General features: G+C 51.9%; 58 protein-coding genes and 1 other RNA gene (2 of these 59 cut by a window edge). 40 read left to right on the top strand and 19 right to left on the bottom strand.

Annotation, left to right across the window (positions count from 1 at the left end; translation table 11 throughout):
- The 14 genes from ACTHR2_RS08445 to murU form a co-directional block, all read left to right on the top strand.
- Nucleotides 1-667, top strand: partial view of a polysaccharide biosynthesis protein gene (locus ACTHR2_RS08445; protein WP_263338395.1) — the end only. The gene continues 1,235 nt to the left of window position 1, outside the view; the window shows 667 of its 1,902 coding nt (coding positions 1,236-1,902); the start codon falls outside the window, past its left edge; its stop codon occupies nt 665-667.
- Nucleotides 668-710: 43 nt separating this feature from the next.
- Nucleotides 711-1,838: a polysaccharide export protein gene (locus ACTHR2_RS08440; protein WP_440375609.1), complete on the top strand. Its 1,128-nt coding sequence runs from the start codon at nt 711-713 to the stop codon at nt 1,836-1,838.
- Between the two features lie 170 nt (nt 1,839-2,008).
- Nucleotides 2,009-2,458: a low molecular weight protein-tyrosine-phosphatase gene (locus ACTHR2_RS08435; protein ID WP_440375608.1), complete on the top strand. Its 450-nt coding sequence runs from the start codon at nt 2,009-2,011 to the stop codon at nt 2,456-2,458.
- 26 nt (nt 2,459-2,484) lie between these two features.
- On the top strand, nt 2,485-4,644 hold the full coding sequence (locus ACTHR2_RS08430) for a polysaccharide biosynthesis tyrosine autokinase (protein ID WP_440375607.1): 2,160 nt from the start codon (nt 2,485-2,487) through the stop codon (nt 4,642-4,644).
- Between the two features lie 135 nt (nt 4,645-4,779).
- On the top strand, nt 4,780-5,769 hold the full coding sequence (locus ACTHR2_RS08425) for an NAD(P)H-dependent glycerol-3-phosphate dehydrogenase (protein WP_114926378.1): 990 nt from the start codon (nt 4,780-4,782) through the stop codon (nt 5,767-5,769).
- Between the two features lie 74 nt (nt 5,770-5,843).
- Nucleotides 5,844-6,167, top strand: a complete 324-nt coding sequence (locus tag ACTHR2_RS08420) for a hypothetical protein (protein WP_263338408.1) — start codon at nt 5,844-5,846, stop codon at nt 6,165-6,167.
- 11 nt (nt 6,168-6,178) lie between these two features.
- Complete coding sequence (locus ACTHR2_RS08415) at nt 6,179-6,481, top strand: cell division protein ZapA (protein WP_003681511.1); 303 nt, start codon at nt 6,179-6,181, stop codon at nt 6,479-6,481.
- 7 nt (nt 6,482-6,488) lie between these two features.
- A non-coding RNA gene (gene ssrS, locus ACTHR2_RS08410) (6S RNA) lies at nt 6,489-6,669 on the top strand.
- A gap of 178 nt (nt 6,670-6,847) precedes the next feature.
- Nucleotides 6,848-7,279 (top strand): 50S ribosomal protein L13, encoded by a 432-nt coding sequence (gene rplM, locus ACTHR2_RS08405; RefSeq protein ID WP_003684605.1) that lies wholly within the window; start codon nt 6,848-6,850, stop codon nt 7,277-7,279.
- 12 nt (nt 7,280-7,291) lie between these two features.
- Nucleotides 7,292-7,684, top strand: a complete 393-nt coding sequence (rpsI, locus tag ACTHR2_RS08400) for a 30S ribosomal protein S9 (protein WP_003681515.1) — start codon at nt 7,292-7,294, stop codon at nt 7,682-7,684.
- An 88-nt stretch (nt 7,685-7,772) separates the two neighbouring features.
- Nucleotides 7,773-8,279, top strand: coding sequence for a protein disulfide oxidoreductase (locus ACTHR2_RS08395; RefSeq protein WP_263338421.1), 507 nt, complete (start codon nt 7,773-7,775; stop codon nt 8,277-8,279).
- 339 nt (nt 8,280-8,618) lie between these two features.
- Complete coding sequence (gene hpaR, locus ACTHR2_RS08390; RefSeq protein WP_004520883.1) at nt 8,619-9,056, top strand: homoprotocatechuate degradation operon regulator HpaR; 438 nt, start codon at nt 8,619-8,621, stop codon at nt 9,054-9,056.
- 10 nt (nt 9,057-9,066) lie between these two features.
- On the top strand, nt 9,067-9,567 hold the full coding sequence (hpaC, locus tag ACTHR2_RS08385) for a 4-hydroxyphenylacetate 3-monooxygenase, reductase component (RefSeq protein WP_263338426.1): 501 nt from the start codon (nt 9,067-9,069) through the stop codon (nt 9,565-9,567).
- A gap of 86 nt (nt 9,568-9,653) precedes the next feature.
- Nucleotides 9,654-10,349, top strand: coding sequence for an N-acetylmuramate alpha-1-phosphate uridylyltransferase MurU (murU, locus tag ACTHR2_RS08380; protein ID WP_263338428.1), 696 nt, complete (start codon nt 9,654-9,656; stop codon nt 10,347-10,349).
- Nucleotides 10,350-10,441: 92 nt separating this feature from the next.
- Here murU and rarD read toward each other — a convergent pair whose 3' ends face one another.
- From rarD to ACTHR2_RS08355, 5 genes are all read right to left on the bottom strand, one after another.
- The gene (gene rarD, locus ACTHR2_RS08375) at nt 10,442-11,344 is read right to left on the bottom strand and encodes an EamA family transporter RarD (protein ID WP_440375606.1); all 903 of its coding nucleotides are present in this window, start codon (nt 11,342-11,344) and stop codon (nt 10,442-10,444) included.
- Nucleotides 11,345-11,520: 176 nt separating this feature from the next.
- Entirely contained in the window at nt 11,521-12,591 is a 1,071-nt protein-coding gene (gene tsaD, locus ACTHR2_RS08370) for a tRNA (adenosine(37)-N6)-threonylcarbamoyltransferase complex transferase subunit TsaD (RefSeq protein ID WP_440375605.1), read from the bottom strand.
- A 99-nt stretch (nt 12,592-12,690) separates the two neighbouring features.
- The gene (gene ccsB / locus ACTHR2_RS08365) at nt 12,691-13,878 is read right to left on the bottom strand and encodes a c-type cytochrome biogenesis protein CcsB (RefSeq protein ID WP_440375604.1); all 1,188 of its coding nucleotides are present in this window, start codon (nt 13,876-13,878) and stop codon (nt 12,691-12,693) included.
- Nucleotides 13,871-15,823: a cytochrome c biogenesis protein ResB gene (locus tag ACTHR2_RS08360; protein WP_371459876.1), complete on the bottom strand. Its 1,953-nt coding sequence runs from the start codon at nt 15,821-15,823 to the stop codon at nt 13,871-13,873. The genes ccsB and ACTHR2_RS08360 overlap by 8 nt, the downstream gene beginning before the upstream one ends.
- 268 nt (nt 15,824-16,091) lie before the next feature.
- The gene (locus ACTHR2_RS08355; protein ID WP_003684518.1) at nt 16,092-16,715 is read right to left on the bottom strand and encodes a c-type cytochrome; all 624 of its coding nucleotides are present in this window, start codon (nt 16,713-16,715) and stop codon (nt 16,092-16,094) included.
- A 214-nt stretch (nt 16,716-16,929) separates the two neighbouring features.
- Between ACTHR2_RS08355 and yihA the strand changes: the two genes are divergently transcribed.
- Nucleotides 16,930-17,571, top strand: a complete 642-nt coding sequence (yihA, locus tag ACTHR2_RS08350; protein ID WP_003749033.1) for a ribosome biogenesis GTP-binding protein YihA/YsxC — start codon at nt 16,930-16,932, stop codon at nt 17,569-17,571.
- Between the two features lie 344 nt (nt 17,572-17,915).
- A complete protein-coding gene (locus ACTHR2_RS08345; protein WP_440375603.1) occupies nt 17,916-18,377 on the top strand; it encodes a PepSY domain-containing protein in 462 nt (153 codons plus the stop codon).
- Between the two features lie 100 nt (nt 18,378-18,477).
- Here ACTHR2_RS08345 and ACTHR2_RS08340 read toward each other — a convergent pair whose 3' ends face one another.
- Both ACTHR2_RS08340 and ACTHR2_RS08335 read right to left on the bottom strand, forming a co-directional pair.
- Nucleotides 18,478-18,696: a hypothetical protein gene (locus ACTHR2_RS08340; protein ID WP_070503978.1), complete on the bottom strand. Its 219-nt coding sequence runs from the start codon at nt 18,694-18,696 to the stop codon at nt 18,478-18,480.
- Nucleotides 18,674-18,907 carry an RNA-binding S4 domain-containing protein gene (locus tag ACTHR2_RS08335; protein ID WP_002221492.1) on the bottom strand — a complete coding sequence of 78 codons (234 nt, stop codon included), beginning with the start codon at nt 18,905-18,907 and terminating at the stop codon, nt 18,674-18,676. Before ACTHR2_RS08335 ends, ACTHR2_RS08340 begins: the two co-directional genes overlap by 23 nt.
- Before the next feature lie 165 nt (nt 18,908-19,072).
- Between ACTHR2_RS08335 and dnaE the strand changes: the two genes are divergently transcribed.
- A complete protein-coding gene (gene dnaE, locus ACTHR2_RS08330) occupies nt 19,073-22,507 on the top strand; it encodes a DNA polymerase III subunit alpha (protein WP_440375602.1) in 3,435 nt (1,144 codons plus the stop codon).
- Nucleotides 22,508-22,634: 127 nt separating this feature from the next.
- On the opposite strand, the gene ACTHR2_RS08325 is transcribed toward dnaE, so the two are convergent.
- Nucleotides 22,635-22,991 carry a hypothetical protein gene (locus ACTHR2_RS08325; RefSeq protein WP_263338464.1) on the bottom strand — a complete coding sequence of 119 codons (357 nt, stop codon included), beginning with the start codon at nt 22,989-22,991 and terminating at the stop codon, nt 22,635-22,637.
- A gap of 109 nt (nt 22,992-23,100) precedes the next feature.
- Nucleotides 23,101-23,436, bottom strand: coding sequence for a hypothetical protein (locus tag ACTHR2_RS08320; protein ID WP_263338478.1), 336 nt, complete (start codon nt 23,434-23,436; stop codon nt 23,101-23,103).
- A 288-nt stretch (nt 23,437-23,724) separates the two neighbouring features.
- Here ACTHR2_RS08320 and ACTHR2_RS08315 point away from each other — a divergent pair, with 288 nt between their 5' ends.
- From ACTHR2_RS08315 to ACTHR2_RS08300, 4 genes are all read left to right on the top strand, one after another.
- Nucleotides 23,725-24,219: a restriction endonuclease gene (locus tag ACTHR2_RS08315; RefSeq protein WP_263338481.1), complete on the top strand. Its 495-nt coding sequence runs from the start codon at nt 23,725-23,727 to the stop codon at nt 24,217-24,219.
- 21 nt (nt 24,220-24,240) lie between these two features.
- Nucleotides 24,241-25,104, top strand: coding sequence for a mechanosensitive ion channel family protein (locus tag ACTHR2_RS08310; protein WP_263338484.1), 864 nt, complete (start codon nt 24,241-24,243; stop codon nt 25,102-25,104).
- Between the two features lie 67 nt (nt 25,105-25,171).
- Nucleotides 25,172-26,038 carry a hypothetical protein gene (locus ACTHR2_RS08305; protein ID WP_263338488.1) on the top strand — a complete coding sequence of 289 codons (867 nt, stop codon included), beginning with the start codon at nt 25,172-25,174 and terminating at the stop codon, nt 26,036-26,038.
- A gap of 121 nt (nt 26,039-26,159) precedes the next feature.
- Nucleotides 26,160-28,196 carry a M3 family metallopeptidase gene (locus ACTHR2_RS08300; RefSeq protein WP_263338491.1) on the top strand — a complete coding sequence of 679 codons (2,037 nt, stop codon included), beginning with the start codon at nt 26,160-26,162 and terminating at the stop codon, nt 28,194-28,196.
- A 190-nt stretch (nt 28,197-28,386) separates the two neighbouring features.
- Here the strand turns inward: ACTHR2_RS08300 and ACTHR2_RS08295 are convergent, their stop codons facing one another.
- A complete protein-coding gene (locus tag ACTHR2_RS08295; protein ID WP_036492715.1) occupies nt 28,387-28,650 on the bottom strand; it encodes a hypothetical protein in 264 nt (87 codons plus the stop codon).
- Nucleotides 28,651-28,884: 234 nt separating this feature from the next.
- Here ACTHR2_RS08295 and ACTHR2_RS08290 point away from each other — a divergent pair, with 234 nt between their 5' ends.
- A complete protein-coding gene (locus ACTHR2_RS08290; protein WP_263338496.1) occupies nt 28,885-29,304 on the top strand; it encodes a CopD family protein in 420 nt (139 codons plus the stop codon).
- A 38-nt stretch (nt 29,305-29,342) separates the two neighbouring features.
- Entirely contained in the window at nt 29,343-29,813 is a 471-nt protein-coding gene (locus tag ACTHR2_RS08285; RefSeq protein ID WP_049344300.1) for a CYTH domain-containing protein, read from the top strand.
- A gap of 157 nt (nt 29,814-29,970) precedes the next feature.
- Here the strand turns inward: ACTHR2_RS08285 and ubiG are convergent, their stop codons facing one another.
- From ubiG to ACTHR2_RS08265, 4 genes are all read right to left on the bottom strand, one after another.
- Entirely contained in the window at nt 29,971-30,684 is a 714-nt protein-coding gene (gene ubiG, locus ACTHR2_RS08280; RefSeq protein WP_070584652.1) for a bifunctional 2-polyprenyl-6-hydroxyphenol methylase/3-demethylubiquinol 3-O-methyltransferase UbiG, read from the bottom strand.
- A 162-nt stretch (nt 30,685-30,846) separates the two neighbouring features.
- Entirely contained in the window at nt 30,847-31,380 is a 534-nt protein-coding gene (locus tag ACTHR2_RS08275) for a c-type cytochrome (protein WP_263338500.1), read from the bottom strand.
- A 468-nt stretch (nt 31,381-31,848) separates the two neighbouring features.
- Nucleotides 31,849-32,121, bottom strand: coding sequence for a GIY-YIG nuclease family protein (locus ACTHR2_RS08270; RefSeq protein WP_107724004.1), 273 nt, complete (start codon nt 32,119-32,121; stop codon nt 31,849-31,851).
- Nucleotides 32,118-33,008, bottom strand: a complete 891-nt coding sequence (locus tag ACTHR2_RS08265; RefSeq protein WP_263338506.1) for a LysR family transcriptional regulator — start codon at nt 33,006-33,008, stop codon at nt 32,118-32,120. Before ACTHR2_RS08265 ends, ACTHR2_RS08270 begins: the two co-directional genes overlap by 4 nt.
- Before the next feature lie 119 nt (nt 33,009-33,127).
- On the opposite strand from ACTHR2_RS08265, the gene ACTHR2_RS08260 reads away from it, so the two are divergent.
- From ACTHR2_RS08260 to ACTHR2_RS08240, 5 genes are all read left to right on the top strand, one after another.
- The gene (locus tag ACTHR2_RS08260; RefSeq protein WP_263338509.1) at nt 33,128-33,784 is read left to right on the top strand and encodes an NAD(P)-dependent oxidoreductase; all 657 of its coding nucleotides are present in this window, start codon (nt 33,128-33,130) and stop codon (nt 33,782-33,784) included.
- A gap of 432 nt (nt 33,785-34,216) precedes the next feature.
- Nucleotides 34,217-34,756 (top strand): DUF924 family protein, encoded by a 540-nt coding sequence (locus ACTHR2_RS08255; RefSeq protein ID WP_004520918.1) that lies wholly within the window; start codon nt 34,217-34,219, stop codon nt 34,754-34,756.
- Between the two features lie 112 nt (nt 34,757-34,868).
- Complete coding sequence (gene mnmE / locus ACTHR2_RS08250) at nt 34,869-36,233, top strand: tRNA uridine-5-carboxymethylaminomethyl(34) synthesis GTPase MnmE (RefSeq protein WP_263338512.1); 1,365 nt, start codon at nt 34,869-34,871, stop codon at nt 36,231-36,233.
- A 1,027-nt stretch (nt 36,234-37,260) separates the two neighbouring features.
- Nucleotides 37,261-39,063, top strand: coding sequence for a DNA recombination protein RmuC (gene rmuC / locus ACTHR2_RS08245; RefSeq protein WP_440375601.1), 1,803 nt, complete (start codon nt 37,261-37,263; stop codon nt 39,061-39,063).
- Nucleotides 39,064-39,101: 38 nt separating this feature from the next.
- Entirely contained in the window at nt 39,102-39,896 is a 795-nt protein-coding gene (locus tag ACTHR2_RS08240) for a glycosyltransferase family 8 protein (RefSeq protein WP_440367074.1), read from the top strand.
- Between the two features lie 200 nt (nt 39,897-40,096).
- Here ACTHR2_RS08240 and dapD read toward each other — a convergent pair whose 3' ends face one another.
- From dapD to fur, 3 genes are all read right to left on the bottom strand, one after another.
- Nucleotides 40,097-40,918: a 2,3,4,5-tetrahydropyridine-2,6-dicarboxylate N-succinyltransferase gene (gene dapD, locus ACTHR2_RS08235; RefSeq protein ID WP_004520923.1), complete on the bottom strand. Its 822-nt coding sequence runs from the start codon at nt 40,916-40,918 to the stop codon at nt 40,097-40,099.
- A gap of 283 nt (nt 40,919-41,201) precedes the next feature.
- Entirely contained in the window at nt 41,202-41,927 is a 726-nt protein-coding gene (gene aat, locus ACTHR2_RS08230; RefSeq protein WP_263338520.1) for a leucyl/phenylalanyl-tRNA--protein transferase, read from the bottom strand.
- Nucleotides 41,928-42,004: 77 nt separating this feature from the next.
- Nucleotides 42,005-42,502 (bottom strand): ferric iron uptake transcriptional regulator, encoded by a 498-nt coding sequence (gene fur / locus ACTHR2_RS08225; RefSeq protein WP_094192831.1) that lies wholly within the window; start codon nt 42,500-42,502, stop codon nt 42,005-42,007.
- A gap of 151 nt (nt 42,503-42,653) precedes the next feature.
- On the opposite strand from fur, the gene ACTHR2_RS08220 reads away from it, so the two are divergent.
- The 4 genes from ACTHR2_RS08220 (at nt 42,654) to gyrB (ending at nt 47,431) form a co-directional block, all read left to right on the top strand.
- Nucleotides 42,654-43,049, top strand: a complete 396-nt coding sequence (locus tag ACTHR2_RS08220; protein WP_003682810.1) for an outer membrane protein assembly factor BamE — start codon at nt 42,654-42,656, stop codon at nt 43,047-43,049.
- A 9-nt stretch (nt 43,050-43,058) separates the two neighbouring features.
- Nucleotides 43,059-43,868: a 4-hydroxy-tetrahydrodipicolinate reductase gene (dapB, locus tag ACTHR2_RS08215; protein WP_440375600.1), complete on the top strand. Its 810-nt coding sequence runs from the start codon at nt 43,059-43,061 to the stop codon at nt 43,866-43,868.
- A 90-nt stretch (nt 43,869-43,958) separates the two neighbouring features.
- Nucleotides 43,959-44,846: a 50S ribosomal protein L11 methyltransferase gene (gene prmA / locus ACTHR2_RS08210; RefSeq protein ID WP_003682761.1), complete on the top strand. Its 888-nt coding sequence runs from the start codon at nt 43,959-43,961 to the stop codon at nt 44,844-44,846.
- A gap of 194 nt (nt 44,847-45,040) precedes the next feature.
- Nucleotides 45,041-47,431: a DNA topoisomerase (ATP-hydrolyzing) subunit B gene (gyrB, locus tag ACTHR2_RS08205; RefSeq protein ID WP_049336914.1), complete on the top strand. Its 2,391-nt coding sequence runs from the start codon at nt 45,041-45,043 to the stop codon at nt 47,429-47,431.
- Nucleotides 47,432-47,636: 205 nt separating this feature from the next.
- Here gyrB and queA read toward each other — a convergent pair whose 3' ends face one another.
- On the bottom strand, nt 47,637-48,665 hold the full coding sequence (gene queA, locus ACTHR2_RS08200) for a tRNA preQ1(34) S-adenosylmethionine ribosyltransferase-isomerase QueA (RefSeq protein WP_049344317.1): 1,029 nt from the start codon (nt 48,663-48,665) through the stop codon (nt 47,637-47,639).
- 355 nt (nt 48,666-49,020) lie between these two features.
- On the opposite strand from queA, the gene accB reads away from it, so the two are divergent.
- The 5 genes from accB to ACTHR2_RS08175 all read left to right on the top strand — a co-directional run bounded on the left by accB (nt 49,021) and on the right by ACTHR2_RS08175 (nt 53,783).
- Nucleotides 49,021-49,479: an acetyl-CoA carboxylase biotin carboxyl carrier protein gene (gene accB, locus ACTHR2_RS08195; RefSeq protein WP_049344319.1), complete on the top strand. Its 459-nt coding sequence runs from the start codon at nt 49,021-49,023 to the stop codon at nt 49,477-49,479.
- A gap of 71 nt (nt 49,480-49,550) precedes the next feature.
- On the top strand, nt 49,551-49,742 hold the full coding sequence (locus ACTHR2_RS08190) for a YqaE/Pmp3 family membrane protein (RefSeq protein ID WP_003684175.1): 192 nt from the start codon (nt 49,551-49,553) through the stop codon (nt 49,740-49,742).
- 29 nt (nt 49,743-49,771) lie between these two features.
- On the top strand, nt 49,772-51,133 hold the full coding sequence (accC, locus tag ACTHR2_RS08185; RefSeq protein WP_440375599.1) for an acetyl-CoA carboxylase biotin carboxylase subunit: 1,362 nt from the start codon (nt 49,772-49,774) through the stop codon (nt 51,131-51,133).
- Nucleotides 51,134-51,286: 153 nt separating this feature from the next.
- Nucleotides 51,287-51,415 (top strand): hypothetical protein, encoded by a 129-nt coding sequence (locus ACTHR2_RS08180; RefSeq protein WP_263338547.1) that lies wholly within the window; start codon nt 51,287-51,289, stop codon nt 51,413-51,415.
- 145 nt (nt 51,416-51,560) lie between these two features.
- On the top strand, nt 51,561-53,783 hold the full coding sequence (locus tag ACTHR2_RS08175; protein ID WP_263338550.1) for a TonB-dependent receptor: 2,223 nt from the start codon (nt 51,561-51,563) through the stop codon (nt 53,781-53,783).
- 165 nt (nt 53,784-53,948) lie between these two features.
- On the opposite strand, the gene ACTHR2_RS08170 is transcribed toward ACTHR2_RS08175, so the two are convergent.
- A complete protein-coding gene (locus tag ACTHR2_RS08170) occupies nt 53,949-54,644 on the bottom strand; it encodes a siderophore ferric iron reductase (RefSeq protein WP_440375598.1) in 696 nt (231 codons plus the stop codon).
- Between the two features lie 267 nt (nt 54,645-54,911).
- On the opposite strand from ACTHR2_RS08170, the gene ACTHR2_RS08165 reads away from it, so the two are divergent.
- From ACTHR2_RS08165 to fhuB, 3 genes are all read left to right on the top strand, one after another.
- Nucleotides 54,912-55,676, top strand: coding sequence for an ABC transporter ATP-binding protein (locus ACTHR2_RS08165; RefSeq protein ID WP_070815053.1), 765 nt, complete (start codon nt 54,912-54,914; stop codon nt 55,674-55,676).
- Between the two features lie 188 nt (nt 55,677-55,864).
- Nucleotides 55,865-56,776 carry an iron-siderophore ABC transporter substrate-binding protein gene (locus ACTHR2_RS08160; RefSeq protein WP_263338561.1) on the top strand — a complete coding sequence of 304 codons (912 nt, stop codon included), beginning with the start codon at nt 55,865-55,867 and terminating at the stop codon, nt 56,774-56,776.
- Nucleotides 56,770-57,119 carry the 5' portion of a Fe(3+)-hydroxamate ABC transporter permease FhuB gene (gene fhuB, locus ACTHR2_RS08155; protein ID WP_263338564.1) on the top strand. The gene runs 1,618 nt beyond the window's last position, so only the first 350 of its 1,968 coding nucleotides appear in the window; the start codon lies at nt 56,770-56,772; its stop codon lies off the right edge, out of view. Before ACTHR2_RS08160 ends, fhuB begins: the two co-directional genes overlap by 7 nt.

Below are 57,119 nucleotides of genomic sequence, written 5' to 3'. Positions count from 1 at the left end.
CGTCCGACCGACCAACACCATGGGCGCCAGCAAACGCATGGCCGAACTCTGCCTGCAAGCGCTTGCCGCCGAGCCGGAACAAAAAACACGCTTCTGCATGGTACGTTTCGGCAATGTATTGGGTTCGTCCGGTTCCGTTGTTCCTGTATTTGAAAAACAAATTGCCGAAGGCGGCCCGATTACCCTGACTCACCAAGACATTACCCGCTACTTCATGACCATTCCCGAAGCGGCGCAATTGGTTATCCAAGCCGGTGCAATGGGTAAAGGCGGCGACGTATTCGTCCTCGACATGGGCGAATCCGTCAAAATCATCGACCTTGCCCGTCAAATGATTGTCCTCAGCGGCCTCAAAGTCAAAGACGAGCAACACCCACACGGCGACATCGAAATCAAGATTACCGGCCTGCGCCCGGGCGAGAAACTTTATGAAGAACTGCTCATTGGCGACGAGGTGCAAAAAACCACTCATCCCCGTATTATGACCGCCAGTGAAGTAATGCTTCCATGGACGCAATTATCTGACATACTGTCAGAACTCCAAACCGCTTGTCTCCAAAGCGACCAAAACAGCCTGCGCCAGCTTCTGTTGCGCGCACCGACAGGCTTCGTACCCAAAGACGGTATCTGCGACTTGGTTTGGCAACAAAACAACAAGGCCGTCTGAACATTTTCAGACGGCCCGGACACCATACTGCAAGGACTACTACATGAAAAAAACGCTCTCCCTGCTTACTCTATTTGCACTGGCTGCCTGTAACAGCACGACAGTCATTCCCGGTTCGACCATCAAAACCCGAACCAAAACCATTGTTTACACCGACAACGACACCGCAGCCGATACCAACCTCGACAGCCGCGTTGCCGTTTACCCCATCACGCCCAACCTGATTGAAAAAATGCGTACGCCGCCCGTCCTTTCCCAAGCCAACCAAGGCTTGGAGCAAAGCAAAAGCGCTTACCGCTACCGCATCGGCAGCGGCGACGTCCTCAACATCATGGTTTGGGCGCATTCCGACCTCAACTCCCCCATCCAGCAAAGCAACCCGCAAACCAACCAAGTCAGCCGCGGCGCCTGGGTGGATGAGGGCGGTTACATCACTTACCCATTGGCAGGCAAAATTCAAGCCAAAGGCAAAACTTTGGACGAATTGCAAAACATCTTGACCAACCTTTTAAGACGCTACATCAAAAACCCCCAAGTCGCTATCAACGTTACCGAGTTCCGCTCGCAACGCGTTTCCGTTTCCGGCGCCATCAACCAAGCCGGCCAATTGCCGATTACCAATATCCCGATGACCATTTTGGATGCCATCAATCAAGCCGGCGGCGTTACCCAAAGCGCCGATACCCAGCACATCAAATGGACGCACAACGGCGTCGACCGCACCATCTCCCTGCAAAACATGCTGCAATACGGCGATATGTCGCAAAACCACCTCCTCAGCCATGGCGACATCGTTTACGTTCCTAACAGCAGCAACAACAAAATCTACATCATGGGCGAAGTCGGCAAACAAGCGACCCTGCCGATCGGCAACCACGGCCTCAACCTGACCCAAGCGCTCGGCGAAGTGGGCGGCATGAACCAAGCCTATGCGGATGCAACCGGCGTATTCGTGATCCGCCGCGTACCTGAAGATGCGGCCAAACCTATCCACATCTACCAGCTCAACCTGAAAGATGCGACCTCTTACGCACTGGGCAGCGAATTCAAACTGCGCTCCGAAGACACCGTTTACGTTACCGCCGCCCCGGTTACCCGTTGGAACCGCGTAATGTCACAAATTACCAACTCCATCAGCAACGTCAATACCCTCGACAATACGTTTAAATAAACAGTGGTTCCTGCTGTCAGACCCTTGTTTGACAGCAGGATACAAAATCACGCACAATCCGACCAAATTACATAAACGGCATATAAAAGCCGTACACACCGCACAAACGGAAAAGCAGTACCTTATAGTCTGACTCACGCTTTTTTCAGACCATAAACCGAAACAATATCATGTACCACAACATACTCATCGTCTGCCTAGGCAACATCTGCCGCTCCCCCACCGCAGAGCGGATCATGCAGAAAAAACTACCCGGCTACCGCATCAGCAGCGCCGGCATAAAAGCACTGGCAGGTAAGGATGCCGATTTCCAAGCCATCAAAACCGCACTCAAACACGGCGTTATCGTTGCAGGCCATACGGCACGCCAACTGACCGCCCCAATGTGCGAACAGGCCGATTTGATTCTCGTCATGGAGCCCAGTCAAATCGACATGGTGGCTGACATCCATCCTCCGGCACGCAGCAAAACCATGCTGTTTGCCCAATGGTTGCCTAAAAAAACCGTACCTGACCCATACAAACAAAGCAGTGAAATGTTTGAAGCCGTTTTTGAACAGCTCAATGCTGCCGCAGACACTTGGAAAACCAAACTAAACGGAAAAACTCAACCGGTATAAAACCGGCATGAACAAGAAAGCAAGCAATGAAAAAAACGACCTACACACCTTACAGCGCAGACAACGACGAAATCGACTTCGGCCAACAGCTGCGCGTAATTTGGACAAATAAATACAAAATCCTCGCTGCCCTGCTTGCAGGCGGCATTCTTGGCGCAGCCTTCAGCCTGGCATCCACTCCGCAATACCGTGCCGACGCCATGCTGGAAATTGAAACGCGACAAAACCAAATCCTGACCGAAATCAACAGCATCTTCAACAACCAAACCACGCCGTCTGAAGCAGAAGTCGAGCTGGTTCAATCACGCTTGGTGTTGGGTAAAACCGTTGACGACCTTCAGCTTGACCAAGAAGTCAAAGCCAAATACACACCCGTTATCGGCAGCCTGATGCACAACATCAGCGGCGACCCCGATCCTAAACTGACCGTTGGCAGCTTTACCGTACAAGACGAATGGTTCAACAAAACCTTCACGCTGACCGCCAAGAGCAACAAAGCCTATACCCTTACCCTGCCTGACAAACGCGTTGTAGAAGGCAAGGTCGGCGTGCCTCTGAAAATCAACAATCAAACCACCCTCAAAATCGATCAAATCTTGGCCAATCCGGGTCAAGAATTTGCGTTGACCAAGTTCTCGCGCATCAGCGCCATCGAAAACATCCAAAACAAACTGGCGGTCATCAGCAAAGGTAAAACCAGCCCCATCATCAACCTTACCTTTACAGGCACCGACCCTAAACGTACCAGCGTCATCCTCAACAGCATTGCCGACAACTACGTTGCGCAAAACCGCGAACGCGACGTCCAAGTCGCATCCAGCGGTTTGGCCTTCATCAGCGAAGAATTACCACGCTTGAAAGAAACCTTACAAGACGCTGAAAACAAACTCAATGCCTACCGCCAACAATCAGGCTCCCTCGACATTCCGCTCGAGTCCAAAGGCGCATTGGAAAGCCTGACCGGCATCGAAACCCAAATTACCCTGCTCAAAACCGAAGAAGCAGGTTTGGCCGAGCTGTACACGCCGGAACACCCTTCCTATAAAGCCGTATTGGACAAACTTGCCATCCTCGAACGCGCTAAAAACAAAATCAACCAACAAATCGCCGAGTTGCCGAATACCCAACAAGAAGTCATCCGCCTGACCCGCGACGTAGAAACCAACCAGGCTACCTACGTCCAACTGTTGAGTAAACAACAAGAACTCAACATCATGAAAGCCAGTGCGCAAGGTAATGTCCGCATCGTCGATTATGCCTATGTCCCTGAAAACCCTGTTGCCCCGCGCAAAGCCGTCATCACGCTTCTGAGCGCACTTGCCGCAGGCTCATTGACCGCTTTGTGGCTGATGATTCGCAACCGCATGAAAAACGGCATTACTTCATCCGAAGAAATCGAAAACCTCAATTTGGAAGTCGTTGCTCTTGTTCCGCACTCCAAAACCCAGCAAAAACGTGACTTCTTCAAAAACAAATTCAAAAAAACCGGCGGCCGTTCCAACTATCTGCTGGCCAGCGAAGACCGCGCCGACACGGCAGTCGAAGCCATCCGCGCCCTGCGCACCAATATCTACTTCTCTATGCTGGACGCGCCTAACAACGTCCTCATGATTACCGGTGCCGCGCCTGAGGCAGGCAAGTCCTTTATCTCCGCCAACCTCGCCGCCGTAATGGCGCAATCGGGCAAACGCGTCCTGCTTATCGATACCGATATGCGCAAAGGCTACCTCGACCGACTCTTCGGCCTTACCCCCGAGTTCGGCTTGTCTGACATCCTTAACGGCAAAGCGGCTCCGGCCAAAGCCGTACAAGAGACCGGCATTGAAAACCTTCATCTCATCAGCAGCGGCAGCTATCCTAGCAATCCGTCCGAGCTTTTGATGGACAACCGTTTCAACGAATTGCTCGCCCACGCGCGCCAACGCTACGATTACGTCATCTTGGACACGCCGCCCGTATTGGCCGTTACCGACGCCGTCATCATCGGCCAACATGCCGGCACCGTCCTGATGATCAGCCGTTATGCGCACACCCGTGCACGAGAGCTTGAGGCCAGCGTCGAACGCCTCAAACAAAACCACATCAACATCAAAGGTGTCGTCCTCAACGGCATGAAGCGCGAAGCCAACAACAGCTACGACTACTACGCCTACGATGCCTACCATTCCGGTAACAATAAATCATAAACCGAAGCAGGCCGTCTGAACTTTCAGACGGCCTAAGGCTTTTTAAACAGCACAAAATATTTTTCACAAACGCCGCCCTTGCACCCCAAAGCCGTTTGTTTTAAAGTAAGCCCCGTTCCCATATGGAAGAGAAACATGAAAATTACCGTCATCGGCGCAGGTTCGTGGGGTACAGCTCTCGCGTTGCACTTTGCGCAACACAACAATGAAGTTGCCCTTTGGACACGCAATCCCGACCAAATCCGCACCCTGCAAGCAGATCGCGAAAACAAACGCGGCCTGCCCGGCTTCCCTTTCCCTGAGTCCCTGACCGTTCACGCCGATTTGGGCGAAGCGCTGAAAGACAGCCAACTTGCCCTGATCGTTACCTCCGTAGCCGGCCTCAGAAGCAGTGCCGAGCTGCTCAAACAGCATAACGCCGCCGATATTCCCGTTCTCGCAGCCTGCAAAGGTTTTGAACAAGATACCGGCCTCCTGACTTTCCAAGTACTGAAAGAAGTCCTGCCTAACAATAAAAAAATCGGCGTTCTCTCAGGCCCGAGCTTTGCCCAAGAACTGGCCGCCCAACTGCCTTGCGCCGTCGTTCTTGCTTCCGAAAACAAAGACTGGGTGGAAGAAACCACCGCCCAACTGAACACCAATGTAATGCGCCTGTACGGCAGTACCGACGTCATCGGTGTTGCAGTGGGCGGTGCCGTTAAAAACGTCATGGCAATTGCCACCGGCCTTTCAGACGGCCTTGAATACGGCCTCAACGCACGCGCAGCCTTAGTAACACGCGGCCTTGCCGAAATCACCCGCCTTGCCATCGCCATGGGCGCACAACCCAAAACCATGATGGGTTTGGCAGGCATCGGCGACCTTATCCTAACCTGTACCGGCGCACTCTCGCGCAACCGCCGCGTCGGTCTCGGCCTCGCAGAAGGCAAAGAGTTGCATCAAGTGCTTGTCGAAATCGGCCACGTTTCCGAAGGCGTCAGCACCATTGAAGAAGTCTTCAACACCGCCGCTAAATACCAAATCGATATGCCCATCACTCAAACCCTGCTGCAACTCATCCGCAAAGAAATGACCCCGCAGCAAGTCGTTGAACGCCTGATGGAACGAAGCGCTCGCTTCGAATAAACGGTCGCGCCGTCTGCCATTCAGACGGCCTGACGCACAATATGACGGCCATCAGGCCGTCTGAAGGGAAACACATGAACCAATCACTGAACAATCTGGAAATCAACGTTTACCAACTTGTCCAAAAATTTGAAACGCTGGTTTCAGAAAACCGCCGTCTCAACGAAGAAATCGACAGACTCAAACTCGAGCAAGAGCAACAAAAACACCAACACGACGCAGCCATTGACGAACTCAGCGAAGCCTTGCTGGTTCAAGTCGGCAAACTCAAAGAAGACCTGCAAAGCAAAATTGACAACCTGACCGTCGAAAAAGAAAACTACCGCAACGCACTGGCCCAAAGTGCAGACCAAATCCGCAGCCTCATTGCCCGATTGCCCCAAGAAACACAACAATAAAAGGATGCCCCGTGAGTATCGAACAAGTCAATCTCGACATCATGAATGTCAACTTCACCATCAACACGCCGAGTGAAGAAAAAGCCACCCTCCTACAAGCCGTTGAAATGCTCAACAAAAAAAGCGACGCGATTAAAGAAAGCGGCCGCATCGTCGGCACGGACAAAATCGTCGTCATGGCAGCCCTCAACGTCGTACACGACCTCTTGAAAACCACCCTCAACGACGATTTGGCAATCGGTGAATTTGAGCGTAAAATAACCGACATGAACAACGCGTGCCAAAAAGCACTGGCGCGCTTGGAGCAAAACTAATTTCCCCTTTTCCCTGCGGTGTTCGCGAAGGCATATATTCCTTTGAACCAATACGTTCGCTTTAGGTTGCCGGGAGTTGTAGTGGGCGCGAGCGTCCGTTTGCCGGACGCACCCGAAACTACCCGAGGTGACCGCCTTGTCAGCAAGGTTCAAGCGGATTCAGCCCAAACGGCACTCGTGGGGATTCCCTAAAAAAGCCATACCGAAAGGTGTGGCTTTCCCCTTTCCGAGCAAAGACTTTCGTAAAGATTTCCGGCCGTCTGAAAAAACCGCATATTCATGTATCAAACACGCTCAATTAAGATTGACAAAAACCAATCTCCTCTTTAAAATCCATAACTTTCTATATATATCTGGATTCCAACCATGAAAACCTTCTCTGCAAAACCCCATGAGGTGAAGCGCGAATGGTTCGTCATTGACGCAGAAGACAAAGTTCTGGGTCGTGTCGCAGCCGAAGTCGCACACCGTCTGCGCGGCAAACACAAACCCGAATACACTCCTCACGTTGATACCGGCGATTACATCATCGTCATCAATGCAGACAAACTGCGCGTGACCGGTGCTAAATTCGAAGACAAAAAATACTTCCGTCACTCTGGTTTCCCAGGTGGCATCTACGAGCGTACTTTCCGCGAAATGCAAGAGCAATTCCCAGGCCGCGCTTTGGAACAAGCCGTAAAAGGCATGTTGCCTAAAGGTCCTCTGGGCTACGCCATGATCAAAAAACTGAAAGTGTACGCCGGCGCCGAACACGGCCACGCTGCACAACAACCTAAAGTTTTGGAACTGAAATAATAAGGACACGACATGAACGGTAAATACTACTACGGCACAGGCCGCCGCAAAAGTTCAGTGGCTCGTGTATTCTTGACTAAAGGTACCGGCCAAATCATCGTAAACGGCCGCCCCGTTGACGAATTCTTCGCACGTGAAACCAGCCGCATGGTTGTACGTCAACCTCTGGTTCTGACTGAAAATGCCGAATCTTTCGACATCAAAGTTAATGTAACCGGTGGCGGCGAAACCGGTCAATCCGGCGCCATCCGTCACGGCATTACCCGCGCCCTGATCGACTTCGACGCAGCCCTGAAACCAGCCCTGTCTCAAGCAGGCTTCGTTACTCGCGATGCTCGTGAAGTTGAACGTAAAAAACCTGGTTTGCGCAAAGCACGTCGCGCAAAACAATTCTCCAAACGTTAATACGTTTTCAGAATCGAATCAAAAAGCCTTGCCCTGCAAGGCTTTTTTCATTTATAAAATAATAATCCAATATCCCCCGCAATATATGATGAAAACCCTGCTCCACTACGCCAAATCATTGCTTCAGGCTGTGATTATCTTCATCTTCTTATCCCTGATTGTCGACTGGGTGCGCAAGCCTGACCAACCCTTACAATCAGCAGCGCAAACCCTCACTCTAACCAATGGCCAAACCACTTCCCTCCAATACTTCAGTCAGAACCGTGTTGCTGTTGTTTACTTTTGGGGTAGCTGGTGCGGTATTTGCTCGTACACATCGCCGACCATAGAAAAACTGCACCAAGACAATATCCCAACACTGGGCGTAGCCTTGCGCTCCGGAAGCGACGCGGACATTGCCCACCATATGCAACAAAACAATCTATCCTTTCCAAACTTCAACGATTCAGACGGCCTGATGGCTCAAAAATGGAATATAGCCGTCACACCGACCATTATCATATTAAAAGATGGCAAAATGATTCATCACACATCCGGACTTTCCAGTTATATCGGATTAAAAATTAGAATTTACTTGGCAAATATCTTCAGCTAAATTCATTGAAAATCCACTAAAAATAGAAAATTTAAAGAATAATTTCACCTGAATATATTCAACCAATTCCATTTCATAAATAAATAAACTATCTCTTTCCCAATAACATATGATTTTGTTGAGATTATAAAGAAAATAGACTAAGATATAACCATAAGAACAATTGGAAACATTATTATCAAAACAAACTGTTAGAGATCTTCATCTAATATTGTGGCAGTGATGCTTTTGTTCCCATGACCCGGCTGCCGACGGCAGCCTTAAAACAGCAATATTCGCCTTTATCAATCTACCTCACGCTTCAACGGTTTGATTTTTGATAACACCGGAGACTTAGTAATGCCCAACCAATCTAAACATGCATCTATCAATATCGGTCTGATTCAGGCACGGGAAGCATTGATGACCCAATTCCGCCCTATTCTGAACCAAGCCAATATTACTGACCAGCAATGGCGTATCATCCGGCTCTTAGCGGAAAACGGCACACTCGACTTTCAAGATTTGGCCAATCAGGCCTGCATCCTCCGTCCCAGCCTGACCGGCATTCTGACCCGCTTGGAAAAAGCAGGTTTGGCCGTTCGCCTGAAGCCTTCCAACGACCAACGCCGTGTTTACCTGAAACTGACGCCCGAAGGTGAGAAACTCTATGAATCCACCGGCGCATTGGTTGACGAGCGCTATGACGCAATTGAAAAAGTCCTCACCAAAGAAAAAATGGCGCAACTCAAAGAACTCTTGGCAGAGCTGGCAAAAATCGAACAGGCATTAAAATAAAGCGAGCCGGATGACAGATTCAACACACATACTCAAGAGATCCTTCCGAGATGCCATGGCCTCCTGTGCCGCCGGCGTGCACGTTATCACGACAGACGGCGAAGCGGGACGCTATGGCATTACTATGACTGCCGTAACTGCCGTTACCGACGAGCCACCGACGGTCATGCTGTGCATCAACCGCCAATCCGCCATCATTCCCATTCTGCAAGGCAACCGTGATTTGTGCATCAACACACTCAACGATGGCCAGCAGGATGTCGCTGAACACTTTGCCGGACTGACCGACCTCTCGCCCGAAGAACGCTTCGAATACCATATTTGGCATAGAGGACAAACCGGACAGCTAGAAGTCGAAGGCGCGCTGGCGCACCTGCACGGCAGCATTGTCGATCAACGCGAAATCGGCACGCATTACGTCTTTTTTGTTCAGATCAACGAAATCCGCAATACCGACACGCAAGCGCCGGCATTGCTGTATTTCCGTAGGCAATTCAAATCTTTGGCATAAATAAAGGTCTTAGGCCGTCTGAAACATCGGTTTCATTTTTCAGACGGCCTGAGACCTTTTCTGTTTCACACATTATAGGCACACCCATGAAAGCAATGATATTGGCCGCCGGTCGCGGCGAACGCATGCGCCCGCTGACCGACCACACGCCCAAACCCTTACTCAAAGTAGCAGGCACGCCGCTTATCGGCTGGCACTTGCGCCGCCTGCAGCAGGCCGGTTTTACTGAAATCGTCATCAACCATGCCTGGCTTGGCCAGCAAATCGAAGACACCTTGAAAGACGGTTCAGCCTACGGCGTGCGCATTGCCTACTCTCCAGAGCGCGCCGGAGGCCTGGAAACTGCCGGAGGCATTGCCACCGCCCTGCCGCTTTTGGGCAACGAGCCGTTTTTGGTCGTCAATGGCGACGTGTTGACCAACATTGATTTCCAAGCTGCACGATTGGCTGCCCAGCATATGCAGGAACACAACCTTCTCGCCCATTTGTGGCTGGTGGACAATCCGCCACACCATCCCGAAGGAGATTTCGGCCTGCTTTCAGACGGCCTGGTATCCGCCTCATCAAAAGACGGTCAAGCCCTGACTTTCAGCGGCGTGGGCGTTTATCATCCCGCACTTTTCAAAGATACTCCTGCGCACCAAGCTGCCAAACTTGCCCCTCTATTGCGTCAAGCCATGAGCCAAAGCCAAATCAGCGGCGAACACCACACCGGCCTTTGGTTGGACGTCGGCACCGTCGAACGCCTGCAAGAAGCCGACCGTATCGCCCAAAGCTGGTAAACAAAAGGGGCGTATCCGATACGTCCTTTTTAATATTCAAGGCCGTCTGAAAATATTGGTCAACCCATTTTTCAGACGGCCTCAATCTATCATCAAGCTTTAGCCAATTTCTTTTCTTTCTTCATTCCCAACAAGCCATTGACAATCATCACGCACAATCCCGACCAAATCAGGCCATAGCCGATCAATGCGCCTTTTTGCACCGGCTCGCCCAGCCATATAATCGACACAATAAAAAGCAATACAGGCTCCAAATAGCTCAACATGCTGAACACTGCCACCGGCAGCAATTGATTCGCCTTCAAATTCAAATGCATGGATATTGCACTATTAAAACCCAGCAACACAATAAAAAAGATTAAAACCGGTTTGGCCGCAATCATCGCCGGCGTATCCGTTGCCAGCAAAATATACGCCAACGCAAACGGCGTAATCATCAACAAATCAAAGGTCAGCCCGATTAAGGAAGGCACGCCCAGCTTGCGGCGCAGCAGATAATAAAACGGATAAGTACCGAACACCCATACAGTCGTCCACGAAAATGCACCCGACCGTACCAATTCACATGCCACGCCTGCACACGCCAAGATTACCGCCACCCTCTGCAACCGGTTCAAACGCTCTTTAAACCAAATCCGTCCGCCCAGCATCATTGCCAAAGGAAACAGGAAATAACCCATGGCAATGTTTACCCCTTCCCCATTGACCGGCCCCCAGACAAACAGCCACAACTGGCTGGCAAATATCGGCGTCGGCAATACAATCAGCAGCCATCGTTTCCAATCCCGGCCGACGCCATAAGCAAAACGCATTGCCGCCTGCCAACCGTTGACCATCGTCATCAGCACGCACAAAGCCGACAGCATGGCGACCATGCGCCAGGCAAACACCTCCGTCCCCGTCATCGGCCGCATCCACATACCGTACAGAAACAGCATGGAAAACAACAAATTGGACGCTATCGCAGCCAGCAAGCCTTTGGATAAATTCGTCATTTCAGACGGCCTTTTGCAATCAATCAAAGTTAATATTGTAGAAAAAACGGATGAAAAAATTACTCATCTTTTTGAATGAAGTTTTACCGCAAACATCCGTTTCATTAAAGGCCGTCTGAAAACCATGTTTTCAGGTTTTCAGACGGCCTTTCATTGCATCGAAGCAGTCTAATGCATCAACCCTGCTTCACAATATCCGACAGCGGCCAGCGCGGCTTGACATTGAATGCGCCGACAGCCTGACGCTCAGCAAGACGCATCGCGCCGGCAAAGGCAATCATTGCACCGTTGTCAGTACAGTATGCCATCGGCGGGAAATAAACATTGATTTTTTCTTCCTGCGGCTTTGGTTTGCCCTTTTCAGACGGTATTTTGACAGTTAAGCGCGAAAATTCATCACGCAGCTTCCAGTTTGCACCCACGCCGCCGGCAACCACCAAAGTTCTGAAGCCGGTATCCAACAACGCTTTTTTGGCTTTGGCCGCCAACACGTCAACCACCGCATCTTGGAAAGCGCGGCAAATGTCGTTACGTGTCTGCTCGGGAATTTCATCGTTGCCGGTTTCGGCGCGGACTTTTTCGACAGCGGTCAAAACGGCTGTTTTCAAACCGGAAAAGCTCATCTGCAAATCGTGCGAATGGAGCATGGGGCGTGGGAACGTGAAGGCATCAGGCGTGCCGAGTTTGGCCAGCTCGGATAATTTTGCGCCGCCGGGATAAGGCAAACCCAACAGCTTGGCCGTTTTGTCAAACGCCTCGCCTGCCGCATCATCCACGCTTTCACCCAACAAGGTGTAATCGCCGATACCGCGTACAGCCATAAATTGCGTATGTCCGCCCGACACCAGCAATGCGACAAATGGAAATTCAGGCTTGTCGTCTGCCAACAAAGGCGAGAGCAAATGGCCTTCAAGATGGTGAACGGGGATAACGGGCTTGCCGATGGCAAATGCCAACGCATTGGCAAAGCCTGAACCGGCCAGCAATGCACCGCCCAAACCTGGGCCTTGCGTAAAGGCAACCGCATCGATGTCGGCATAGCCTACGCCTGCTTCCTTCAAGCAACCTTGCGTCAACGGCACGACACGGCGGATATGGTCGCGGCTGGCCAATTCGGGGACAACGCCGCCGTATTCGGCGTGCATCGCCATTTGTGTGTGCAAATGATGCGCCAACAGGCCGCGCTCAGTATCGTAGAGCGCAACGCCGGTTTCGTCGCAAGATGATTCAATTCCTAATACCAACATGGTTTGAGGCCGTCTGAAAAAATGATTAAAAACGATTCAGACGGCGTTTTCTCCGAAAACGGAAAAAGGCCGTCTGAAATAAAGTGCGGAATAAGCGGTTTACAAAGTGCCGTAAGAATGCAGGCCGCTCAAGAACATATTCACGCCGATAAAGGCAAAGGCGGTAATGACCAGACCGATGACCGCCCACCAAGCCAACACTTTGCCGCGCCAGCCTGCCACCAGCCGCAAATGCAACCAGACCGCGTAATTCAGCCAAACGATGAATGCCCAAGTTTCTTTCGGGTCCCAGCTCCAATAGCGGCCCCACGCATCGGCTGCCCACAATGCGCCGAGAATAGTGGCAATCGTGAAGAACAAGAAACCGACGGCAATCGCTTTGTACATGACTTCTTCAATGACTTGCGAGTGCGGCAGCCATGATTTTTTGCCTGCATCTTCTTTTATGAGTGCCAACAGTTCGGCAATACCCAGCATGGCGGCGATACAGAATGCGCCGTAGCCGATAAAGTTGGCCGGAACGTGGATTTTCATCCACCAAGACTGCAAAGCAGGAATCAGCGGCTGAATGGCATGCGCCTCGCGTGAAACGCTGTACCACAAGACAAATCCGACCACAATCGCCATAAAGCTGAAGACAAAGCCACCCAGTTTTTGTACGGCAAAACGGCCTTCGTAATAGAGATACATCAGCGCCGTAATGACCAAGAACAAGATGAATACTTCGTAAAGGTTGGAAACCGGAATATGGCCGGCATCGGGACGCAGCAGATAGCTTTCATGCCAGCGCACCAGCAAACCGACAAAGCCCGCCATCGCGGAGACCCACGCAAACACGGTACCCATGCCCAAAAGCGTATTGGACGGCACATTTTTGCGCACCGCCGCTATCGCGCCGACGATATAAGCAAACAAGGCAAAGAACACAAACGCGCATTGCCACATAATCGCCGACTGGCTGCTTAACAGGTATTTGAGCAGGAAGCCGTCTGCGTGTTTGATGTCGCCGCCATACAAATCAACGGCCAAATACGCCAAGCACACGCCCAAAGGGATAAACCAGCGCATCGGTTTGAAAAACCAACCCAGAAAAACGGCAATACCGGCACTCGCCCACAAAATCACCATTTCGTAGATGTCCATGTGCAGATCGGCTTGGGTTTGGGCAATAAACGCACCGATGGCAATCAGCAGTGCGAATGCCCAGTCGAAGAGGTTGAGGTTTCGGATAAATGATTTGTGTGTCAGAAGCTCATGCTCGGGCAAGGCCTGATGTTTGTTATTCATGGTTCAAATCCTTGGCAAGCTGCTGCAATTGCCGTGTGTGTTGCGGAAATTCTTTCTGCAAGTCGCGTTCGTTGCGGCTGGAAGACATGGCAAAACGGATACGGCCGTCTGAAAACAGCAGCCAAGCACGTTTTTCACGGATATAGAACATAAACACCGTGCCCAACACCAGCAATACCGAACCCAAATACACCAAGAATTCCCCCGGAGAACGGGTCATCTGCAATCCGGAAGAGCGCACTTCAGAATAGCCGTCCAATTGCAGCAACATCGGCGCAGGATACTCGGTCAAACCGGTGTACGCGTCCATTGCATGCAGCAGGAAGCGGTTGCGCTTTTCGTCTTGCGGCCAAGCCGGCAGGTTGTATGTACTGATCGTGTCTTCCAAAGCGGCATTCATCACGCCATAGAGCATCTCGTAGAAATAGCCCTGCATTTTTTCCTGCTGATCTTTGGGAATGTTGGTGGTAACAAATTCGTCCAAAGCCAAATATCCGCCTTTGGCAAAAATCGACAAGGTGTTTTCCGCCGCCGCCATGAATTGCTCACGGATCTCGGCAGGCGCGCCTTTAACAGCATTGGCAACGGTTTTACGGCGTGCCGCATCGTCTTTCAGATATTGGCGCAAAGCCATAAAGGTGTCGATTTGGCCGTTTTTATCCATCGGAATGCGCAACCAGCGGTATTGCTGCGCCAAGCCGCTGCGTGTGCCGGTAATGAAGAAATAGTCTTCGTCTTGTTTTACCGGCAACATATAGTTTTTATATTCGACCGCCTGCCCTGCTTTGTCGCGGATGCGGTAAACGATAGACGGGCCGATATTGGTGTATTTTTTGCCTTCTTGACGGACGGAGCGAACATCATTGATGGCGGATTTCAGGTTTTGCTCTTTTTCAGACGGCTCGCTCATGTCTTCGACGTTCATCGAAGTAAACTGGTCAAATTCCAGCTTATAAGAAGCCTTGCCCAAATCCAGCGGAAACTCGCGCATGGAAGTTGCTTTGAGTTTAACCGGAGTACGGTCGGCATCAGCCAGATTCCACGCTTTAAACGTCAAGTCCGAGCCGCCGTCGGCGAAACTTGCCTGATAAACCGTAATACCGTGCAGCGTCAAAGGATGGTTGACGCGGATGGTGTGTTCGCTGACTTTGCCGGTCGCCTTGTCCGTGACTTCCAAGTCGCTGGCGAAATCGCGCGGCATACCGGTATCGTAAAAATCAATATGGAATTTCTTCAATTTGACCGAAAACGGCAAGTCTTGCACGAGCATGCCGTTATCCGCATTCAGAAATACCACGTCCGCGCTCTGACCTTCCGAAATATTGACATTGCCCCTAAACGACAAATTAGACGTACCCAACACGCTTTCGGGCTTAAAGTCTTTGGCGTAAACCGCCGTATTGTCCGGCACGACCCGGCCGGTAAGCATACCGATTTTCAGCAGAATATTGCTGTCTATCAAACCGCCCAAACAAATCACAATCAGCGCGGCATGGGCAAAGATATAGCCCCATTTGTTCATCGCACCTTTTTTCGCCGCCACCAAAACCGAACCGTCTTCACGCGTAACGGTTTTACAGCCGTAGCCCTGCACTTCCAAATACCGTTGTGCGACTTCGGGCGTCACCTGTCCGTCTAAAACGATGGAATGGCGCATTGCCGCCAGCGATTTTTCCTTCGCGTTTTCACGGAAGGAACGAATCTCGCGCAAAAACGGCGGAACATTGCGAATCAAGCACAATCCGGTGGAAACCACCAAAAACATCATGATGACAACGAACCACGCCGAGGCGTACACGTCGTACAGACCCAAAAAGCCGAAAATCTGCGACCAAAACGGGCCGAATTTCACCAAATAATCGACTTGTGGCTGATTTTGTTGCAAGACCGTACCGATAATCGAAGCCACGCCCAACAGGCTGAGCAGGGCGACGGCAAAACGCATGGAGCTGAAAAAGGCAAACCATGGTCTACGGATAAGTGGGACGGATGATGAAGATTTACTCATGTCTCAAATGTCGGCTTGGGGCAACCCGATCCGATGGAACGGACTGCAATGACGTGTGATGCGAAAGGAAGAATACTGCATATTGTAGTAAAAATCTTGCTGTCGCTATTTGAAAAAAACAATCAGGCTTATCGACCTATATTGGCTAAGGCCGTCTGAAGGGTTTTCAGACGGCCTGTATCAATAAGCTCGTTTCAAAACGAAATTAGTGCAAACCTTGGATGAAGTTGGCTACTGCGTTCAACTCTTCTTCACTCAGACGGTTGGCAATATCGGCCATGATGGCGTTTTTGCGTTGGCCGGATTGGTAAGCTTTCATTTGCTCGACAACGTAAGCTTTATGTTGGCCGCCCAGACGAGGATAGGCTTGGATTTCAGTACCGCCGCCAGGGATACCTGCGCCGCTAGGACCGTGGCAAGACATACATGCCGGCAGTTTTTTAGCGCTCAGGCCGCCGCGATAGATTTTCGCACCCAGCTCAGGGTTTTCTTTAGGATTGGCTTCGCCCGGTTTGCCTTGTTGTTTGGCGTAGTAGGCGGCAGCGTCGCGAATGTCTTGTTCGGACAAGTTCATCACCATCGGTTTCATCACGCCGGCAGCACCGTGCGTACGGGTACCGTCTTTGATGGCCATGGTTTGACCGTAGGTGTAGGCCGCGGCCTGACCTGCCAGTTTAGGATAAGTTGCGATACCGCTGTTACCATCGGCTGCGTGACACGCCGCACAGATAGTAGTCGCTACCTGTTTGCCTTTTTCAGCATCTGCTTTAGGGGCAGCGGAAACCGCACCGGCAGCCAATACCAAGGCCAATAAAGTCAATCGTTTCATGGAGTGCTCCTGATTACAGCATTGCGTACCGCGTCAATGCTTTTTTATACTCAAATACCGGGGAATTTTCCCGATTAAAACCGATAATTCTATAAACGTGCTATTCTATACCAAGTTTACATTAAATTACTACTCAAATTACCAAACTGCTGCAACATAAATGCCCGATACAAATTATGATGTTGCAGTTTTGTTTCCATGTAAGGAAATACTGATGAACCTTTTTCAAAACGCCAAATTCTTTACGACGGTCAACCATCTGAAAGACCTGCCCGACACGCCGGCCGAGATTGCCTTTGTCGGCCGAAGCAATGCCGGCAAATCCAGCGCCATCAATACCTTAACCAATCATGTGCGCCTTGCCTATGTTTCCAAAACACCGGGCCGCACCCAACACATCAATTTCTTTGAGCTGGAAAACGGCAATTTCATGGTCGACTTGCCCGGCTACGGCTACGCGCAAGTACCGGAGGCCATCCGTGCGCACTGGGTCAAACTCTTGGGCGACTACCTGCAACAACGCCGCCAACTGATCGGCCTGATTCTGATTATGGACTCGCGCCATCCGCTCAAGGCTTTAGACATTCAAATGCTGGACTTTTTCCACATTACCGGCCGTCCTGTGCATATCCTGCTGTCAAAAGCAGACAAGCTGTCTAAAAACGACCAGATTAAAACTTTGGCAGCGGTAAAAAAATCACTCAAACCCTATACCGACCGCCAAAAAATCAGCGTTCAACTGTTCTCCAGCCTGAAAAAGCAAGGTATGGACGAAGTCAATCAAGTGGTCGGCTCATGGTTTGACGCGCATCGCGAAGAAATCGAGAATTTTGCAGGAGAAACATCGCCTGAATGATTGTAAAACAAGGAGGAATAAGATAAGTTGACCAACCGCAAATCTTATTCCGTCATTTGGTTTCTCAACATCGCGTTTACCATTTAATTCGGGGCATGTCTCACACATGCCTTTTTTTTCATCACGCTTTTTTGTTTTCACACGCAAACCACAATCTCCACCAAATATACCATCACAATATATCAGCAAGACCGTCTGAAAGCGCGGCTTCGATCTCCATTATTATTAAAGTGTTAATTTTAGTATTGCAACCCATTACACATCTTAGCGTTTTGCTCATGTTCAGCTAATTGTTGAGGCATAGAATACATTCATCGTTCAACAACACAGTAGGAAAGAAAATCATGAAACGCATTAACGTTTTTATTTCAAAAAAACTCATCATTGCCGGTATTATTGCTTCAAGTTTGGGCGTTGCCGGTGCGGCAGGTACCATGGCTTTCAAAGAAGGTATGTTCGCAAAGGTTTCCGGCCAGCAAGCAGCCGCAGCAGCGGTAGCAGAAGTGGGCGGCGTCGTTAAAGATGTCGATTACAAATACAAACAACATTTGGGCGGCCGTTACAAAGTAGAAATCTTGAAAGACGGCGTCGAATACGAAGCTTTGGTTGATGCTCAAAACGGCAAAGTATTGGCAGTAGCACAAGATGACGATCAGGACAAACGACACTTTGGTAAACATGATAAGCATCATAAACATGACAATGCCGAGCCCTCTTCATCGCAAAATACAGATTATCAGGCTCCTGCCGATGCTGCACCTGGCACACCTGAAAATGCAACCGCTTCCGAGGTAACACAATCTTAATTTAAACTTTAAAAAAGCCAATGCCGTCTGAAACTTTCAGACGGCATTGGCTTTAATGCAGCATTGTTTGAAACACAGCTCCTATCAAGCCCAATCATTTTCAGACGGCCTTTGCACCATCTTCGCCGTCTATCCAACCTGCTTCTTTCAATTTCCTCTGTTGCGCATCATATCGGGCTTTTTCCACCCAATACATTGTCTGGATACAGGCATCGCCGCATTCGCTGCCGCAACATTCCCACGACTCAGGACGGACGGGTTCGTCTAAAAGCGGTTCGCCCAAGATGGCTTCGGCTTTATTCTTCAGGGTCGTATCCATCGGCAATTTCCAAGCGTGCGCCGTCAAATTCAATCACTTCGCCGCCACGTATTTTGGCGGTTTTACGGGTTTCGGTTTCGCCGTTGCGCAACACCAGCCCTTCGGCGATAAATGCTTTTGCCTGTCCGCCGCTTTCGGCAAGGCCGGCCAGTTTCAACAGGTCGCACAAAGCGATGTATTCATTGTCTTCAAGATAGACTGTTGCTTCCATCATTTAATCCTTTCCAATAATGGCGATATTTTAACATGGCCGTCTGAAAGAAAGCCCCCTTCTGTTTTATTTGCTTTATCCAACCTCATTACATTTGGTTTTCAGACGGCCTTTCGCTGCCAACCCTGCTACAATACGCCTTTTATTGTTCACGCCGATTTTGCCATGACCGAGCCGACCTACATCCCCCTGCGCCTGCATACCGAATTCTCGATTACCGACGGTATGGTGCGGATTAAAAAACTGATTGCCAAAGCGCAGGAATACGGTTTGCCTGCTTTGGGCATCAGCGATTTGATGAACGAATTCGGCTTGGTGAAATTCTATAAAGCCTGCCGCGGCGCAGGAATTAAGCCCATCGGCGCGGCGGACGTGTGGATAGGCAATCCGAATGCGCCCGACAAGCCGTTCCGCGCCATGCTGATTATCCGCAACGATGCGGGCTATCTGCGCTTAAGCGAGCTTTTGACGGAGGCTTATGTCGGCAAAGACCGCAATATCCATCATGCGGAACTCAATCCCGAATGGCTGAACAACGGCGACAACAGCGGCTTGATTTGTTTGAGCGGCGCGCATTACGGCGAAGTGGGTGTGAATCTGTTGAACGGCAATGAAGACGCGGCACGTGCGGCGGCGTTGAAATATGCGGCGTGGTTTCCCGATGCGTTTTATTTAGAGCTGCAACGCTTGCCAGAACGCCCTGAATGGGAGGCTTGCGTTTCCGGCAGCGTGAAGCTGGCAGAGGAACTGGGTTTGCCGGTGGTAGCGACGCATCCGACACAGTTTATGAGCCGCGACGATTTCAACGCACACGAGGCGCGGGTGTGTATCGCAGGCGGCTGGGTACTGACAGACAAAAAACGTCCGCGCGATTTCACGCCGAGCCAGTTTTTCATTCCGCCGGAAACGATGGCCGAACGTTTCTCCGATTTGCCTGAAGCCTTGGAAAACACGGTGGAAATCACCAAACGCTGTAATCTGCACATCACATTGGGCAAAAACTTCCTACCGCTCTTCCCTACCCCAGACGGCCTGTCGCTGGACGATTATTTGGTGAAGCTGTCCAACGAGGGTTTGCAGGAACGCATGGTTCAGCTTTATCCCGACGAGGCAGAGCGTGCGGCAAAAATGCCGGAATATCAGGAACGGCTGGATTTTGAGTTGAACATCATCATCCAGATGAAATTCCCCGGCTATTTCCTTATCGTACAAGACTTTATCAACTGGGCGAAAACGCATGGCTGTCCGGTAGGGCCGGGCCGTGGTTCGGGCGCAGGCTCATTGGTGGCGTATTCATTGAAGATTACCGACCTCGACCCGCTCAAATACGCGCTGCTGTTCGAACGTTTCTTAAACCCTGAACGCGTCTCCATGCCTGACTTTGACGTGGACTTCTGTCAGGCAAACCGCGGCCGCGTGATTGAATATGTGCGCGAGAAATACGGCGCGGATGCGGTAAGCCAGATTGTTACCTTCGGCACGATGTCGTCCAAAGCGGTGATTCGCGACGTCGGACGCGTGCTGGAACTGCCGTTTATGCTGTGCGACAAACTGTCCAAGCTGATTCCGTTGGAAGCCAACAAACCCCTGAGTTTGGAAAAAGCCATGGAGGCCGAGCCGCAGATTCAGGAATTAATCGAAGCGGAAGAAGCGGACGAACTGATTACGCTGGCGAAAAAGCTGGAAGATTTGACGCGCGGTTTGGGTATGCACGCAGGCGGCGTGTTGATTGCGCCAGGTAAGATTTCCGATTACAGCCCCGTGTATCAGGCGGACGAATCCGCATCGCCCGTATCCATGTACGACAAGGGTGACGTAGAAGATGTGGGCTTGGTGAAATTCGACTTTTTGGGTCTGCGCAACTTGACCATTATCGAAATGGCGCAGAACAACATCAAAAACACCACCGGCAACATCGTCGATGTCGGCAAGATTCCGCTTGACGACCAAGCCGCCTACCAAATCTTCCGCGATGCAAACACCACCGCCGTGTTCCAATTCGAGTCGACCGGCATGAAGAAAATGCTGAAAACGGCGCACACCACCAAGTTTGAAGAACTCATCGCCTTCGTATCGCTCTACCGTCCCGGCCCGATGGACAACATTCCCGACTTCGTCGCGCGTATGAAGGGACAGGAATTCCAATACATCCACCCGCTGCTTGAAGGCATCCTCGCGCCGACCTACGGCATTATGGTGTATCAGGAACAAGTGATGCAGGCGGCGCAGATTATCGGCGGCTACTCGCTCGGCGGCGCGGACTTGCTGCGTCGCGCCATGGGTAAGAAAAAACCCGAAGAAATGGTGAAACACCGCGAAATCTTCGCCGAAGGTGCGGAAAAACAAGGTATTTCGCGCGAAAAATCCGACGAAATCTTCAACTACATGGAAAAATTCGCCGGCTATGGTTTCAACAAATCCCACGCCGCCGCCTACGCCCTGATTTCCTACCAGACCGCATGGCTCAAAGCCCACTATCCCGCCGAATTTATGGCGGCAACCATGTCGTCTGAATTGGATAATACCGACCAGCTCAAGCATTTCTACGACGACTGCCGCGCCAACGGCATCGAGTTCCTGCCGCCCGACATCAACGAATCCGACTACCGCTTCACGCCGTATCCGAACATGAAAATCCGCTACGCACTCGGCGCGATTAAAGGCACGGGCGAAGCCGCCGTCGAATCCATCATCGCCGCACGGCAAAGCGGCGGCAAGTTTACCGGCCTCTTGGACTTCTGCGAGCGCGTTGGCAAAGAACACATGAACCGCCGCACCCTCGAAGCCCTGATACGCGGCGGCGCGTTCGACAGCATCGAACCCAACCGCGCCATGCTCTTGGCGAACATCGACCTCGCCATGAACAACGCCGACCAAAAAGCCGCCAACGCCAATCAGGGCGGGCTTTTCGACATGATGGAAGACGCCATCGAACCGGTGCAGCTCATCGATGCGCCCATGTGGAGCGAATCGGAAAAACTTGCCGAAGAAAAAACCGTCATCGGCTTTTACCTGTCCGGTCACCCGTTCGGCCCGTATGCCCAAGAAGTCCGCCAAATCGCCCCGACCAAATTAGGCCGTCTGAAACCGCAAGACAGCGTACGCCTCGCCGGATTCGTGACCGCCGTGCGCACCATGATGGGCAAGCGCGGCAAAATCGCCTTCGTCAGTCTCGAAGATTTGAGCGGGCAGATTGAAATCATGGTCAGCGGCCACACGCTGGAAAACTGCGCCGACTACCTCAAATCCGACCAAGTGCTGATTATCGAATCCAAAGTCAGCCGCGACGACTACGGTGGAGGCGACGGGCTGCGCATCATGGCAAACCAAGTCATGACCCTGCAAATGGCGCGCGAACGCTACGCCCGCAGCCTCAGCCTCGCCCTCGCCCCCGGCCACGACATCACGCGCCTCGCCACCATCCTCACCGCCCACCGCCTGCCCGACACGTCGCACATTCCGCTGCAACTGTCGTACAGCAACGGCAAAGCATCAGGCAAATTGAAAATTGCGCCAAAATGGATGGTAACGCCAAGCACCGCCTTGTTTGATGAACTGGAAACATTGCTCGGCAGCAGGGCAGTTCGTGTGAATTGGTAACACTAAAGGCCGTCTGAAACTACACGTTCAGACGGCCTTTAGTTTAAAAAGCGCTTTAAAAACACAAATCAAATACGGATTCAGGCTTTCAGACGGCCTTATTGTATAGGGAGATTATCTGAAAAGTTTATTGCAAAGAGCTTTTGACCAATAGGGAAAGATAACCCACAACAAAGGGGAACGACAATGCCGAAACAATGCCAAGCACCCAGTAAATACATTGGTTCAGTACAGTTTTTGAGGCGGTAAGCCGCAACAGTTTGAAATACAGAGAGAACCAGGTGGATGACAAGGCAATAATCAGCAAAAAGCTGACTAGGGAGAAGGAACCGGAGAAAGCGTATCCCAGCATTGTCCCTATCGCGGCATAAAGCATGCCTGCGCCTAGCGCCCATTTCCAGATGGGATAAAGCCTATCGGGAAAATTCAGTGTTCCGGAGGCTTGGAGCCTGCCGAATACCAATACAAATATGATGTCAAACATAATAATGGCTGTTTTAGTGTAGGGTACGACAATATATATGAAAAGGGGGTGAAAATACCCCCCCTTTCCCTACAGATGCCCCATATCAAAGGCCGTCTGAAAAACAGTTTTATTTAACGATTTCAACTGGGCCGTGGTCGTCGCAGTGATCGCCGTGTTGGTGATGCAGACGGCCGTTGACGATGTAGTCGACATGATCGCCGTGCGGTACGGCTTCATGGCCGCAACCTTCGCCGTGAACGTGGCCGTGGCAGGTGTCAACCGGATGGCAGCCGTCAGGGTTGATTTCATTGACGCTCAGGGCATGCTCGTCGTAGTGGCCGTTGTGCTCATGGTGCAGGTGGCCGTCGTGCAGATAATCGACGTGGCCTTCGTGCTTGATGGCAGTGTGGCCGCAGTTTGCGCCGTGAACGTGGTCATGATGTTCGTGGGTTTTACAGGTCATTTTTTCTCTCCTAATGTTCAGTGAATAGCAATCTTTCGCGATTGATTTTTTATCTTATCTTTTTTTGATGCAAACGTAAAAAATTTTACAGTTATTAATATATTGTTACGATATATCATCTGTTGATATATAAGCCTATTTTATTTTTCAGACGGCCTTTCATCTATAATTCATTTATTTTCAGTGAGAACTTCAAACCCTTCCGGCAATGTAAAATATCGAATTTTTCAGCCGTAACAGGTAACATGGAAACAAAGGGATGGGTTCTTCAAACAAATAGGTACTGTAATGGGAAAACAAGCCAGACTTTATATGGTTCGCAGCACGCAAGGTGCGCTTTATGATGTATTTTTTGAACGCGGTGTGGCGGCATTGGCCTGGCCCATGCTGGCCGAAGCGGCGATCAAGGGTTTTGGCCGTGAGGAACTGACGGATATTTACCGTTCGGCCGTGCCGGATGTGAAATTGAGAACGGCGCAATCGGGTGCGGCTCAGATGTGGCGGTTTGTCAACGAGTTGGCCGATGGAGATGCCGTACTGACCTACTCGCCTGCTTTGCGCCGTTATCGGGTTGGCAGGATTACGGGCGGCGCGGTACATTGTCCGCAATGGGACGATGAAAAAATGTCGCTGGTGCGGCCGGTTGAGTGGCTGGGCGAAGTGTGCCGTGATGATTTGAGTGCGGCGGCGCAACTGGCTTTGGGCAGCGTAGCAACTTTGTTTGCGGTATCGGAAGCGTGCGCGGCAGAAATTTTTGAACGCGTGGGTTTTCAGACGGCCTAAAAAGGGAAAGGAAACAGCATTATGTGGAACACCATGCATGAATGGCTGAACGCTTTGCCTGTCAGCGAAGAAATCATCAAATCGGCATTGATGTCGGTATTGATGATTGTGGCCGTCATTGCCGGGCGCAGCATTTTGCTCTCGGCGCATTTTCGCAGCCATCCGGATTTGAGCATTGAAAACAAACGCCGCTCGCTGGTGTTCAGCCGCAACGTGACCATGTTGCTGATCCTGCTCGGGCTGGCGATGATTTGGGCGGCGCAGATTCAAACTTTGGCCTTGTCGATGTTTGCAGTGGCCGCGGCGATTGTGGTGGCAACCAAAGAGCTGATTATGTGTTTGTCCGGCAGCATCCTGCGTTCGGTAACCAAACAATATTCCATCGGCGACTACATCGAAATCAACGGTCTGCGCGGACGGGTGGTCGATATCAATATGCTGAACACGCTGATGATGCAAATCGGCCCTAATCCGTTGATCGGCCAGCTTTCCGGCAAAACGCTCTCGTTTCCCAACAGCCTGCTTTTGAGCCATACCGTGCGCCGCGACAATATTTTGGGCGATTATGTGATTCATACAGTGGAAATTCCCGTGCCGATTCATTTGGATTCAGACGAAATCATAGGCCGTCTGAAAGCCGTTCTTGAGCCGTTGTGCGAGCCTTATGTCCCTGCCATCAAGCAGCATTTGGAAAACGTGCAAACCCAAAAATTGTTTATCACGCCCGCCGCCCAGCCGCGTGTATCCCGCGTGCCACATGATGACAAGGTGTACAACATCATCGTGCGCTTCGCCTCGCCCGTAGCCAAACGCTTGGAAATCCAACAGGCGGTTTTGGACGAATTCTTGCGCACGCAATGCCGATTAATCAATAAATTAAAATAGCCAAGTTTATATATACTATCAAATCCCTTACAATACCCAAATTCACAATCAACAATAAGGAAAACTCATGTTGCCAGAATCAGCCCTTGCCGAAATGTACCCAGTCATTATGACCCCCAGCCATGACGGCAAATATTTCCACAACTACACCCTCTCACTTCTGAACATCGTCCACACCAACGCCTCGCACGGCCTGCCGCTTCAAGTGATGATGCAGCGCGGCGAAAGCCTGATTACGCGCGCGCGCAACAACTGCGTGGCCAGATTTTTGGAAAACAAAGAATGGACGCATTTATTTTGGATTGACTCCGACATCGGCTTCTCTCCCGATTCATTCTACCGCCTGCTCTTGGCCGATAAAGACGTTGTAGCCGGCGTTTATCCGCTCAAACGCGAAAACTGGCCCCAAGCAGGCCTTCCTGCCGGCACAACCCAAGCCGACTTCGAGCGCATGTACACTTCTTACACCGTCAATACCAACGACAAAAATGAAAACGGCGAAATCGTCCTGAAAGTCGATGAAGAAGGCTTTATGAAGGTTCATGACGCACCAACCGGCTTCATGGTTATCAAACGCAGCGTATTTGAAAAAATGATAGAGGCCTATCCCGAGTTGAACTACGTCTCCGACAGCGACTACAGCCCGGAAAACAAAGGCCTGCACTACCGCTTCTTCGACTGCATGGTCGATCCTGAAAGCAAACGCTACCTGTCCGAAGACTACACCTTCTGCCACCTCTGGCGTCAAATCGGCGGCGAAGTGTACGTCGACGTACAATCCAACCTGACCCACCAAGGCGCAAAAGTGTATCGCGGCTCGTTTGCCGAATCTCTGCAAACCAATGTTGCCAATGCGGTTTATGCCCCAGAAGGCACCACTATGCGCCTCGAGCTGGCCGCACCATTGCACGCCAATCCGCGCGGCGCAGAATAAGATTGGTTGATAGATAGGCGGAACACTTTAATTCTGCCTGTCTGCCACCATATAACGCCTATCGTTTTCTTTTCAGACGGCCACAAGGCCGTCTGAATCCATCTTATTCAGGAGAAACCATATGAGCGACAACGTCCTGCTCCACTTGGGCGAAGAACCCCGTTTCGATCAAATCAAAACCGAAGACATCAAACCCGCCCTGCAAACCGCCATTGCCGAAGCGCGCGAACAAATCGCCGCCATCAAAGCGCAAACGCACACCGACTGGGTCAACACTGTCGAAAAACTGACCGACATTACCGAACGCGTCGGCCGCATTTGGAGCGTGGTTTCCCATCTCAACTCCGTGGTCGATACGCCCGAATTGCGTGCCGTATACAACGAATTGATGCCCAAAATCACCATTTTCTTCACCGAAATCGGTCAAGACATCGAGTTGTACAACCGCTTCAAAATCATCAAAAATTCTGCCGAATTCGACACCCTCTCCCAAGCGCAACAAACCAAGCTCAACCACGACTTGCGCGACTTCGTCCTCAGCGGTGCCGAATTGCCGCCCGAACAACAGGCAGAACTGGCGCAACTGCAAACCGAAGGCGCGCAACTGGGTGCCAAATTCGCACAAAACATCCAAGACGCGACCGATGCTTTCGGCATTTACTTTGACGATGCCGCGCCGCTTGCCGGCATCCCCGAAGACTCCATCGCTATGTTTGCTGCCGCCGCGCAAAGCGAAGGCAAAACAGGCTACAAAATCGGCCTGCAGATTCCGCACTACCTCGCCGTTATCCAATACGCCGACAACCGCGAACTGCGCGAACAAATCTACCGCGCCTACGTTACCCGTGCCAGCGAATTGGCTGACGAAGGCAAATTCGACAACACGGCCAACGTCGAACAAACGCTCGCAAACGCGCTGAAAACCGCCAAACTGCTCGGCTTCAAAAACTACGCCGAGCTGTCTCTGGCAACCAAAATGGCGGATACGCCCGAACAGGTTTTAAACTTCCTGCACGACCTTGCCCGCCGCGCCAAACCGTTTGCCGAAAAAGACTTTGCCGAAATCAAAGCCTTTGCGCGAGAAAACCTGAATATCGAAGATCCGCAATCTTGGGATTTGAGCTACGCCGCCGAAAAACTGCGCCAAGCCAAATACGCCTTCAGCGAAACCGAAGTGAAAAAATACTTCCCTATCAGCAAAGTATTGGCAGGCCTGTTTGCCCAAATCAAAAAACTCTACGGCATCGAGTTGGCTGAAAAAACCGTTCCCGTTTGGCACAAAGACGTGCGCTATTTTGAGCTGAAACAAGACGGCCAAACCATCGGCGGCGTTTACATGGACTTGTACGCACGCGAAGGTAAACGCGGCGGCGCATGGATGGACGGCTACAAAAGCCGCCGCCGTTTCGCCGACGGTACGCTGCAACTGCCGACCGCCTACCTCGTCTGCAACTTCACCCCGCCTGTTGGCGACAAAGAAGCGCGTTTGAGCCACGACGAAATCATCACCCTCTTCCACGAAACCGGCCACGGCCTGCACCACTTGTTGACCCAAGTTGACGAAGTGGGCGTATCCGGCATCAACGGCGTCGAATGGGACGCGGTCGAGCTGCCTAGCCAATTCATGGAAAACTTCGTTTGGGAATACGACGTATTGGCGCAAATGTCCTCGCACGAAGAAACCGGCGCGGTATTGCCGAAAGAACTGTTCGACAAAATGCACGCCGCCAAAAACTTCCAACGCGGTATGTTCCTCGTCCGTCAAATGGAATTTGCCCTTTTCGACATGGAAATCTACCATCAGGAAGATGAAGGCCGTCTGAAAGAATGGCCGCAAATCTTGGACAAAGTGCGTCAAGAAGTCGCCGTGACCCAACCGCCGGCATACAACCGCTTTGCCTTGAGCTTCAACCACATCTTCGCCGGCGGCTACTCCGCAGGCTATTACAGCTACGCATGGGCGGAAGTTTTGAGTGCAGACGCTTACGCCGCTTTTGAAGAAAGCGACGACGTTGCCGAAACCGGCCGCCGCTTCTGGGAAGAAATACTGGCCGTCGGCGGTTCGCGCAGCGCAGCCGAATCCTTCAAAGCCTTCCGCGGCCGCGAACCAAGCTTGGATGCCCTGCTCCGCCACAGCGGTTTCGACAACGCAGCTTGATTTGAAAATCCGCCGTTTTAAACAGAACGGTTGCTGATTCAAAGTTAAAGGCCGTCTGAAATGTTTCAGACGGCCTTTCGGTTGGCACAATTAATGAGGAACAATAAATACGTCCAATCTCTAACAATTTTTTCGGAAGAAACTGAAGTCCGTATTTCAAACCCCAATCTCCCCCTGCCCATCGCTAAAATTAGTTTTTGCCCTTTTTATCGCCTGCTGCCAAACGCATATTGATAAATTCCATCATCAAATCTTTTTTCGTCCAGAAAAAGGTTTTCATTTTTTCCAAAGAATAGATTTTCCGAATCATCGCCGGCAATCCTGCATGAACGATGGCCGCGACTTCGCCATTGGTTGTTTCGTTGTCCATGGCGGCTTTGAGGTTTAGATTGCGCGTATTCAGGTAGTTGCTAAGCTCTTTTCTGACGCTGTTGCTGATTTCGAATTGTTTCATGTTTTCCGTCCATAATGTTTTTATAATTAAATAGCATAGAATTCTAACAAGTTTTTTGCATTGTGCATATCCCAACTTGCATATTATTGCAGAATTTACAATTTGGCTTTTGGGTAAAATCATGCCTGCAACACATTGTTGCGGCGCACCCTGTCGGATTGTTTTGACTATTTTGTTTCGGCTTGGGCCGCATTGCGGATAAAATAATGGTTTTAGGTTTTGAGGCCGTCTGAAATGTATTTGTGGTTTAAGCTGTTACACATATTTTTTGTAATTTCTTGGTTTGCGGGACTGTTTTATCTGCCGCGGATTTATGTGAATCTGGCGCAATTAGAACCCGGCAGCGTGGAATATGTACGGCTGACGGATATGTCGCGGCGGCTGTACCGCTTTATGTCGCCTTTGGGCTGGGGAACGCTGATATTTGGCGCGGCCATCGGGTTTGTAAACAATTGGTGGGGCAACGGCTGGCTGGCGGTTAAATTATTGTGCGGCCTGCTGCTCTTGGCCTACCAGCTTTATTGTGGCATGCTGCTGCGCCGTTTCCAGAACGGCAGCAATGTGTATTCGCACCGCTGGTATCGGGTATTCAACGAACTCCCCGTATTGATGATGGTGGCCGCGCTTTATATGGTGGTTTTCAAGCCGTTTTGATCTTCAGACGGCCTGTTTGGTAAATAAGGAAAGAATTCATGACGGTCGAAATCGAACGCCGCTTTTTGCTGGCGGATGACAGTTGGCGCAAAGCGGCAAGCGAGCCGCTGGTGTTGCAACAGGGCTATTTGAGCGTGGAAAAAGAGCGCACCATCCGTGTGCGGATTATCGGTTCGCAAGCATGGCTGACCCTGAAAGGCTATATTTCCGACATGACGCGCAGCGAGTTTGAATACGAAATCCCGCTGGCTCACGCGCAAGCGATGATGGCGGATATGTGCCCGTTTAAAATGGAAAAATACCGCTATCGGGTCGAATTTGAAGGCTTTGTGTATGAAATCGACGAATATTTCGGCGACAATGCACCATTGATTGTGGCGGAAATCGAATTGCCGTCTGAAGATACCGAGTTTCCCAAACCGTCTTGGCTGGGCAAGGAAATCACGGCAGACGGTAAATTCACCAATGCGTATTTGAGCAAACATCCGTATTCGTCTTGGACGGAATAAGGGTGATAACCTCTCTGCACATACAAAAAAGGCATGTATCGAACATGCCTTTTTTCTTTTCAGACGGCCTGATTTACCTTACCGATATTTGTATCAAGCTGCTTTCGACATACCGTTTCAAATATCGGGCAAGCCAGTGTGCTTTATCCGTTGAACCTTATGCCGGACGGCAGGCAACCATATAATTGACCTCGGTCGAGTCGCACAAGGAATAACGGCCGCTCAACAAATTGTAGGTCATGCCCTTGCTGCCGACGGTATCCAATCCGGCTTGGCGGCACATACGAGCGAGTTCTGCCGGCGTGATAAATTTTTTCCAGTCGTGCGTGCCTTTGGGGACGAATTTCAACAGATATTCTGCGCCGACAATCAGATGCAGATAAGATTTGGGATTGCGGTTGATGGTGGAGAAAAACACCATGCCGTCGGGTTTGACCAGTTTCGCGCAAGCTTGAACGATGGCGGACGGATCGGGAACGTGTTCCATCATTTCCATACACGTTACCACGTCAAAGCTGTGCGGCTGCTCGGCAGCGAGGTCTTCGACGCGGATGCAGCGGTAATCGATATTGGCAACGTGTTGAGCGGCCGCATGGGCAGCGGCGGTTTGCAGGGATTTTTCCGCCATATCGATGCCGGTAACGTGTTCTGCGCCGCGTTTGGCCATGCTTTCTGACAAAATACCGCCACCGCAGCCTACATCCAACACACGTTTGCCTGCCAATCCGGCATAGCCGTCGATATAGTCGAGGCGCAAGGGGTTGATGTCATGCAGGGGCTTGAATTCGCCGTTTTTATCCCACCATTTGTCGGCGATTTGGCTGAACTTGGCGATTTCGCCGGCATCTACGTTGTCGTGTTGATTGCTCATGGTTTGCTCCTGCATAAAATAATTCGCCTGATTTTAGCCGATTGTGCTTCAAAATAAAATGTTTCAGACGGCCTTTGCCTGTTTATCGGCCCTATTTCAACTTTCATCCGCCTACCCATAAAAAACGCACCTTGTTGCAAGGTGCGTTTCAATCGGTACGATTTAGAATTTAGCGCCGGATTCGTTGGCCATGTAGTCAACTGCGGCTTTCACTTCATCATCGCTCAAGCTGCCGTTGCCGCCTTTGGCAGGCATGGCTTGGAAGCCTTCGAGGGCGTGTTTGTGCAAGGTGTCTTTACCTTGTTTAATGCGAGGCGCCCAGTCTTCTTTTTTGCCTACAGCAGGGGCGCCGGGAATCAAGCCGCTGTGGCATGCTTTACAGTTCGCTTCAAAAACAGCTTTGCCGTCCACTTTGGCGGATTCGGCAGGCTTGGCTTCAGCGGCAGGCGCTTCGGCTTTCTCTTCGGGCTTGGCGGCTTCTTCAGGTTTCGCGGCTTCCTCTGCTTTGCTGGCGGCAGCTTCAACCTTATCGGCGGCTTCTTGAGCGGCAGATGCAGTCGCATCGGCAACAGAAGCGGCTTCGGTTTTAACTTCAGATGCAACGGCTTGAGCAGCCTCTTGAGTCTCCTGTTTAGCCTCTTGGGAACAAGCTGTCAAACCAGCCATCATCATTACGGCAATCAGTAATTTGTTCATGTTCTGTCTTTCGTTAGTTTTAGTTTAAATCACTGTTTTATATAAACAGCTCAAAAATTCTAGCATAGAAACTAATACTTTTGACCTACACTATAATAAATATTGGTATAAATCAGATTTTGTCACAAAAACAGGAAAAACATATTGACACCACCTCTCTACTCGGATAGAAATTTACGCCATTTGTCATGAAGCGCGATAACTTTTATTTTATTGTTCAAGCAGTTACTCATTTTATTTTCAAAGTTTCCTTTAGAATTCAAATTTTTACCGACTTCTCCATGAGTAGCGTCAACCTGAAAGCCATCCCCATCCCAAAAAGGCCGTCTGAACCCCAATCAGGTTTCAGACGGCCTTTTTGAATCATGTTAATAAACATTTGCCGCTTGGCCATGCAAAAGACACCGGCAGGCTTACCTATTTATGTGGTTATTCATATCCCGACGACAATTTAATCCATTGCCGCCATTAGTCTTTTGCCAATGTTTCAGCTTCAGCCCACAAGCCCCGTTTCTGCTCCGCCGTCAATTTCTTAATGCCGATTTCCCGTTTCAGCGCTTCACTTTTGTTCAGGCCGTCTGAAACGATGCGCATCTCGACAGGCTTGTTCAAACGCGTGTATTTCGCGCCTTTTCCTGACAAATGCGCCGCAAACCGCTCTTGCGGACGGTTGCTGATCCCGCAATAAAACGCGCCGTTTTCGCACAAAATCAGGTAAACGCTCCAATTTTCCGCGTTCATAAACCCCCTTCCTTGGCAAAACTCTCAGTAAAAATGCGCACGGCAGCCTCGGTTTTGGCAGACTGCACACGATAAGGCGTGACCAAATAAAGGCTGACCGGCGGCAATGTCCATTCAGGCAAAACCGCTTTCAGACGGCCTTGTGCGATTTTCTCCCTCACTTCGCCGCCCACTTGTAAAGACAAACCAAATCCACTTTCGGTCAGGCTACACACGGCGGCAAGATGCGTGCAGGCAATGCTGTCGGCGATGTCGAGGAAATAGCTTTCTTCACCATTTTGCAAGGTCGTACGGACAGGTAAAAAATGCAGCCAGCGGTGTGCATGAAGCTGAGAGGGATGGGTAATGGGCGGATACCGGTCGAGATAATCGGGTGCGGCGCAAATGATGTACGGCCACGTCACGAGATGGCGCGCAACCAAGTTGGGATCGTCCAAAGCCCGGTCGCCGCCGCGTATGGCGATGTCGGTCTGATTGTGTTGCAAGTCGTCCAAAGTATCGCTGAAATTGAGGACTGGGCGGATTTTGGGAAACTTGGTTTGCAATCGCGAAAAGGCCGTCTGAAAAGCGCGGGAACCAATGACGCAGGAAGTCAGGGAAATGCGCAATTCGCCGACGGGTTCGGTCTTCAGATTGTCGATAACGGTACGCGTATCGGCAAGGGTGGCGGCGAGGCGGTGGCAGTATTCGCCCAAGGCGCGGCCGGCATCGGTCGGCGCAAGGCTGCGCGTACTGCGGTTTAACAGCTTGATGCCGTGCAGGGTTTCGAGGCGGTTGATGTGCTGGCTGACGGCAGACGGCGTCATGCCCAACGCGGCAGCAGCGGCGTTCATGCTGCCATGTTCGAGGACGGTAGCGAAAACGAGCAGAGGTTTGATGTCTTGCATTTCGACTAATTATGTAGTTCAACTTCACAATAATAACAGTAAATCAGGGATTATCAAGCGTTTCAGACGGCCTTACAATGCGCTCATCTAATCAATCACATCCCTACAAGGAGTCAAATATGAAAATCGCAGTTATCGGTGCAACTGGTTATGTCGGCAACGCAGTCGTTCAAGAATTGGCAGGCCGCGGTCATGAAGTAACCGCTTTCGCTCGCAACACAGACAAAGTTTTCCAAGCGCAAAATGTTGCCGCAGTCTCCGCAGATGTCAATGCAGCCGATTTTGCCGACAAACTGGCAGGCTTTGACGCCGTGGTCAGCGCGTTCAACCCGGGCTGGACCAATCCCAACATCGGCGCGGATTTCACACGTGGCGCAAACAGCATCGTCGAAGCGGCAAAAGCAGCACAGGTGCCTTATTTGTTGGTCGTCGGCGGCGCGGGCAGCCTGTATGTGGCACCCGGTTTGCAAGTTATCGATACGCCCGACTTCCCGAAAGAAATTTTCGACGGCGCCAATGCCGCACGCCATCTCTTGGCAGAACTTCTGCCGCGCCGCGACGTGAACTGGTCTTTCGTTTCCCCTCCGGCACGACTGGGCGCAGACGGCGGTTTCAGCGAAAACCAAACCGGCAAATACCGCTTGGGCAAAGACGATTTGCTGATGGACGGTGAAATTCCGGCAGGCATCAGCGTGGCCGATTTGGCAGTCGCCATCGCCGACGATGTGGAAAACAAAGCGCATTTGTTTGAACGTTTTACCGTCGCCGCTGTTTAATCATCTTAATTTAAAGGCCGTCTGAAACTAAAAGTTTCAGACGGCCTTTGCATGCGCTCATCTCATCAATCGAATCTCAACAAGAAGTCACACATGAAAATCGCAGTGATTGGTGCAACAGCTTATGTCGGCAACGCAAGCAAAGTTTTCCAAGTGCAAAATATTGTCGTCGTCTCCACATACGAATAAAATCTGTCGGCAATTTATATCAAAATTACAAAAATATTTTGAACAAAGTGAAGGAACTGTACCAGAGTAGTAAGGAGCCCATCCTGAAAAGATGTAGATCATAAATTGCATATTGTGAGCAACAATCCGCTCCGCTACCGATCTTTTCTCACGCAAGCGCTGATGGTTAAGATGATCTGAAAGCATCTCTCTAATTTTTCAGACGACCTCAATTTTCCCTGTACTCTATTTCAAGGAGTTTTCATGACACCTCAAACTGTCTTAGATTTCTGGTTTACCGAAGAAAACCACCCTTTCCAATTTGCCCGCAACAATGGATTCGATGCCCAAATTCGCGCTCAATTTTTCGATATCTGGCAGCAGGCAGCTCGCGGCGAACTTTCACACTGGCGCGATACTCTGCAAGGCAGGCTCGCTGAAATCATTATTCTTGACCAATTCTCGCGCAATCTGTTCCGCGACAGCCCTCAAGCGTTTGCCCAAGATACTGCTGCACTCATTCTTGCCCAAGAAGCCGTTCGCCAACCCGGCTTCGCCGACCTCCTTCCGCATGAACGCCATTTCATGCTGATGCCGTTGATGCACAGCGAAAGCCAAGTTATCCATGAACAAGCCGTACCGCTGTTTGAACGCTATACCAATGAAAACGCATTGGCCTTTGAAATCAAACACAAAGTCATCATCGACCACTTCGGACGCTATCCGCACCGTAACGCCGTATTGGGGCGTAAAACCACGGAAGAAGAAGCAGAATTTCTGAAGCAGGAAGGTTCATCATTTTAATTCCATCAAAGTCAAAGGCCGTCTGAAACCGAAATCAAGGTTTTCAGACGGCCTGCATCATCGTGAAATCACTATATAATACCGTCTATTAAATTCCAGATACGAGCCAACCATGTCCGTAACCCAACCCACCATCGCCGCTATCGCCACCGCACCCGGACGCGGCGGCGTCGGCGTGATCCGCCTTTCCGGCAAAAACCTGCTGCCTTTGGCGCAAACCCTCAGCGGCGGCAAAACGCCCAAGCCGCGCACCGCGCTTTACACCGACTTTCTCGGCGGCGACGGACAGCCGATAGACAACGGCATCCTACTCTACTTCGCCACGCCAGCCAGCTTTACCGGTGAAGATGTGATTGAGTTGCAGGGACACGGTGGCCCCGTCGTGATGGACATGTTGCTCTCGCGCTGCCTCGAACTGGGCGCGCGCATGGCGGAGCCGGGCGAATTTACCAAACGCGCCTTCCTCAACAACAAACTCGACCTTGCCCAAGCCGAAAGCGTCGCCGACCTCATCGATGCCTCCAGCAAGTCAGCCGCACGCATGGCGTTGCGTTCGCTCAAAGGCGCATTTTCCCAACACATACACGAGCTGGTGGACGACCTTATTACTTTGCGGATGCTGGTCGAAGCTACGCTGGACTTCCCCGAAGAAGACATCGACTTTCTCGAAGCCGCCGACGCGCGCGGCAAGCTCCAAGCCCTGCAAGGCCGTCTGAAAACCGTGCTCGCCAGTGCGGAACAAGGCGCGATTTTGCGCGAAGGCATGAACGTCGTCCTCGTCGGCGCACCCAACGTCGGCAAATCCAGCCTGCTCAACGCCTTGGCTGGCGACGACATCGCCATCGTAACCGACATCGCCGGCACCACCCGCGACACCGTGCGCGAACAAATTATCCTCGACGGCGTACCTATCCACATCATCGACACCGCCGGCCTGCGCGAAACCAACGACGTGGTCGAGCAAATCGGCATCGAACGCAGCCGCAAAGCCGTCGCCGAAGCAGATGTCGCCCTGATTCTGATTGACCCGCGCGAAGGTGTGAACGCCAAAACCCAAGCCATTTTGAACAGCCTGCCCGAAGGTTTGAAAAAAATCGAAATCCACAACAAAGCCGACCTGACCGGCGAACCCGTCGCCGTCCGTTCAGACAGCCTCGCGCAAACCGGCGCGGAAAGCGTTATCAGCCTGTCCGCCAAAACCGGCGCCGGTCTCGATTTGCTCAAACATGCCCTATTGCAGGAAGTTGGTTGGCAGGGAGAAAGCGAAAGCCTGTTCCTCGCCCGCAGCCGCCACCTCAACGCCCTGCACGAAGCCGAAGCCGAGCTGGAAAACGCCGCCCTCTGCGACAACAACCAAATCGAGCTTTTCGCCGAACACCTGCGCCTCGCCCAAAACGCCTGCAGCGAAATCACCGGCGAATTTACCGCCGACGATTTGCTGGGCGTGATTTTCTCGCGCTTCTGTATCGGCAAATAAAACGGTTTGCCATCAAATACAAAGGCCGTCTGAATGTTCAGACGGCCTTTTTTATCACCAAAACAAGCTTAATTTCACTTGCGTTTATTTATTGGCAGCTTCTGCCATATTTTTTGCGATTTTGGTCGCACCAACTGTCAAACCGGACATGCCGATCAGAGAAGCCGCGGCCAATTTGATTAATGTTTTCATTTTAACTCTTTTCTGTGTATTTAAGGGTGTGTTGTGTATTTTTTATTTATCGGCATCAGCCATATTGTGGGCGATATTGGTTGCGCCGACGGTCAGGCCGGACATACCGATTAAAGAGGCTGCCGCCAGTTTGATTAAAGTTTTCATTGTTCATCTCACTTTCTTGTCTGTCGGCCGAAAAACGGCCTAAGTTGCGTTTTCTAAGGTATTGTAATTGATTCGTTTATAATTGAATTATTTGTGTATAGCCGTTTCGATATTACGGGAGATGCCGACGGCAGAAGCCGATATTCCGGACATACCGATTAAAGAAGCGGCAGCAAGCGTTATTAAATGTCCCATTTTAAGTAGTCCTTTTTCATAGATACAAAATGTTATTTAACAACATACACATTTTTTCGCCAGCATCTGCGCTGCCGACAGGACGAATCATACCGTGTTAATCGTTAATTAATACAACTTTTCCGTAAAGATAAAATACTAAAAATATACATAATAATGGTTATAGTTAATTTATATTTTGTTTTGAAAATGACACCGATGTCTTTCTCAATGACACCGATGTCTTAATTACATACACACTACAAACGTATCTTGCTGTGCCCATAAAATTCCTCCTTTTTTGTTGCAAAATTGCACTCTAAATTAAATATATTTTTAAATTCAAAATGTTACAAATTTATCTTTTTCACAACCTAAATGTTCAATTAGTCAAAACCAATACCTTTGATAGCTTCTTTTAAAGAAAACACACGTTTCTAGCGCATATCCGACCATAAAATGCGCTGCAAATATATGATATAGTGAAACATTCTGCGTATTGACTATTTCCAGCATGAACAACACCCTAATCCTGACCGGCGCGGCCGCATTTTTTATCGGCGCGCTGTTTGCTTGGCTTATAACACGCTACCAAGCCCAAAGCCGACACTTTATTGTTTTGCAAGAATTGGCCGAAAGCCGCCGCCTGCATGAGTTTGCCGAACAGGTGCAGGCTCAAACTGCGGCGGACTTGGCGCAAAGCCGCCATACCGTGCAGGAATTGCAAGACGAATTGCAGGAGACGGGCAACCGCTTTGCCGCAGCCGAAAAACAGATTGCCTATCTGCAAGATTGCGAGGCCGAAGCCGAAGCTTTAAAACACGAATGTGCAAAATGGCAGCAAAGCGCGCAAAACCTGCAAATCAACAACGAACGCCTAAACACTCAGCTGATTCAAGAACAGGCATTGAGTGCGGATAAAAATACGCTTTTGCAACAACAAGAAACGGAAAAAGGCCGTCTGAAACAAGACTACGATTCGCTTTTAGAGCAAAACCATGCGCTGCAAGTCCAAAACGAACGCCTCTCCACACAACTGACTCAAGAAAAAGCCAATATCGACGACAAAAACAGCCTTTTACAGCAACAGGAAGCTGAAAAAGGCCGTCTGAAACAAGAATACGCCGCCCTTTTGGAGCAAAACCACGCGCTTCAAGTCCAAAACGAGCGCCTCAATACCCAATCGGAAAAAGACCGTCAGGCTGCCGAAGAAAAGCTGACCCTGCTGGCAGATGCGCGTAAAAACCTGAGCGACCAGTTCCAAAACCTCGCCAACACTATTCTGGAAGAGAAAAGCCGCCGTTTTACCGAGCAAAACCACAACCATCTCCAGCAACTGCTCAATCCGCTCAACGAACGCATCCACGGCTTCAGCGAGCTGGTCCAGCAGACTTATGAAAAAGAAGCCAAAGAACGCCTGACCATCGAAAATGAGCTCAAACGCCTGCAAACCCTCAACACCCAGCTCCACCACGATGCCAAAGCGCTGACCACTGCGCTGACCGGCACGCAAAACAAAACCCAAGGCAACTGGGGCGAGATGATTTTGGAAAGCGTATTGGAAAATTCCGGTCTGCAAAAAGGCCGCGAATACATCATTCAAGCCTCCAGCGTCCGCCACGAGGCAGACGGCACCCAGCGCCGCCTCCAGCCCGATGTCCTCATCAATCTGCCCGACAACAAACAAATTGTCATCGACTCCAAAGTATCGCTGACCGCCTACGTCCGCTATACGCAAAGCACCGGCGCAGAAGCAGAACACGAGCTTGCCAACCACGTCGCCAGCATCCGCGCCCACATCAAAAGCTTGGCAGCAAAAGATTACACCGACCTTGAGGGCGTCAAAACGCTGGACTTCGTCTTTATGTTCGTCCCTGTCGAACCGGCCTACCTCCTCGCCCTGCAACACGATCCAAACCTCTTCCAAGAGTGTTTCGACAAACGCATCATGCTGACCGGCCCCAGCACCCTGCTCGCCACCCTGCGCACCGTTGCCAACATCTGGCGCAATGAGCAACAAAACCAAAACGCGTTGGCGATTGCCGAGGCAGGCAGTAAACTTTATGACAAATTTGTCGGCTTTGTCGAAAGCATGGACGGCATCAATAAAGCGCTCAGTCAGGCTCAATCCCAGTTTCAGACGGCCTATGGCCGCTTGGTGTCCGGCAGGGGCAATCTCATCAGCAGCACCGAAAAACTGCGCAAATTGGGCATCAAAGCCGGCAAACAGCTGCAACGCGATTTATTAGAAAAAGCTATGTCTGAAAACGAAGACCACGCCGCCTTGCCGACCGCGCAAGACCAAGAAAATGACTGATAAAACTTAAGACATTGCAAACAAAGGGAATTTAACCAATGAGCAACATCACCATCGTCCTTGCCGCCGATACCGGCTATGCCGAGCAGGTTCATACCCTGATGAAATCCATCTGTACCCACAACACAAATGTCAATTTCTACCTCATGCACAATACCTTCAGACGGGAATGGATCGACTATACCAACCAAAAGCTCGCAGCCAGCGGCGGCCGTCTGAATGATGTCAAAATCGAGATGGACTTCAGCCAATATCACCGCCTACCCCATATTTCGGATGCCGCATTTTTCCGCCTGATGATGCAGCACCTGCCTGTCGACCGCGCCCTGTATCTCGACAGCGATATGGTGATTACCCAATCCCTACACGATTTGTTCAGCCTCGATATGCGCGGCTATCCCGTTGCGGCGGTACAAGACTCCTTTCTTGCCCGTACCGAATGGAATCACCCGACCGGCCTGCACACTACGCCCTATTTCAATTCCGGTATGTTGTTGGTCGACCTGGCGCAATGGCGGGAACACAATATCGCAGCGCAACTGCTGCAAACTGCTACCACCATTGATAAATCCGTTCCCTACGGCGACCAATGCTTTCTAAACACCGTATTTCAAAAAAATTGGCTGCAATTGGAAGAATCTTGGAATTTTCAAACAGGCGCAGTCCAATATTTCCAAAAACGAAATCTCGGCGAAATATTCCCCAAACCTGACACCGTCCCGCCCGTTATCCACTACACCACACGCGCCAAACCGTGGTTGTGCGATTACGGCAAGATTCCTTTTGAAGAAATCTATTGGCAATACTATTGCGCCGACTGGCCGGAAGCGTAGTCTCAGACAGGAAATACCCTTCCCTTGCCTCAATTGACCTTAAAACAACCCATCATCAAAAACAAAAGGCCGTCTGAAATCGTTTCAGACGGCCTTTAAGCCATAAAAAAACAGGCAGAACATTCTACCTGTTTTGTGTTCACATCCGACCGTAAAGCAGGCTTTACCACCCACCCTCAGTCGGCGTCATCTTTCTCCGATTAGATACCGCGCAACAATTCGTTCACGCTGGTTTTCGCACGGGTTTGCGCGTCCACACGTTTGACGATAACCGCGCAGTAGAGGCTGTGGCTACCGTCTTTGGAAGGCATGCTGCCGGATACGACAACAGAGCCAGCCGGTACGCGGCCTTGATAGATTTCGCCGGTAGTACGGTCAAAGATTTTAGTGGATTGACCGATGAATACGCCCATAGAAATCACGCTGCCTTCTTCGACAATCACGCCTTCGACGATTTCAGAACGCGCGCCGATGAAGCAGTTGTCTTCAATAATGGTCGGGCTGGCTTGCAGAGGCTCGAGTACGCCGCCGATGCCGACGCCGCCGCTCAAATGCACGTTTTTACCGATTTGCGCGCAAGAGCCGACAGTCGCCCAAGTATCGACCATCGCACCTTCGTCAACGTATGCGCCGATGTTGACATAAGAAGGCATCAACACGACATTTTTCGCCACAAAGCTGCCGCGGCGGGCAACCGCACCCGGAACTGCGCGGAAGCCTGCGCTGCGGAATTCGTCTTCAGACCAATCGGCAAATTTAGTCGGCACTTTGTCGAAGTATTTGTTCACACCGTCGTTGAGGATTTCATTGTCCTGAATGCGGAAAGACAGCAATACGGCTTTTTTCGCCCATTCGTTGACTTTCCATTCGCCCACGCCCAGACGCTCGGCAACGCGCAGTTTGCCAGAATCGAGTTGATGAATGGTTTCCAAAACCGCTTCACGCACTTCCGGAGTAACGGTATTCGGATTGATTTCGGCACGGTTTTCAAAAGCCGTTTCAATGATGTTTTGCAAAGACATGTTGATTCCTTCAAGAGATCAGGGCCGTCTGAAACCTATTCAGGCCACCCTATTACAAATATTTAACTCGTTATTTTGCCATGTAAAAGCGATTTCGTCAGCTATTAACATGATGAGCGCCGAGCATTACACGGCCGGATTTCGGTTAAACCAAGATTTTCAGACGGCCTATTCAAGTGAATTGAATCGCATTAATTTTCTAACTAATTTTCCAGCTACGATATACAGATTATCGCTTCTGCCGACACGCCGTGCCGATAAATCAATCTTCGCCGCCAATCTTTTACAGAAGATTTTCAGCCACCACGCCGCATTCGATATTCCGCCTTAACGGTTTCGCGTTCCAACCCTTCAAGGCCGTCTGAAAGTCGGCAAAATCCATCAACTGTGAACCGAAACGGCGCATATGTTCGGTATCCTGCTGACAGTCTATCAGCGCAACGCCCAAATCCGCCAAAAACGGTACGGCGCGGGCAAACGCAATCTTGGACGCATCGGGACGCAAGGCAAACATCGACTCACCATAAAACACGCAGCCAATTTGCACGCCGTAAAACCCGCCTACCAACTGCATTTCACCTTGCTCATCCGGCAGCCAGCATTCAAACGAATGCGCATACCCCTGATGGTGCAGCTTCAAATAGGCCGTCTGAAACGCAGGTTCTATCCACGTTCCGTCCTGTTCCGGACGCGGCACATTGGCGCAATGGGCAATCACTTTTTCAAAACAGCGGTTGACCGTTACCCGATACGGCTTGTGGCGCAAAGTTTTGGCGAGCGATCGGCCGATACGCAAGTTTTCCGGCACAATTACGGCTCGCGGCGCAACCGCATACCAGAAAAACCAACCGTCGCGGCTAAACCACGGAAAAATCCCCTGCCCATACGCCGACAACAGCCGCCCCGTATCCAAATCGCCGCTGACGCCGACCAAGCCGTCGCATTCATCTAATGCGTAAGATGGGTCGGGGAAACGATAATCCCGTGGCGCAAGTAAAGGAATCTTCATCGTAAAGCCCATAAAGTTTCAGACGGCCTCAGGCTGAAAATGCCCAAGGCCGTCTGAAAAATCAACATACAAACTGCTTAACGTTTGGTTTTGGTTTGGCATTCGCCGCATACGCCGTACATATACAGCGCGTGGTCGACGATGCGGTAGCCGTTTTCTTCGGCGATTTTGTCTTGCAGCGCTTCGATTTCCGGATTGTGGAATTCGGTTACTTCGCCGCATTTTACGCAAACGATGTGGTCGTGGTGATCGCCTTTGTCCAATTCGTAAACCGCTTTGCCGGTTTCAAAATGGTGGCGTTGCAAAATGCCGGCCTGTTCAAACTGGGTCAGCACACGGTAAATCGTCGCCACGCCGATTTCCACGCCCTCTTCCAACAGGATACGGTACACATCTTCCGCACTCAAATGCTCCTCGGCATGAGTTTCAAACAAGTCCAAAATTTTCAAACGTGGACCAGTAACTTTCAAACCGCTGTCTTTTAATTGCGCAATGTTGCTGAATTTTTCCATAATATTCAATATCCCTGTAAGGTAATAACCGTTATAATACGCACTTTCCGCCCATTTGCCCACTATTGGGCCGTTAAAGGGCGGCAATCTGCCGCCGGTCTTGCAATTGAAAATCGGCGAAAAGAAAAATTAAGAAGATGATTATCGTTTGCTTTTTAAAAATATTCAAGCGATGATAAACATCTTTCCCGAAATGACACAGAAAGGTAAGCCCGTGAATAAAGCCTTATGCCTTGCCATCGCCGCTATTTTAGGTCTGGCCTCATGCAGTGCCGAGCGCGTATCCAACTTTCCATCCTACAAACTTAAAATCATTCAAGGTAACGAGCTCAATCCCCGCGCCGTGGTTTCCCTGCGCCAAGGTATGACCCGCGACCAAGTCCAACTGCTGCTCGGTACGCCACTCCTGCGCGACGCCTTCCACGCCGACCGCTGGGATTACACTTTCAACACCAGCCGCAACGGCATCATCAAAGAACAAAGCAACCTGACCCTGTACTTTGAAAACGACGTCCTCGCACGCGCCGAAGGCGATGCCATTCAAAAATCCATCGAAGCGGTTCAGGCCGGACAAAACGTCGTTCCGACCACCGAAACCAAGCCGCAATAAGGAAGCCCCATGAGCGCATTGAAAATCGCCATCGCCGGCGTCAACGGCCGCATGGGCCGCGTTTTGGTTGAAGCGGTCAACAACCATCCCGATGCCGTCCTCTCCGGCGCACTCGAGCATTCCGGTTCAGAAGTATTGGGTTTGGATGCAGGCTTCGCCTCCGGCCTCAAAACCGGCGTTGCCATTTCAGACGACGTGGATGCCGTACTGGCCCAAAGTGATGTCCTTATCGACTTTACCCGCCCCGAGCCAACCCTGAAACACCTGCAAAAATGCGTGGGAAAAGGCGTCAACATCATCATCGGCACGACAGGTTTTGACGACGCAGGCAAAGCTGCCATCCAAGCTGCAGGCGAGAAAACAGGCGTTGTCTTCGCCGCCAACTTCAGCGTCGGCGTCAACCTGACCTTCCATATCCTCGACACCGTCGCCCGCGTGTTAAACGAAGGCTACGACATCGAAATCATCGAAGGCCACCACCGCCACAAAGTCGATGCCCCAAGCGGCACCGCGTTGCGCATGGGTGAAGTCATTGCCGACGCACTCGGCCGCGACCTCAAAGAATGCGCCGTTTACGGCCGCGAAGGCCATACCGGCCCGCGTGATCCGTCCACCATCGGTTTTGCCACCGTCCGCGCAGGCGACATCGTCGGCGACCACACCGCCCTCTTCGCCACCGACGGCGAGCGCGTGGAAATCACCCACAAGGCCAGCAGCCGCATGACCTTTGCCGCCGGTGCTGTACGCGCCGCAGTTTGGGCAAACGGCAAAAAAGGTCTGTACGATATGCAAGACGTACTGGGTTTGAAAAACCGATAAGCCCGCATCATCAGGTTTCATACCTTACAAGGCCGTCTGAAAGCACAACGTCGATTTTCAGACGGCCTTATTAAAAAAGAAAGCCCCACCATGTCCTATCAACAAATCACCATCAACGTCAACGATGCCGTCGCCGAACGCCTTGCCGACGCGCTGATGGAACACGGCGCATTGTCCGCCGCCATTGAAGATGCCTACGCCGGTACAGAAAACGAGCAGGCCATTTTCGGCGAACCGGGCATGCCGACCGAACAAATCTGGCAACAAAGCAAAGTCATCGCCCTTTTCGGCGAAAGCGACGACGCCGCTTCCATTATCGAAGCCGCCGCGCAGGAATGCGGTTTGAACGATTTGAAATACACCGGCGAAATCCTTGAAGATCAAGACTGGGTACGCCTGACCCAAGCGCAATTCGACCCGATTCAAATTTCCGACCGCCTGTGGATTACCCCGTCTTGGCACGAAGCGCCCAACGGCAACGCCGTCAACCTGCAACTCGACCCGGGCCTTGCCTTCGGCACGGGCAGCCATCCGACCACCCGCCTCTGCCTCAAATGGCTGGACACGCAGCTCAAAGGCGGCGAAAGCGTGTTGGACTACGGCTGCGGCTCAGGCATTTTGGCCATTGCCGCCCTCAAACTCGGTGCAGGCTCCGCCATCGGCGTAGACATTGACGAACAAGCCATCCGCGCCAGCAAAGACAATGCCGCGCAAAACAACGTCGATGCGCAGTTCTACCTGCCGGACGGCCTACCGCAAGGTCAATTTGATGTCGTTGTCGCCAACATTCTGGCCAACCCGTTGCGTATGCTCGGCGAAATGCTTGCCGCGCGTACCAAACAAGGCGGCCGCATTGTCTTGTCCGGTCTTTTGGACGAACAAGTCGAAGAACTCAGCGGCATTTACAACCAATGGTTTGACATTGAGCCTGCCGAAATCGAAGAAGGCTGGGCGCGATTGAGCGGCGTCAAACGCTAAAGCTGTTTTCCGACTCAAAGGCCGTCTGAAATTTAATCTTTCAGACGGCCTTTTTGCACTTAAAACGCTGAATATTCCAGCAAAATCAGGTATAATTGCCTATTATTTTGACCTTTCGGAACACATCCGCCGCGCCCGTTTGACATTTCATCGCGCGCACGGAAAAATTCCTTGAAATTCAGCAAGAAAAGACCATGACTGACCAAAAACACGAAGAATACGGCGCCGACAGCATACAAGTGCTGGAAGGCTTGGAAGCGGTACGCAAACGCCCCGGTATGTATATCGGTGACACGCAGGACGGCAGCGGCCTGCACCACATGGTGTTCGAGGTGCTCGACAACGCCATTGACGAAGCGCTCGCCGGACATTGCGACAAAATCACCGTAACCATCCATGCCGACAATTCCGTCAGCGTGGCCGACAACGGCCGCGGCATGCCGACCGGCATCCACCCGAAAGAAGGCCGCTCCGCCGCCGAAGTCATCATGACCGTCTTGCACGCAGGCGGCAAATTCGACAACAACAGCTACAAAATCTCCGGCGGTCTGCACGGCGTGGGCGTATCCGTCGTCAACGCGCTGTCCGACTGGGTAACGCTGACCATCTACCGTGACGGCAAAGAACACTTCGTCCGCTTCGTACGCGGCGAAACCGAAGAGCCGTTGAAGGTCGTCGGCGATTCCGACAAAAAAGGTACAACCGTACGCTTCCTCGCCAGCAGCGAAACCTTCGGCAATGTCGAATACAGCTTCGACACCCTTGCCAAACGTATCCGCGAACTTTCCTTCCTCAATAACGGCGTAGATATCGAGCTGATCGACGAACGCGACGGCAAACACGAAAGCTTCGCCCTCTCCGGCGGCGTGGCCGGCTTCGTACAATACATGAACCGCAAAAAAACACCGTTGCACGAAAAAATCTTCTACGCGTTCGGCGAAAAAGACGGCATGAGCGTCGAATGCGCGATGCAATGGAACGACAGCTACCAAGAAAGCGTGCAATGTTTTACCAACAACATTCCGCAACGCGACGGCGGTACGCACCTGACCGCATTGCGCCAAGTGATGACCCGCACCATCAACAACTATATCGAAGCCAACGAAGTCGCCAAAAAAGCCAAAGTGGAAACCGCCGGCGACGATATGCGCGAAGGCCTGACCTGCGTTTTGTCCGTCAAACTGCCCGACCCGAAATTCTCATCGCAAACCAAAGACAAACTGGTTTCCAGCGAAATCGGCCCCGTCGTTAACGAAGTCATCAACCAAGCCTTGACCGACTTCCTTGAAGAAAACCCGACCGAAGCCAAAATTATCACCAGCAAAATCGTCGATGCCGCGCGCGCGCGCGAAGCCGCCCGCAAAGCCCGCGAAATTACCCGCCGCAAAGGCGTGATGGACGGCTTGGGTCTGCCGGGCAAACTGGCCGACTGCCAAGAAAAAGACCCTGCCCTGTCCGAACTCTACCTCGTCGAGGGCGACTCCGCAGGCGGTTCCGCCATGCAGGGCCGCGACCGCAAATTCCAAGCAATTTTGCCGCTCAAAGGTAAGATTTTGAACGTCGAAAAAGCACGTTTTGAAAAAATGCTGGCCAGCCAAGAAGTCGCCACGCTGATTACCGCTTTGGGCGCAGGCATCGGCAAAGAAGAATTCAATGCCGAAAAACTGCGCTACCACCGCATCATCATCATGACCGATGCCGACGTGGACGGCGCGCACATCCGCACCCTGCTCCTGACCTTCTTCTACCGCCAAATGCCCGAGCTGGTCGAACGCGGCTACATCTACATTGCCCAGCCGCCTTTGTACAAAGCCAAATACGGCAAACAAGAGCGCTATCTCAAAGACGAATTGGAAAAAGACCAATGGCTGCTCGGCTTGGCCTTGGAAAAAGCCAAAATCGTTTCAGACGGCCGCACCATCGAAGGCGAAGAGCTTGCCAATACCGCCAAACAATTCCTGTTGGCAAAAACCGTCATCGAGCAAGAAAGCCGCATCATTGACGAACTCGTCCTGCATGCCATGCTGCACGCTTCGCCAGTCGATCTCAGCACCGCAGAAAGCGCAGACCGGGCCGTTGCCGAATTGAGCGGCCTCTTGGACGAAAAAGAAGTCGCGCTCGAACGTATCGAAGGCCACGAAGGACACCAGTTCATCAAAATCACACGCAAGTTGCACGGCAATGTGATGGTGAGCTACCTTGAGCCTAAGTTCCTCAACAGCAAAGCCTACCAAACCCTTACCCAAACCGCCGCCGCACTCAAAGGCATAGTCGGAAAAGAGGCGAAGCTCTACAAAGGCGACAACGAATACGATATCGACAGCTTTGAAGGCGCTTTGGACATCTTGATGAGCGTTGCTCAAAAAGGCATGTCCATCCAACGATACAAAGGCTTGGGCGAGATGAACCCGGAACAACTTTGGGAAACCACGATGGATCCTACCGTCCGCCGCCTCCTGAAAGTCCGCATCGAAGACGCCATCGCCGCCGACGAAGTGTTCGTTACCCTGATGGGCGACGAAGTTGAACCGCGCCGCGCCTTCATCGAAAACAACGCCCTGCTGGCGCAAAACATCGACGCCTAAGCATGGAAAGATAAAAGGCCGTCTGAAAAACGATTTTCAGACGGCCTTTTTGTTTTGTGCTTTATTTCTTACAACTCAAATTCCAATAACTTCGCGTGTTTACTTCAATAATTTATTTTAATTCGCGTATTTTAGAGCGTTCCAACTGATTCGGATTCGGGACAACCCAAATAACCAGTTTGAAATGCTCCAATCCGCTTCAAATTTATTCCGCTTTCCCCAAAATCATCGCATCGCCATAGCTGAAAAAGCGGTATTCCTGTTCCACCGCATGACGGTAAACGCTGCGGATATGCTCCATGCCCGAAAACGCGCTGACGAGCATCAGCAAGGTTGATTTGGGCAGGTGGAAGTTGGTAATCAATCGATCGGCAACATTGAAGCGGTAGCCCGGCGTAATGAAAATATCGGTATCGCCGCGACCGGCTTTCAGACGGCCTGTCTCGCGTGCGGCAGATTCCAAGGCGCGCATGGAGGTTGTGCCCACCGCCCACACTTTATTGCCGCGCGCTTTGGCGGCTTCAATGGCGGCAACAGTCTCGGCCGGTACGTCAAACCACTCGCTGTGCATTTTGTGTTCCTCAATTTTATCGACGCGCACGGGTTGGAATGTGCCGGCACCGACGTGCAGGGTTACTTCCGCGGTTTCTACACCTTTGGCTTTCAGACGGCCCAATAATTCATCGGTAAAGTGCAAGCCTGCCGTCGGTGCGGCCACTGCGCCTTGGTACTTGGCGTACACGGTCTGATAGCGGCTGTCGTCTTCATCATCGGCCACGCGTTCGATATAAGGTGGCAAGGGCAGATGGCCGTTTTGCTCTAAAAGTTCGTAAACGGTTTGCTCGCCTTCAAATTTCAGGCAAAACAATTCTTCCGCACGCTCCATCATGACGGCACGGATATCGCCTTCAAAAATCAATTCTGTACCCGGTTTCGGCGATTTGGACGAGCGGATATGCGCCAATGCGGTATGCGCGTCCAATACCCGCTCAATCAGGGATTCGATTTTGCCACCGCTGGCTTTCTGACCGAACAGGCGCGCCTTCATCACTTTGGTATTGTTAAACACCAGCACATCACCCGGTGCGACATAATCGGGTAAATCGCCGAAATATTTGTCTTCAATCGGCAATGTCGGCAAGGCAACCAGAAGCCTGCTGCTGCCGCGCACTTCCGGAGGATGCTGGGCAATCAGTTTTTCGGGCAATTCAAAATCAAAATCGGAAATATCCATTGTCGTGCATACTTAAAAAAAACAGGCGCCATTATACGCGCAAAGTTGGTTTTCAGACGGCATGTTTTGTCGAAAAACCAATAAATTAGAATAAACGCTCTCGGGAAAATCACCTTTTAACGACAATCAGCGTTCCTTTCTTTTTTCGCCGAAAAACGCCTTTTTTCTATCTTTTACTGGACATTTACCGACAAGTTCGGGAAAATAACCAGATTCATTTCTCAGGCTCCGCCCTGTTCCGACATTATTTAAACGCCGGATGGCAAACCTGCCTTCCGACGTCTCAGGAAATCATCTAAAACCACAGCGGCGCATACCCAATATGCACTTTATGCCGCGCTAAAAAGGAAAAGCAATGGATTTGCGTAAATTAAAAAAACTGATTGATTTGGTCGAAGAATCAGGCATTGCAGAAATTGAAGTTACCGAAGGCGAAGAAAAAGTCCGCATTACGCGTACCACTGCCGCCGCAGCTCCTGTTTATGCTGCTCCGGCACCTGCCGCAGCCGCTCCGGTTGCCGCACCTGCCGCTACTCCGGCCGCAGCCGCTCCAGCCGCCGCCCCTGCCGCTCGCGATTTGTCCAACGCACAAAAATCGCCTATGGTCGGTACGTTCTACCGCGCCCCCGGCCCGAACGCAGCCGCTTTCGTCGAAGTCGGCCAACAGGTTAAAGTCGGCGATACTTTGTGCATCATCGAAGCCATGAAGCTGATGAATGAAATCGAAGCCGAGAAATCCGGTGTCGTTAAAGAAATTCTGGTTGAAAACGGTACTCCGGTCGAATACGGCGAGCCGCTTTTCATCATTGAATAATCCGTTTTTTCAGACGGCCTTCAGTTTCGAGGCCGTCTGAAATTCCTTTTTCTGTTCATTAAGGACAAACCATGCGTCTGATTTTGGCTATTTTCTTGCCTTGGTTGCAGTTTTTCACCATCGGCCGTCCGATTGCAGGCATCATCTGTCTGATTCTGCAATGTACGCTGGTTGGCTGGATACCGGCAGCCATGTGGTCGGTTTACGCCTTGAGCCAATACAAAACCGACCAAAAAATCCGCAACGCATTAGGCGGCCGCTGAGGCCGTCTGAACCATCCGGAAAGATTATCATGCTGAAAAAAGTATTGATCGCCAACCGGGGCGAAATCGCCCTGCGCGTCCTGCGAGCCTGCCGTGAAATGGGCATCGCCACCGTCGCCGTCCATTCCGAAGCCGACAAAGACAGCCTGCACGTCAAACTCGCCGACGAATCCGTGTGCATCGGCCCTGCCGCATCCGCACAAAGCTACCTCAACATTCCTGCCCTCATTGCTGCTGCCGAAGTAACCGAAGCCGACGGCATCCACCCGGGCTACGGTTTCCTCGCCGAAAACGCCAATTTTGCCGAACAAGTCGAACAATCCGGCTTTGTCTTCATCGGCCCTAAAGCCGACACCATCCGTCTGATGGGCGACAAAGTATCCGCCAAACACGCCATGATCGAAGCCGGCGTGCCTTGCGTTCCCGGCTCTGAAGGCGCATTACCAGACGACGGCGAAGAAATCCTCAAAATTGCCGATAAAGTCGGTTATCCCGTCATTATCAAAGCCTCCGGCGGCGGCGGCGGCCGCGGTATGCGCGTCGTCGAGAAAAAAGAAGACCTCCTCCAGTCTGTCGAAATGACTAAAGCCGAAGCAGGCGCGGCATTCGGCAACCCGATGGTTTACATGGAGCGCTATCTGCAACGTCCGCGCCACGTCGAAATCCAAGTGATTGCCGACGAACACGGCAACGCCATCTACCTCGCCGAGCGCGACTGCTCCATGCAGCGCCGCCACCAAAAAGTCATCGAAGAAGCACCGGCCCCGTTCATCACTGAAGAAGAACGCGCCAAAATCGGCAAAGCCTGTGCCGACGCTTGCAAACGCATCGGCTATCGTGGCGCAGGTACGTTTGAATTCCTGTACGAAGACGGCGAATTCTTCTTTATCGAGATGAACACACGCGTTCAGGTTGAGCATCCGGTTACCGAGCTCATCACCGGCGTGGACATTGTCCAAGAGCAATTACGCATCGCATCCGGCCTGCCTTTGCAATACAAACAGGAAGACATCCAAGTTGAAGGCCATGCGTTTGAGTGCCGTATCAACGCCGAAGACCCGTACAACTTCATTCCAAGCCCGGGCCTGATTGAAAGCTGCCACCTGCCCGGCGGCTTCGGCGTCCGCGTCGACAGCCATATTTATCAAGGCTACCGCATCCCTCCTTACTACGACAGCCTGATCGGCAAAGTCTGTGTCGTCGGTAAAGACCGCGACCAAGCCATGGCCAAAATGCGCGTTGCCCTCGATGAGCTGGCGATTACCGGCATCAAAACCAATACGCCGCTGCACCGTGACTTGTTCAGCGATCCGGGTTTCCAAAAAGGTGGCGTCAGCATCCACTACTTGGAACACTGGCTGGAAGAACGCAAAGCCAAACAGGATAAATAATCCTTTGTTTTAACTAAAAATAAGGTCGTCTGAAACGCAAAATAAAGTTTCAGACGGCCTTTTTTAAGGCGAAGCAGGCTTCTTCAAATACCGCGTGGACTTTGACGCGCTGGAGAGACTGCCTGAATTGAAAGCGGGCAAAATCGGTGCGATTTGCTGTTCGCGCCCGACCAACACGCCCACGAGTGCATCCGCATGAGCATTGCGCAGGACGCGGAAACGCTGAAAAAAGGCATTGCCGCGATCGGCAGGGTAGTGCGCGGTTTGTACGATGCGGCGTAAACGGTAAAGTTGACAGCCATTCAGTCAAAAGGTCGTCTGAAAACAGTTTCAGACGGCCTTTTATTATTTATTTTTTTTAATTTGAAATGAAATTAATTTTCTTTTAAAATTAACCGTTACGATCGACTTTTGAAAGAAAATACAAATGACTAAGCCCGCTTCCAGACTCAGCATCCTCAGCCTCTCCCTCCTTGCCGTTTCGTCGGCATTTGCCTCAGACGAACCACAAGTCCGAGAAACCGCCGAACTTGAAGCCATCACCGTAACCGCCAGCGCGGACGCATCCAAGGGCGGTTTGATTCCTGCATTTAAGGGCGGACAGGTAGCGCGCGGCAGCCGCGTGGGTATTTTGGGCAATAAAAAAAACCTAGAATCGCCGTTCTCCAATACTGCTTACACCAATAGGCTGATTCAAGACAAACATGCGCGCAGCGTCGGCGACGTACTGCAAAACGACCCGACCGTCCGCGTTGCGCGCGGTTACGGCAATTTTCAGGAAGCGTATTTCATACGCGGCTTTGCCGCCGAATCGGACGATACCATGTACAACGGCCTTTACGGCATCCTGCCGCGCCAATACATCGCCACTGAGCTTTTCGAACGCGTGGAAGTCCAGCGCGGCGCATCCGCCTTCTTAAACGGCATGGCGCCGGGCGGCAACAATATCGGCGGCACGGTATCCGTATTGCCCAAACGCGCGTCCAATGAAGGATTGAACCGGCTGACTGCCAATTACGGCGCGGGAAAACGCGGTGGTTTGGCAGCGGACGTGGCGCGCCGTTTCGGACAAAATCAGGAATTCGGCGTGCGCATCAATGCGGCGCACCATAACGGCAAAACCGCAATAGACGACGAAAAGTCCAAACTCAGCCTGGTCAATGTCGGCCTAGACTGGCGCAATGAAAATGCCCGCCTGTCCGCCGATTTGGGCTGGCAGGACAACAAGCTCAAAGCCACGCGTACCAATGTTACCCTGTCAGGCCTGACCGCCGTGCCAGCCACGCCTGATGCTTCGTCCAACTGGGCGCAGCCGTGGACGTATTCCAACGAGCGCGACTGGTTCGGCACAATGCGCAGCGAATACGATTTCAACGACAACCTGACTGCCTACGCCGCCTATGGCTTCCGCCGCAGCAAGGAAAACAATTCTCTGGCAAACCTGACTGTCGGCAATGTCAACGGCGACGGATCGATTTACCGCTTCGACAACGCGCGTAAGGATAAAATCGACACAGGCGAAATCGGTTTGCGCGGCAAATTCAATACGGGCGCGGTAGGGCACGAATGGACCGCCGCCGCCAACCGTTTCCAATCCTCGCGCAAAAACGCTTACATCATGGATTGGGGCAACCAATATACGACCAACCTCTACAACCCGTCCCGCTATCCGCAACCCGCAGCCGCCAACCCGCTGTATTCGGGCAACGACATGGGCAATCCTGCTGTTACCGGCAAAACACGCCTGACCAGCTTCGCCTTGGGCGACACCTTCAGCCTTTGGGACAAACGCCTGCAATTCATGCTCGGTGCGCGCTGGCAGCAGGTGCATAACAAGGCTTACGCCTATAATACGGGCGCGCAAACCGAAAATTACAAAAAATCGCGCCTCAGTCCCTCCGTCGGCGCGGTGTACCGCATCACGCCGAATTGGTCGGTGTACGGCAACTACATCGAAAGCCTGGGACAAGGCGCGACCGCAGGCTCGACTGCCTCCATCAACGGCCGGGCCTACGCCGTCAGCAATGCCGGCGAATCGCTCAAACCCTATGTTTCCAAACAAAAAGAAATCGGCACGAAATTTGAAGCTAACGGCTTCGGCGCGGGATTGGCCCTGTTCCACACCGACAAACCGCGTTCGCTTTACGTTGCCGAAAGCGGCAACACCGCCCGCTTCACCTCCGAAGGCAAAGACCGCCACCGGGGCGCGGAAATCACCGTTTACGGGGAAGTCGCACAAGGTGTGAGGCTCTTGGGCGGCATTACCCTGCTCGATGCCAAGCAGAAATCTACCGGCTCATCTTTAACTGACGGCAAACGCACCATCGGCGCGGCTAAAACCCAAGCCAACATTGGCTTGGAATGGGAAGTGCCGAAAGTGCAGGGTTTGGCATTTGACGGACGCATGGTTTACACCGGTTCTTCCTACGCCGATGCGGCCAATACGCTTAAAGTCGGCGGCTGGACGCGCTTCGACATCGGCGCGCGCTACCACACCCAAATCGGCAGGCACGAAGCCACCTTCCGCGCCCGCCTCGATAATGTTGCCAACAAGAAATACTGGGCATCCGTCGGCGGCTATCCCGGCAGCGGCTACCTAAACGCCGGCGCGCCGCGCAGCTTCTCCCTGTCGGCATCCGTCGATTTTTAAGGCAGCAAACGGCAAAGGCCGTCTGAAAAATATTCAGACGGCCTTTAAGAATGTCGGCAAACCCTTTCCCCTACCGCAAAAACAAGACAAGCTCACGACAAATCAGCCGGTTGCATTTTCAGCAGCCTCTGATGCCGTGATGTCTTTACCCGAAACCGCCCTGCCCTAAGGCCGCGTTTTCGGACAACCGCTGCAAAATTCCCCGTCTTCCCGACGGTAGTGTTGGCAGCAGGCGGCCAGTTGTGCCTGAAACCCCTGTGTTTCCCCGTCCCACACCAGCGCGCCGTTGCAGCGTACCGCCAAAGCATCCTGCCATTGCGGCGCCAGCATTTCCGTTTCACCGCGCGAGAGCAGGCGCAGGGCATGTGCGGCAGACAGAGCTTTGAGCACCGCATCGCCGAGGAAATATTCCGCCAGCTTCGCACCCAAAGGATAATGCGGACGAATCAGTGGCAGCGAGGCGTACAGATAGGCTTTCAAATCTGTGGCGGTTCGTGAAACGGCTTCCTGCCTGAGCCGCACCGTACAATCCTGCACCGCAATGCCGAAACGTGCGGTAAACAGCCCGTCGAAAGTGTGGGCAAAACCTGAAAAATCGGGCGATGCACCTTTGACCGATGCCGCCCACACACCCAGATAAACCGGCTGCCACATCCATAAAAGCCAAGTGCGGCAAGCCCAATAGACCGCCCCTGCTTCAGGATGTGCCACGGAGAGCCTGCCGAACGCCGATGCCATGATCTCCGCTTCGCGACTGTCCGCCTCTGTTTCAGACGGCCTCGCATCGCCGTCCAAATCAGGCAGCGCAAGGGCGCAGAAACGGATGATGTCTTGGATGGCGAGAGTGTTTGGGAGGCTCATGTCTGCATTTGAATTGAAATAAGAATTGTTATATTTTAACCATATCCAACCGGGCGGAAAAGTTGCCGTTTGACAGCGGACGGACAAAACCGGAACAAAGCGGCAAAGCCGCAGGCCGTACAGACAGTATGGAACCGGTTCACACGGTGTTTCAACACCTTAGCGTATCGTCCGCTTTAAACAGGACAAGCCGGTTCCGTACCGTTTTTTTGTTTATCCGCCGGCAAACATCCTCCGCCCCATTTTACCGAAAGGCCGTCTGAACCCGTGTTCCAACTACAAAACGCCTCATTTGCCGTGCCCGGGCGCACCCTGCTGCACGATATTTCCCTCTCTTTCGAACCGAACAAGGTTTACGGCCTGATCGGACACAACGGCTCGGGCAAGTCCACCCTGCTCAAGCTGCTGACGCGCCAACACGAATTGGCCGGCGGCAGGATATTGCTGGACGGCAGGGACATTCATGACTATTCCGTGCGCGGATACGCCAAAGAAGTCGCCTATCTGCCGCAGCACCTGCCGGCCGCCACCGCACTGACTGCCCGCGAGCTGGTCATGATGGGGCGTTATGCATGGAGCGGCCTTTTGGGGCGCACCAACGATGCGGACAGGGAGGCGGTCGCCCAAGCCTTCCGGCTGACGCACACCGAAAAATTTACCGGACAAATCGTCGATACCCTCTCGGGCGGCGAGCGTTCGCGCATCTGGCTGGCAATGTGCCTGGCGCAGCAAAGCCGCTTCCTGCTCTTGGACGAACCGCTCGCCGCTTTGGACATCGCCCACCAGATAGAAGTGATGGCACTGGTGCAGAAGCTGTCGCGCGATTTGGGGCTGGGCGTGATTATCGTCATCCACGACATCAATCTGGCGGCGCAATATTGCGACGAACTGGTCGCGCTCAAACAAGGGCGGCTGCTGAAAACGGGCAGGCCGTCCGAAATCATGACGGCGCAAGTGTTGAAAGACATTTACAGCGTCGAGATGAACATCATCGCCCACCCCGAAAACGGCCGCCCCGTGGCATTGCCTTGAAAAATTCTTCCAAGAAGAACACGTCGTCTGAAAAGCCGGAATGTGCAGGTCGGATACCCGTATCCGACAAAACGCAGATATTTCGGTTGCTTTGAACGGCACCGCCAATTTGAAAATATCGGATTCGAGAATCCGACCCACATTTTTCAGACGACCTTGACCCCAACCCCCGAAAGACTGCCGAACAAATGTCCCACCGCTTTTCAGACGACCTCCCCCACTTTGCCGCACGGCTATTTCTCACCGCCGCCGCGCTGTTTGCCGTTTTTTCCCATGCCGCACCGCGTGTGGCGACTTCGGACTGGACGATAACCGAAACGCTGACGGCGATGGGGCATCCGCCCGTCGGTGTCGCCGACAGAAGGGTTTACGATACCTGGGTAAACTATCCGCCGCTGCCTGCCTCGGTGAAAGAGGCAGGTTTGCGCTTCCAGCCGAACCTGGAGAGGCTCTATCAGATCAAACCCGATTTCTTCGTACAATCTTCCTGGTATGCCGCCGCCAAGCCGCAATTTGAAAAAATCGCGCCGGTACACGAGCTGGATTTCGGTACCCCAAAAGGCATCGAATACGCGCACACGCTGGATACGACGCGCAAACTGGGCAGGCTTATCGGCGATACGCCGGCTGCCGAAAAGCTGATACGCGACACGGAAAACCTGTTCGCCCGCGCCCGTCCCGTACTCGCCCCCTACCGCAACCGCCCCTTTGCGGCCGTCCAGTTTGCCGACAGCCGGCATTTGCGGATTTACAGCAAAACTTCGCTCTTTCAGGTCGTTTTCGACAAGCTGGGGCTGAAAAACGCATGGACGGGCAAGAGCAACGAATGGGGGTTTGAAAACATCACGCTGGTGGACTTGGCCAAGCTGCCGCCGGATACGGTGCTGATTATCGTCAAACCGCATCCGCAAAATACGCGGCCGGTATTGGAAAAAAGCACGCTTTGGAAAAGACTGCCATTCAGCAGGCCGGAAAACCGCCGTATTTTCGAACCGTCGTGGAGCTACGGCGCACTACCCTCCATGCAACACTTCACTTTGCAACTGATGCGTTCGATGCCGTCTGAAACGGCATCCGCAAACAAGGAGGCCGCATGGTAAATATGTTCAGACGACCCCTGCCCCCGCTTGCCGTCCTGCTGCTTCTTTTGTGTGCGCTGACGGCATGGTGGATCTTGAAGCTGGAATGGACGCTGCCGTGGCTGCGGATTTTCGACCGCCCCGACACCCTGCCCCTGGACGCACTGATGGTGCAGAACAATACCCTGCCGCGTATGGCGATGGCGCTGCTCGCCGGCGGCAGTACGGCGGCGGCAACCATGCTGATGCAGCAGCTGATGCGCAATCCGCTCGCCTCTGACGGCACGCTGGCAGTCAGCAGCGGCGCACAGACGGCACTGGTGGCGGCAACCGTATTCGCCCCCTCCTTCCTCTCCTACGGCAC

It is taken from the genome of Neisseria sp. P0006.S004 (assembly GCF_051963015.1).
Lineage (GTDB): Bacteria > Pseudomonadota > Gammaproteobacteria > Burkholderiales > Neisseriaceae > Neisseria.
Note: the sequence above shows the minus strand (reverse complement) of the source record. Positions and strands in the feature narration are given on the sequence as shown.

Bases quoted from the DNA above. Each gene is read 5' to 3' on its own strand.
- ACTHR2_RS08240 (WP_440367074.1), top strand. From the start codon at position 39,102: ATGAGCAACATCACCATCGTCCTTGCCGCCGATACCGGCTATGCCGAG.
- ACTHR2_RS08260 (WP_263338509.1), top strand. From the start codon at position 33,128: ATGAAAATCGCAGTTATCGGTGCAACTGGTTATGTCGGCAACGCAGTC.
- ACTHR2_RS08340 (WP_070503978.1), bottom strand. From the start codon at position 18,696: ATGGATACGACCCTGAAGAATAAAGCCGAAGCCATCTTGGGCGAACCG.
- ACTHR2_RS08160 (WP_263338561.1), top strand. From the start codon at position 55,865: ATGTCCCACCGCTTTTCAGACGACCTCCCCCACTTTGCCGCACGGCTA.
- rarD (WP_440375606.1), bottom strand. From the start codon at position 11,344: ATGACGAATTTATCCAAAGGCTTGCTGGCTGCGATAGCGTCCAATTTG.
- ACTHR2_RS08430 (WP_440375607.1), top strand. From the start codon at position 2,485: ATGAAAAAAACGACCTACACACCTTACAGCGCAGACAACGACGAAATC.
- yihA (WP_003749033.1), top strand. From the start codon at position 16,930: ATGAACCTTTTTCAAAACGCCAAATTCTTTACGACGGTCAACCATCTG.
- murU (WP_263338428.1), top strand. From the start codon at position 9,654: ATGAAAGCAATGATATTGGCCGCCGGTCGCGGCGAACGCATGCGCCCG.
- hpaC (WP_263338426.1), top strand. From the start codon at position 9,067: ATGACAGATTCAACACACATACTCAAGAGATCCTTCCGAGATGCCATG.
- aat (WP_263338520.1), bottom strand. From the start codon at position 41,927: ATGAAGATTCCTTTACTTGCGCCACGGGATTATCGTTTCCCCGACCCA.
- prmA (WP_003682761.1), top strand. From the start codon at position 43,959: ATGTCCTATCAACAAATCACCATCAACGTCAACGATGCCGTCGCCGAA.
- ACTHR2_RS08440 (WP_440375609.1), top strand. From the start codon at position 711: ATGAAAAAAACGCTCTCCCTGCTTACTCTATTTGCACTGGCTGCCTGT.
- ACTHR2_RS08305 (WP_263338488.1), top strand. From the start codon at position 25,172: ATGTTGCCAGAATCAGCCCTTGCCGAAATGTACCCAGTCATTATGACC.
- rmuC (WP_440375601.1), top strand. From the start codon at position 37,261: ATGAACAACACCCTAATCCTGACCGGCGCGGCCGCATTTTTTATCGGC.
- rpsI (WP_003681515.1), top strand. From the start codon at position 7,292: ATGAACGGTAAATACTACTACGGCACAGGCCGCCGCAAAAGTTCAGTG.
- hpaR (WP_004520883.1), top strand. From the start codon at position 8,619: ATGCCCAACCAATCTAAACATGCATCTATCAATATCGGTCTGATTCAG.
- ACTHR2_RS08420 (WP_263338408.1), top strand. From the start codon at position 5,844: ATGAACCAATCACTGAACAATCTGGAAATCAACGTTTACCAACTTGTC.
- ACTHR2_RS08275 (WP_263338500.1), bottom strand. From the start codon at position 31,380: ATGAACAAATTACTGATTGCCGTAATGATGATGGCTGGTTTGACAGCT.
- gyrB (WP_049336914.1), top strand. From the start codon at position 45,041: ATGACTGACCAAAAACACGAAGAATACGGCGCCGACAGCATACAAGTG.
- ACTHR2_RS08360 (WP_371459876.1), bottom strand. From the start codon at position 15,823: ATGCGTTTTGCCGTCGCCCTGCTCAGCCTGTTGGGCGTGGCTTCGATT.
- ACTHR2_RS08435 (WP_440375608.1), top strand. From the start codon at position 2,009: ATGTACCACAACATACTCATCGTCTGCCTAGGCAACATCTGCCGCTCC.
- ACTHR2_RS08355 (WP_003684518.1), bottom strand. From the start codon at position 16,715: ATGAAACGATTGACTTTATTGGCCTTGGTATTGGCTGCCGGTGCGGTT.
- accC (WP_440375599.1), top strand. From the start codon at position 49,772: ATGCTGAAAAAAGTATTGATCGCCAACCGGGGCGAAATCGCCCTGCGC.
- ACTHR2_RS08290 (WP_263338496.1), top strand. From the start codon at position 28,885: ATGTATTTGTGGTTTAAGCTGTTACACATATTTTTTGTAATTTCTTGG.
- accB (WP_049344319.1), top strand. From the start codon at position 49,021: ATGGATTTGCGTAAATTAAAAAAACTGATTGATTTGGTCGAAGAATCA.
- rplM (WP_003684605.1), top strand. From the start codon at position 6,848: ATGAAAACCTTCTCTGCAAAACCCCATGAGGTGAAGCGCGAATGGTTC.
- ACTHR2_RS08315 (WP_263338481.1), top strand. From the start codon at position 23,725: ATGGGAAAACAAGCCAGACTTTATATGGTTCGCAGCACGCAAGGTGCG.
- dnaE (WP_440375602.1), top strand. From the start codon at position 19,073: ATGACCGAGCCGACCTACATCCCCCTGCGCCTGCATACCGAATTCTCG.
- queA (WP_049344317.1), bottom strand. From the start codon at position 48,665: ATGGATATTTCCGATTTTGATTTTGAATTGCCCGAAAAACTGATTGCC.
- ACTHR2_RS08425 (WP_114926378.1), top strand. From the start codon at position 4,780: ATGAAAATTACCGTCATCGGCGCAGGTTCGTGGGGTACAGCTCTCGCG.
- ACTHR2_RS08320 (WP_263338478.1), bottom strand. From the start codon at position 23,436: ATGACCTGTAAAACCCACGAACATCATGACCACGTTCACGGCGCAAAC.
- ubiG (WP_070584652.1), bottom strand. From the start codon at position 30,684: ATGAGCAATCAACACGACAACGTAGATGCCGGCGAAATCGCCAAGTTC.
- ACTHR2_RS08255 (WP_004520918.1), top strand. From the start codon at position 34,217: ATGACACCTCAAACTGTCTTAGATTTCTGGTTTACCGAAGAAAACCAC.
- ACTHR2_RS08325 (WP_263338464.1), bottom strand. From the start codon at position 22,991: ATGTTTGACATCATATTTGTATTGGTATTCGGCAGGCTCCAAGCCTCC.
- ACTHR2_RS08175 (WP_263338550.1), top strand. From the start codon at position 51,561: ATGACTAAGCCCGCTTCCAGACTCAGCATCCTCAGCCTCTCCCTCCTT.
- mnmE (WP_263338512.1), top strand. From the start codon at position 34,869: ATGTCCGTAACCCAACCCACCATCGCCGCTATCGCCACCGCACCCGGA.
- ACTHR2_RS08285 (WP_049344300.1), top strand. From the start codon at position 29,343: ATGACGGTCGAAATCGAACGCCGCTTTTTGCTGGCGGATGACAGTTGG.
- ACTHR2_RS08300 (WP_263338491.1), top strand. From the start codon at position 26,160: ATGAGCGACAACGTCCTGCTCCACTTGGGCGAAGAACCCCGTTTCGAT.
- tsaD (WP_440375605.1), bottom strand. From the start codon at position 12,591: ATGTTGGTATTAGGAATTGAATCATCTTGCGACGAAACCGGCGTTGCG.
- ACTHR2_RS08310 (WP_263338484.1), top strand. From the start codon at position 24,241: ATGTGGAACACCATGCATGAATGGCTGAACGCTTTGCCTGTCAGCGAA.
- ACTHR2_RS08190 (WP_003684175.1), top strand. From the start codon at position 49,551: ATGCGTCTGATTTTGGCTATTTTCTTGCCTTGGTTGCAGTTTTTCACC.
- dapD (WP_004520923.1), bottom strand. From the start codon at position 40,918: ATGTCTTTGCAAAACATCATTGAAACGGCTTTTGAAAACCGTGCCGAA.
- ACTHR2_RS08345 (WP_440375603.1), top strand. From the start codon at position 17,916: ATGAAACGCATTAACGTTTTTATTTCAAAAAAACTCATCATTGCCGGT.
- ACTHR2_RS08170 (WP_440375598.1), bottom strand. From the start codon at position 54,644: ATGAGCCTCCCAAACACTCTCGCCATCCAAGACATCATCCGTTTCTGC.
- ACTHR2_RS08270 (WP_107724004.1), bottom strand. From the start codon at position 32,121: ATGAACGCGGAAAATTGGAGCGTTTACCTGATTTTGTGCGAAAACGGC.
- ACTHR2_RS08265 (WP_263338506.1), bottom strand. From the start codon at position 33,008: ATGCAAGACATCAAACCTCTGCTCGTTTTCGCTACCGTCCTCGAACAT.
- ACTHR2_RS08335 (WP_002221492.1), bottom strand. From the start codon at position 18,907: ATGGAAGCAACAGTCTATCTTGAAGACAATGAATACATCGCTTTGTGC.
- ACTHR2_RS08295 (WP_036492715.1), bottom strand. From the start codon at position 28,650: ATGAAACAATTCGAAATCAGCAACAGCGTCAGAAAAGAGCTTAGCAAC.
- ccsB (WP_440375604.1), bottom strand. From the start codon at position 13,878: ATGAATAACAAACATCAGGCCTTGCCCGAGCATGAGCTTCTGACACAC.
- ACTHR2_RS08395 (WP_263338421.1), top strand. From the start codon at position 7,773: ATGAAAACCCTGCTCCACTACGCCAAATCATTGCTTCAGGCTGTGATT.
- dapB (WP_440375600.1), top strand. From the start codon at position 43,059: ATGAGCGCATTGAAAATCGCCATCGCCGGCGTCAACGGCCGCATGGGC.